Origin of the sequence: Bradyrhizobium sp. LMG 9283 (assembly GCF_045571415.1) — a bacterium.
GTDB lineage: Bacteria > Pseudomonadota > Alphaproteobacteria > Rhizobiales > Xanthobacteraceae > Bradyrhizobium.
In genome coordinates this window covers 7,090,707-7,148,377 of the sequence record NZ_CP120691.1, presented here as the reverse complement: position 1 = coordinate 7,148,377, position 57,671 = coordinate 7,090,707, and the positions used below count along the sequence as shown (strand labels likewise).

Sequence of the window (57,671 nt, the reverse complement as noted above, 5' to 3'; positions counted from 1 at the left end):
CGATGCGATAGGTGACATGCTCCTGTTATCTCTATCAATCACCAGCGTTGGTAGTTGATCGGAGAAAAAATTGTTGCACCTGGTAACTCCTCGATCGTTTGGATCTGCCTACAACCGTGATCTTCACGTCGCTTACAAGCCATCGCCGCGCCACCTCATCAGCATAGCAAGCCTCAATGTGTCAGGTCGTTCGATTTGCCGGAGGTAAGATACGGAGCCATAACGACCAGCCAGCTGTTGCAGAGCCGATAAGAGGTGCCTCGTAGCCAAACAGATTCATCGCGACCGAAGACGTGTGGGTTTGCTGGCCTAATACGGGTATCGCTTGCAGCCCCTGATGTTGTGCCTGCTGTGCCACCACAACGGTATAAGGCTCGAAACAGTCTGTTTCTGATCGAGCCGAGCGCCCGCCATGATGACGAGGGAACGACGCGACCGGCGCACGCCCGCATTGTACTGGCGGTCCTTGTGAACCAACTGAAGGAATTGGACCGGCAGGTCGAGGCCATCGAACGCGAGCTTGCTCAGATCCAGCGAGTAAATTCCGATGGCGAACTTGCTGTCCTCGATTCTCGGGATCGGTCCCATAACGGCCTCTGGCCGCGACCGTGCCGGACGCGACCATGTTCCGCTCCGGGCGGGAGTTCGCGGCCTGGCTTGGCCTGACCCCTAAGCAGAATTCCACCGACAGGAAGGATCGGCTCGGCCGGATTACAAAACAGGGCGATTCCTGTCTCAGGCACTTGCTTGTCATCGGAGCACGTAGTTTCGTTCGGTACCCAAAGGCACGCTCGCGGTTTGGAGACGGCTGCATCGAAGCCCTGCTTGAGCCGTCCGGGAGGCAGACAGCGAGATGTCGGCCACCGACGTCAGGCACTTGCGGGTGCACTCGTCGAGCACGGTCGGGATGCGGAAGCAGCGGCGATCGGTGAGCTGATCCGAGACGAAGTCGCGACCAGCGGTCGTTCGGTGCCATCGGCACTGTCTTCAGCGCCCGAGTCCCAATCGCTCACTTCCGGCCGCCTCCGCGGCGCGCCGCGAGCCTTTCTTCCCGGTAGAGCCGGAACAGCTTCTTATGGTTGACCAGGTATTCCAACCGCTTGAGCAGCACGTGCAGGCGTCGATAACCGAAGCCGCGGCGCTCCTGAGCGATCGCTCGCATGCCTTGGCGACGGATGGTGTTCCGGTATCTCATGGTCATGCGGCAACAGCCGATAGCTTTATACGCCAGCCGTTCGCACATCCCCCGAAGGAGTCCTCGCAGATGCGCGACAGCTTTCCGCTTGTCACGGGCGTCGCTATCTCTTTTCCAAGAGATCTCTTTTCCAAGAGATCCTTCAAGGCTGAGTTGTCCAGCATAGACTCGACCAAAGCCGGTTGAGTCGCGTCTTCTCATGCTCCAGCGTCTTCAGTCACTTGGCCTCCGAGATATCCATCCTGCCAAACTTGGCTTTCCGTTTGTAGCTGCTGGCGTCGCTGACGCCATGGTTGCGCCACAGATCGGCGACTGAAACACCGGCCTCGTGCTCCTTCAAATCCCGATGATCCGCTCTTCCGAAAGGCGGTTGCGCTTCATGCTCTAGTCCTAGTCTGGGCCAGAACGAATTTCAAACCGGCAAGCTCAGCGCGGGCGGGTCTCACGAGCCTGATGACCAGCTTAGTTCTCCAATCTGCTGTGAGGGTAACGATGCCGCTCGCGAGGGAGGCGATCATAATCGACGACAAGGTCAAGCCGCATCATCTGAATACAAGCACTGCCGCGAGCAAGAACCTCACGACATATGAACTGCAATCGAGCGCGCCATAGATGCCAAGAGCGTTGTCGGTGTGGACGGCTGCGACACGGGGCGCCTCGAAGAAATTGAAATTCTATAACGAGTGCTTGGCATACCCCACTTTATCGCACCTAAGGCTCGGCCAATGCCACACTCGCGCCGGCGCGAAAGAAAGATGCCGCGTTATTTGCGGGGAAGCGGAAAGTCGGTAGGTTATGGCCTGCTGGCGGCAGCATGCGTCACCCTGCCAGAGGTGATCTCAACGTGCTCAGTTGGCTGTTGGACACAAGGACATGACCTTTTGGGCGGACCGATGAATGCGCGCTTAGACTCCTCAAAAAGTCCATGAGCCGCTGCGCGTCGCCAGCCGCGGTTATCAAGCAAGAACTATTGTCGCGATCGCAAGGGGATCAACGGATATACGCGGTAGGCGGCGACGCCGAGTAGATGGACACGGCTGGCTGAAATATTTCCCGATGATCGACCCAATGCCGGAGGGGCAGACCTCCGCGTGTGCTAGGGTGGTGATTGCAGAACCGAACTGCCGCCCGCCTACGAACCGCCTCGCCCAACCCGGTTATCGCCAGCGCTTTTCCTCACTGTCGTAGGTGCCGGCAAGCGGATCGCTCACCGCCATCAACTCACGTTTCATCACCTTCTCACTAGATGTGGTTCTTGGAAGCGCGGGAATGAAAGCGATGTACCGGGGCACCTTGAACATGGCGAGACGCGCTCGAGCGTGTTCAAGAATGCGTTCGACCGGCAGGTCGGCGGGCTTGACGCCCTGGTTCAATTCCACATAGATCTTGACTTCCTCGCCGCGTCTCATATCGCGAACCGGCACGGCGGCCACATCTGCGATTTCAGGTATCTCGCGGATAATCGCTTCCACCTCGCGAGCAGCGATATTTTCGTTCGAACGTCGTATCATTTCCTTCTTACGACCTTCGAACCAATAAAAGCCGAGTTCATCGCGGCACAGCAGATCTCCGGTTTTGAACCAGTCGCCCTCGAATTGGCTGGCGTTCGCTTCCGGTTTGCCCCAGTATCCCTTGAAGATGGCCCGCCCCTTCACCCACAACTCGCCGACTTCTCCGGTTTTCGCGAGCGTGCCATCTTCGTTGACGAGCCGCAGCTCCCGAAAAAGCGCACGATGGCCGACCGAACAGGTATCCTCCATCTGCGGAATATCTCCGACGAATTGTGTACCCATTCCGATTTCTGCCATGCCGTAGTTGTTCTGGCCACGCACGCCGAAACGCTCGCGGAACTGGGATATCGCCTCGGCACTCCACCCAAGTGAATACACGACCTGCCTCAGACTTTTCAATGCGTCCGCTTTGGCCTGACGTGCAACAAGCTCCGGCAACAGACACGACTCGATTCGGAACTTATTGATCCAATCGATGAACCGCGTCGAACTGAGCTGCTGAGCCTGGTACAGCGTGCCTCCCTGTCGGTACGCTCTCAGAACCTGCATTTGCCCGTAAGCATAAAAAAATGGCGCCCAGCACAGGTATCTCTTACAAGGCTCATAGTCGGAGCAGGCAAATGCGTACGAGCTGACACCGAACCAGTCGTGCGTCAACATGCAGCCCTTTGGAAATCCCGTAGTTCCGCCGGTGTGCGCGATCACGAGCAGGTCGTCTGGATGAACATCCGCATCGACGGGCAAGTCGTCGAAACCCTTCAATAGCTCATCAAGAGCAGCCCCCCTAGTAGGGTGCCCGATAACGATCACCCGATCCTCAGTGAGATTTTGCGGCCAAGGCTTCATTTCCGAGAACACCGGCCATGCAGACTCGTCGACGATAGCAAATTTCGCCTGAGTGTCGCTAAGGACGTACTCCATCTCCCTCGCTGTGTAGCGCGTGTTGATCGGAACCAGAACTGCACCAAGCTTTGCAATCGCGAACCACAGGATCGGAAACTCGATGCGATTTGGTAGAACTACGCCGATGCGGTCGCCCTTGCGTACTCCAAACGCACGCAGCGCATGCGCATAGGTGTTCGACCAGCGGTCCATTTCTAAGTAGGTAGCGCGCTCGCCGCGCTCGAAAATGTCGATCGCAATCGTGGAGCCGTGCCTTTGCGCCTGCATTGCGACGAGCTGCCCGAGGGTGATGGTTTCGTACGCCGACTCCAGGGCCTCCAGGCCGCGCAGCTCATCTGCGACGCGGTCTGCCAACTGGCATCGAGACGAGTTTATCGGGATCATCAAAACACTCCGGATGAAGAACAAAGCCAAAACAGAGTGCACCCGCCCTGAGACGCTGACAACCTGTTAAATTTGGTCTCGTGCCGCCCAATTTGCGCCGCTTTGGATGATTTTGCGCGACCTCCTGCATCCTTCCCAGCCTGATGCAAATATCCTCGATGTGCTCCATCGCGACGCCAGTGCCCACGTTGATGGCTAGAGTTTTCGCTGCCGAATCCCCTCGGCTGGACGAGCGGACAACGTTGAAGGGCTCGAAGTTTTCGGACGCCCAGAGACGGTTTATCCTGAAGCAGAGCCATGACGGGATTACAGTGACGGACATCTGCCGCAGGGCCCGGATTAGCCAGGCGACCTATTTCAACTGGAGGAAGAAGTGGCGGTCTGCTGGAGACGCGGCGGTTAAAACAGCTCGAGGAGGAGAACGCCAAGCTGAAGAAGCTGTTGGCGGATCTGTCGCTTGACAAGGAGATGCTGCAGGACTGATCCGCGGAAAGCTATGAAGCTTGGCCGGAAGCCCAAGCTGGTCGGCAGGTTTGCGGTGAGTGGCAGATATCGGCTGGTAAGTCTAGAACGTGATTGCTTCATGTTGAAGCGTATCCGGCGTTGGCGAGATAGTTGGCGCATTCCTGCGGCGTGAAGCAATCCAACCAGGCGCCGATGCGCTTCCAGGTCGCCTCTACGGTTCGCTCAGCTGCCTTTCTGAGTAAGGTTTTGAGCTTGGCAAAGACCTGCTCGATCGGACTCAAGCCCCTTGTGACTACCGAGATTGTCGATGATGACAACGTCGCCGGGCTTAAGTGAGGGAACCAGTACCTGCTCGACATAGGCCAGGAAGCTTTCGCCATTGATCGGCCCATCGATCACACAGGGAGCGCTGATGCGGTCGTGGCGCAGCGCCGCGAGGAAAGTCAAGGTCCGCCAGCGGCCGTGAGGTGCCTTGGCGACCAGCCTCTCGCCGCGGCGCGCGCGGCCGTGGGTGCGCGTCATGTTGGTCTTGGCCCAAGTCTCATCGATGAAGACCAGACGGGTGGGATCAAGCCGCCCTTGATACTTTTTCCACTGCGCCCGCCGCCGGGCGACGTCGGGGCGATCCTGCTCGCTGGCGTGCAGGCTTTTTTTTGAAGCTGATGCCTTCGTGCTCGAAGAAGTGCCACACCGCGTAGTAGCTGACCTTGATCCCGCGCTCTGCCAGCTCTGCAAGCAGCGCGCGCAAGGTGATGTCCGGTTGCTGGGCAAGCCGCTTGAGCAGCCAATCCCGTTCGGAAGACAGCACATAGGGACGATGGCCGCCCAGCCGGGCTGCGGCGCTTCCAGTCGCCCGATACCGCTGTGACCACTTCACTACGCTGGCAACGCTGACCTTGAAGGTTGCCGCCACTGACCGGCAGCTTTCGCCAGCCGCCACTGCAGCAACGACCCGCTCGCGCAAATCAAGCGAATAGGCTCGCCCCATGGGATGCTGGCCTCCAGCCCAGCCAGCATCTTGAATCAGAACCCGCCTGATTTGGGAATCCCCAATCGATTCAGCCTCAGGCGATCATGCTCTAGTGAAGCCCTCGCGTTCACCGCCTTTTGCGTAAATCAGTACGTTGTTGAAGGCGTAGCCGATTTGCCGGGTGATCAGACCAAACGCATCAATTTTTGTGCGGTTGGTATCAGCTGGGAAGGCGACGCTGATATTGGAGCCCGTGAAATCAGCCCAGTTTGCTGATTCCGATGATCTCGCCCGGGTGTACCGATTTGATCTCGCCCAGGATTCCGAGATGATCTCGCCCACCATTCCGATTTGATGTCGCCCGGGGCGCGAGGCGTTCTGGCTGTCTGGTTTCTGGCATCGGCGAAGCCGCGTGGTCAATCTTGAATCGCGGCTCGACGGGTTGGTTTTTCTGTTGCTCCTGCTGTGGGCATGTGGGCGACGCTCTTGCGTTGTCCAAGCGTAGCGGCATGTCCACAGCGCCACAGGCTCAAGCCTTTCGGTCGGGTTTGCGGGTTCGCCGCATGCTTTCGCCGTTGAGATCGATCCGGTGGGCGTTATGGACCAGGCGGTCGAGGACGGCGTCGGCGTAGGTGGGATCGCCGATCAGCGCGTGCCATTGATCGACCGGGAGCTGGCTGGTGACGATGGTGGAGCGGCGGCCGTAGCGGTCCTCGAGGATCTCCAGGAGGTCGTGGCGGGCGGCGGCGTCGAGCGGCTCGAGGCCCCAGTCGTCGAAGATGAGGAGATCGACGCGGCCAAGCGCGCGCAGCAGGCGGGAGTGGCGGCCGTCGCCGCGCGCCAAAGCGAGATCGGTGAACAGCCGCGGGACGCGCTGGTAGAGCACGGAGCGATTGTCACGGCAGGCCTTGTTGCCGAGCGCTGAGGCGAGCCAGCTCTTACCGACGCCGGAGGGCCCGCAGATCAGCAGGTTAGCGTGGTCATCGATCCAGCGGCCTTCGACCAGCTTCGTCAGCAGGCTGCGGTCGAGGCCGCGTGGAGTGCGGTAGTCGATGTCTTCGACGCAGGCCTCCTGGCGCAGCTTGGCGTATTGCAGCCGCTTCGACAGCCGCTTGTCGCGTCGTAATGACGCTTCGCGTTCGAGCAGCAGCGCAAGCCATTCGGCGTGGCCGAGGCTTGCGGCCTCGCCGCCGGCTTCGATGTCGGCGAAGGCCTTGGCCATGCCATGCAGGCCGAGCGCGTAGAGTTGATCGAGGGTCGGATGCGTGAGCAAGATGTGATCTCCTAATTGTAGTAGCGCGGCCCGCGGATGTTGGGATGAAGGATCGGCGCGTCGTCCGCGGAGCGCTTGGGTGAAGGACGCCGATCGAGATTGTTGGCAAGGATCGATTTGACCGAGCCGTACGTGCGCGCGCCAATATCGATCGCCCGCATGGCGGCGGCATCGAGCCGCTCGTGCCCGTAGGATCGGGCGAGCCGGATGATGCCGAGACAGGCGCGGAAGCCCTGTTCCGGATGCGCCCGCTCGTCGAGGATCAGGTCGCACAGCGCCGCGGTGGCCGGCCCGATCGAGGCGGCGTCCTTACGGATGCGCTCGATGGTCCAGCCAGCGTAGCGCCGATGACTGGAGGCCATATGCTCCGGCACGGTCGTGTGCTTGTGGTTGCCGCTCATGCGCTGATGCGCGGCGATCCGCTCACCCTTGTGGAAGATCTCGACGGTGCGAGCCGTGAAGCGCACCTCCACCTCGGCGCGGACGAAGCGATGCGGAACGCTGTAATAATGCGCCTCGACCTCGACGTGATAATCGATGCTGACCCGGCAGATCCGCCACTCGGCGAACTCGTAAGGGTTCTCCGGCAGGGCCTTCAGCGCTGGCCGGTCGATCTCCTCCAGCAGCTTGCGGCGGGTGACACCGAGCCGCCTAATCGGTCGCTCCTCGTTGAGCCGGATCATCAACTCGGCGATCGCCGCGTTGACGTCGGCGAGGCTGTGGAAGGTGCGGTGGCGCAGCCGCCCGAGCAGCCAGCGTTCGACCATCAGGACCGCCTGCTCGACCTTGGCCTTGTCCCGCGGCCGTCGCGGCCTGGCCGGCAGAATGGCGGTGCCGTAATGCGCCGCCATGTCGGCATAGCTGCGATTGATCCTGGGATCGTAGAGACAGGCTTTGATCACAGCGACTTTGGTGTTGTCCGGCACCAGCAGCGCCGGTACGCCGCCGATCGCCTCGAAGGCGCCGACGTGGCCGCTGATCCAATCGGCGAGCCCCTGCGTCCAGGTCGCCTGCGCGTAGGTGAAGCTCGATGCGCCGAGCACCGCGACGAAAATCTGCGCACTGCGCCGCTCGCCGGTGCGCCGGTCGATCACCACCGGGACGCCGTCGCCGGCATAGTCAACGAACAGCTTGTCGCCGGCCGCATGCGACTGGCGCATCGTCACCGACAGCCGGCCTTCCCAGGCGCGGTAGAGCTCGCAGAAACGCGAATAGCGATACCCGCCGGGCTCGCCCGCGATGTACTCCTCCCACAGGATCGACAGCGTCACGTGCTTGCGCCGGAGCTCGCGGTGCACCGCCGCCCAGTCCGGCTCGGCCTGCCGGCGATGGCCCCGCCGGGTGCCGGGACCGGCTCCCGCGCTGGCGAACAGCCGGGCTTCCAGCACAGCGTCGGTGATGGCGTCGGGCAATGGCCAGGTCAGCCCCGCCGCCTCGAACCGGTGGATCGTCAACCGCACCGTCGAAGGGGCTGTCCCCACCCGCCGCGCAATCTCGCGGGTCGGCATCCCGGCCGACTTCAATCTGATCACATCGCGCACATGGCGCATCGCAAACCTCTCCGTCGGCATCCAGGTCCCCCTTCGCAAAGCCGAAAGGCGGACCGTATCGGAGCCAGAAGAGGCCTCGTCACCCCGGGCGACATCATCCCGGAATGGTGGGCGAGATCATCTCGGAATGGCGGGCGAGATCAAATCGGAACGGTGGGCGAGATCATTCCGGAATGGTGGGCGACATCGAGCGGAATCAGCACCCAGTTTCCCTGGCCATCGAAAACGAGCACAAGCTGGCCTATCCGCCATCGAGAAATCGATACGCCGCTTTGTCGCTTTTGTTGAGTTCGTGACGCAGGTGTTTCAGCCAAGCACGTGTTCGCCTCAGAGCCGATTGAGAAGCAATCAAAAAAGGGTGTTCGGCGCGATCAGCTAAGTGGCACGAGTTTTGATGCTCTTCCTTGCGGCGCGGCAGGAGCTGCTGGCTGGCATCTGTCCGGGGTTGCCGTCATGGGTGGCACGGAGGAGGCAAAGTGGCATGTCGCTTTGCTATCGGATGGTGGGCATGGCCGAGTTCATGACCTCCGACGGTATGCGCGGGTCTTGTCGATCTCGGGGAGAAGATTTTGAAGACTGACTGCAGCCGCTCTCTTTGGACGGCGAGTTCTGGCCTAGCGGGTTCAAGAGCTTGTGCGCTCGTGCCTTCTCTTGGTTCCTTCCTGGAAGTCAGCAATGCGATCCGCTTCGGCTCTTCGTAACGAGTCACAGGAGGTGCTTGCATGAGCTTGGATATTGATTGCGATGGCGCGCCGCAGGACAGCCCCGCCGCAGGTCAAGTGTTCCGCGATCTTGGCGTTGAACCGATCATTAATTGCGCCGGCGTGCGTACCTCCTACGGCGGATGCAATCCAACGCGAGCTGTGCACGCCGCAATGGAAGCTTCGGGTCGAGCCTTTGTCGTTCTGAATGAACTGGCGGAAGCGATTGGACGGAAATTGGCTACGCTCACCGGTGCCGAATGGGGGCTCGTGACCGCTGGAAGTGCAGCAGCAGTAAGCCAGGCTGTTGCTGCTTGCGTAGCGGGTAACGATCCAGAAAAAATGCTGAAGCTCCCGTTACGAGGCGAGAAGGTGGTGGTTGTCGCTGCTGATCAACGGATGGCCTACGAGCATGCAATTCGAGCAGTCGGTTGTATGGTGCTTTCTATCTGCCGTGCCTCAGACTTGGACCAGCTTCCAATTGAGAACGTTGCAGCAATATGCGTTGTCGCTTCAGAAATTCCAAAGTCGGTCCTGCCCTTCGAAGAAATCGCTCTACGCACCAAGCAACTGGAAATTCCGCTGATCGTGGACGGGGCCGGAGAAGCCCCAAACTTTCCCAACGTTTGGCTTCAAAACGGGGCCGATCTGCTCATTCATTCAGGCGGGAAGTATATCAGCGGACCGCAATCTACCGGCTTCTTACTTGGTTCGGAAAGATTATGCAGAGCCGCGTACCTGAACGGCCCCCCTGGCCAATCGTTTGGTAGGTCAATGAAGGTTGGTAAAGACGAGATCATTGGCGCTTACGTCGCGTTGGAGCAATGGGTTATGGGAGGGGCCGCACGTGCGATGGAAAGATGGCGCGAGTGTATTTCGATATTGGAACACGAATTTTTGAGCGTGCCTGGCCTCTCAGTCGAAGCGATAGAACCAGATTCTGTATTCTGCAATCCACGAATAGCGGTTTCTTGGCAGGTTGAAACTTTTCAAGTAAACGCCGACGCGATCGTCAAAAAGCTGGCCAGCGCGCGCCCGCGCATCGTGTTACACGACTGTTGGCAGCGCGCGCAACGGATCGTAGTCGATCCGACCAATCTGACCAAAGTCGAAGCCGAGATCGTCGCCCGTTCAATCATTCATGCCCTTGCAGAACCTCCTTTAGCGCCAGCCGCACCACCGGAGGTCGCCTTTGAGAAGCTAGCAGGAGCATGGCAGGTCTTTATCGATTTTCTTCACGGCAGCGCTGTACATGCGTTCGTCCTACTACAGGATGGTCAAAATATTACGGGCACGCATATCGGCGCCGAGGTCTCGAGTAAGTGCCGAGGCGAGATCATTGGATCGCAATTGAAGCTGTTTTCACATTTGCCGGGCGATCCCCTGGGCTTGGACTACGAGTTCGAAGGGACTCTTCGCGACGGCAGCTTGACAGGTGTCGTTCACTTGGGTGCGTCCTCAGCCAAGTACAGCGGCCTGACCTTTAAGCGGCAATTCGGACAAGCGAGTTGGCGCGCTAAGCGTACCTGAACAAATCACGTCGATGGAGATAAAGGTGCAAGTCGCTAGCAAGCGGACTTTTCAAAGCAGGTCCAACTAAACTGCAGATACAGAGAAGGGGTCGTCTTCGACAGCAATTCAGTCGAGCCCATGCTCGCATACTTTCGATGGCCGTGGCCAAGCTGATTGATGCGTCTTTAATGCGCCTGGAAAGACAAGTGCGGGCCGACCGTTTAATAGGTTTGCTTGGTGCAGATTACGGTTACATCGAAGTTTACCAAGGAGGTGCGTCGCCGAGGAGTCAGAATTAACCCGGCCTCTTTAAAACGGTGATCGGAAGTCGGCCTGCCCCGTAGTTCATATCATCATCATGTCTAGAATGAAAGTGATCGGACACGAAATCGGAACGAACGGATCCTGTTTTTCGCAGGTGATCCGCAGCAGGTGAGGCACCAGGCTATATGCGACCTCCAGGCACGAGAAACGAACCGAGAAGATCACTGGCCTTCCGGAAGGATGATAGATTCGTTGTTGTGGCATTGGGCGGCGCAGAAATCATCAGCTACGGCACACTTTATTATTGCGTGGCTGTCGTTGCAAAAGAGGCGTCCCGTGACCTCGCAGTCACAGAGGAGTGGATATTCGCTTGTTTCTCCTTTGCTTTGTTTGGCAGTGCGCTGATGTCCCTGGTTGCCGGTCGGCTCATGGACAGATACGGCGCAGGCAAAACTATGAGAGTCGCCTCATTGGCGGGAGGTGCTAGCCTGGGAATAGCAGCAATTTCTTGGAATGCGTTCGTTTTCGCAGTCGCGCTATTCGGTATGCAGCTTGCGTCGGCCTTTCTCCTTTATGAGGCTGCGTTCGTGTTCTTGGTACAGCGAGATGCGGCTCATGCAAAGCGGCAAATAGCTCTATTGACATTGATCGTCGGGTTCTCGTCAACGTTGTTTTGGCCGCTGACCTCGTTGTTGCTCACTTTGATATCCTGGAGACAAGTCTGTTGGATCTATGGAGGCTGCAATGTTCTCCTCGCCCTCCCGTTAATCCAATTGGCTCTCGGCAGGTCCTCCGTGAAGCGTGGAGATCAGAACAAGGTCCGTGTTCCGCAAGCCCCGTCCTCTTCCAAGCTGATTGATCTTGTCATAATAACGATCGGCTTTTCGCTGACGACATTTGTTTTCTCAGCGTTTCTTGGCCGGATGATCCCAATCCTTTCGTCGATCGGTTTGGACATGCAGGGAGCGTGGGTTTCAGCGCTCTTCGGACCGTCACAGGTCGTAATACGGCTATTTGCAAATTCGTTTACCGAGAGAATATCCCCAATTGAACTCACCATTCTCTCATGCGTTATGCTCTCGGCGGCTACATTCATCATTATATTGACGTCTCACTCTCTCCTCGGAATTGCAATCTTCATGGCTTTGCTTGGGTTTAGCTCTGGTCTAAACAGCATCTGTCGTGGAAGCTTGCCGCTCTCAGCGTTCGGGCAGGACGGGTATGGAAGGCGGCTCGGGTTGATCACGGGCTTCCGATTGTCGACGGCGTCTTTTGCGCCCTTCTTCTTCAGTTTTATCCAAACCCACTATGGTATTGTGCTTGCATTGGCATCTCTAGCCGTCTGCGCAATAGGAAGCACGCTTTCGTTCGCACTCGTGAGCGTCCGGTCGACACGGGAGCCTGGCCGTTGAAGAAGTGAGTTTCCGCGTCAGCTTTGAGGGCTAGCCCGAAATCTTCGATGGTGAATCGCGAGTTCCTGAAAGTTTAGATCATCACGCCGAAGTCGGCGTATTCGTGCAAGATGCGGGTTCGCAATTAACTGGCCGAGCCAACTGGAGCGCCGAACGGGGGGACTCGGCGCCGCCGAGGCCGAACTCTAATGATCGGACGCACCGCCGGCTGAGAGCGGCATGTCGGGATTTGCTCGTTCATTCGACCTGGCCATCGCGACCAATACCGTCATTTCACCGGGGCGTGCCATAGCATTTCGCTTCTGCCTGGGGTGCGTCAGCAAGCGCCCCCTCACGATGGCGGTCCTATGGAGCGGTTGGATAGCAGCGTCTATAGGTGAAGCCCCCTTAAAGTTAGCCGATAAAAAGCTTGAAATCCATGTCACCTTAACTTCGCATGAAGGGACGGGCCGCCACGTTGGCTTGCCGAATGATTAAGCGCGCCTACTAGAATTAGTAGTTTGCGGACATGTCGGATCTCGCCCAATTTAAGCTGTAGTTGCGGTTGCCAAGCGCGCGCAAGGGCAGTGATTTCGATCGCCCTCGGCAGAACAATAACATCGAGGCTCGATGGTCTCATACCTATCTGACCGCGCAAATGCCGTTACTGCCTTCGGGATCCTCTGTTCCGGTGCAGCGATGGGGCTCGTCGCGAGAGGACACTACGAGGTGGGAATAGCGCTCGGACTCTGGGCGATCATCGCTGATGACGTGGACGGCGAAATTGCCCGGCGCACGAAGAATCGAACGATGGCCACCAAAGTCATTGGTAAAGCTCTCGATGCGTTCTCGGATCTCATTTTTGGATCAGTCACCCCGGCAATTGTCATCGCATCTTTGATCGATTCTCCAGCGTCTCCAGTATTCACAGCGTTCCTGTTATTGGTCGGAGCGCTTCGCCTGGCATATTTTGACTATTTTGGGCTGGACGATCGGGGTTATTCGACCGGTCTACCTCTCTCTTACGCTTTGCCAGTGCTCGCGGCGATCTTGCTAGTTGACCACACGATTGCGCCGCTTGAGTTAGGTGTCGTTCTTCCTGCCGTCTTTGTACCGCTATCGTTGCTCCACATCGCTCCATTTAAAATCAAAGCCTCAGGTACTCTTGTTCATGTTCTCACAATTGGCAGTGCGATCACTGCGTCCGCCGGGCTGCTGATTACGAGCATAGCGGGCACATGATCGGGCTGAACGTCATAGGGTTGAGAAATGTCGTGCTTAACTAACGGCCTGGTATTCGCCGGCACCCGGGGACTCGCGACCCGCTGCGTTCTGTTTATCATCGAGACCTGCGGCAAAGACCACATCTCGGGCATTCTCGGCGCGTCCCGATACGAGAAAACGTGGTGGCGGCATGAAACCAGTGAGGAGCTTTGGGAAGTCGCAGATCGCTTCGAAATACCCTTTTTCGAGTCGATGGACGACCTTCCTATCGGAAAGTTTCTTGTAAGTGTCATGTGGAACAAGATTCTCCCCGCGCATATTCTCGCACGCTTCGATGGAGGAGGCATCAATCTTCATCCGGCCCCGCTTCCTGAATATCGCGGCAGTTTTGCGCGGACGCATGCCATACTTAATGGCGACAAGAGCTTCGGGGTGACTGTCCACTATCTCTCGGAGCGAGCCGACAGGGGCGATATTATCGGCGAGTTGCAGTTCCCCGTGCTGCCTTCAGAGACAGCTCTCTCTTTAGATACCAGAGCGCAACTTTATGGCTACGCGCTCTTCTGCGAGGTGTGGCTGCGTTTGTTGGATGGATCCTTTACCCGACGCTCCCAAGACGCGGTGATCGCTGAAGATAAGCGCAAGCCTCGCTTCTATCCCATGCGCATGATGACCGAACTCTTGGAATCGGCGGACGTTCCGCGCAGCGCAGAACAACTCGAGCAGCTCTATCGCGCATTATATCTTCCACCACGCATTGAGCCTCCGAAGTGGCTGGTCGAGCGAGTCCTGACAAACGAGGTTCGGACGCTCGTTCGGGGTGTTTAGCCTCTGGGGCTAGGGTTTGGCGCGGGGCTCGGTAGGTGATCCGGAATACTTGAGACCTCGCTTCGGAGGACCTCGGCGAAGACCAAAGTGTTACGGGCGAATTGCCGCTCAGCGACTGAACGTGATCTTAGCTCTGGACGGTGTTTTTGTCGCACCCAAGCTATCGAGAGGTGCGAGCGAGCCCGCAACCCAACCACTTGGGAGTCGGCTTAGCGCGGACGAGGAGGGCAAGCTGTGTGTGGGATTTGCGGATTCATCGGACGGATCACTGATAAGTCGGTGACCGAGCGGAACCTCGCGCGTTGCGTTCAGACGCTCGCCCATCGGGGACCCGACGCGAGTGGAACTTGCGTGACGCCCTCCTTTGCCTTTGCGCATCGAAGGCTCGCCATCATCGATCTGGATTCTCGGTCGAATCAACCGTTCTTCGATGAGGAGCTCGGCCTAGCAGTCACGTACAACGGCGAGATCTACAACTATCGTGACTTAAGGCGGGACTTGCTCCGGCGCGGATACCGCTTTCGCACTGGGTCGGACACGGAGGTACTTTGCAAGGCATTTGCTTGTTGGGGAATTGATAGCCTCAAACGTCTGCGGGGAATGTTTGCTTTCGCAATCCACGATCAAAAGACCGGGACAGCGTTCCTCGTCAGAGATCGGCTCGGAATTAAGCCGTTATACTACGCTCGCGTAGATAATGGCTTTGTCTTTGCCTCACAGCCGTCAGCCATCCTGCATTGGCCAAGGGTCCGCTCAAAGCGTGATCCGGTTGGAATATCAAGCTTCCTCTCCTACCGCGCCATCTTCGGCGAGAGGACTCTATATGCAGATATTCGAAAGCTGCAACCGGGCACCTGGCTGAAGATAACTGATCAATCACACGAGCATGCGCGTTGGTGGGATCCGGCTCGCCTCGATGATAGCGTTGATTGCGATTCTCTCGACGCGTTGATCGGCAGCGCCGTGGAGGAACATTTGTTGGCCGATACTCCCATCGCAGCGCTGCTGTCCGGAGGGCTCGACTCCAGCGTCCTGGCTTTCGAGCTTTCAAGGCACTTTGCACAAAGCCCGACATGCTTCACTGGAATCGTATGCGATGACGTGTACGATGAAAGCCCTTATGCTGTCGAGGTGGCGAAATCCCTTAAGCTCCCCCACGTCTTGGTTCGGCTGCCTGGAGCAACGAGTCTGGATGTCGTTAAACGCCTCACCGCATTACGTGGTCATCCAATCGGCATGCACAACGAAGCGGCGATGTATTTGCTTGCGCGGGCGGTCGCCCACTCGCACAAGGTTCTCCTTACCGGCGAAGGTGCCGACGAGATATTCCTTGGATATAGCCGAATCTTCAGATTGCCCTTCGACCTTCGTCGACAGGCGCTTCTATCCGCTTTGCCGAACGTCATTGGCCGTCCGGCGCGACGTCGTCTCGGCCTTCCCAAGTTCGAAACGAGGGAGTTCGAGTTCTTTCTCGCGCGCTACACCTACTTCCCACAATCCGAGAAGATGGAACTGGCGACATCGGCATGGAGAAAGGACATCGTTGACGATGCGGACCTCATCGATTGGATGAACAATGCTTACCATTCGGGTGGCGCCACTCCTGACGAGCGCATCAGGCATTTTTTTGTACGGCATCATCTGCCGGCCCTGCTCGAAATGGTCGACAACACCACGATGGCGGCCGGGGTCGAGTCTCGCGTTCCCTTCACAGACCACAGAATCGTCGCGTTGGCTCTGCGCATGTCGCCCTCAGAACATCTGCGCTGGAAGAATCTCTTCGCACCCATTCGGGCGGCCTTCGCCCCGATTGAGGAATTTAGCGAAACACTCGACGTTTCCAAGGCCGCACTGCGTACTCTTTACAGAAATCGTCTACCCGCAAGTGTGATCACGAGAAAGAAGCTCGGGTTTCCATTGCCCTTAGGTAAGTGGGCGATAGACCAAAGCTCGGCGCCCTTTCGCGACTTAATCTTCGGAGGATCTCCGGCGATCGCTGATTATCTCGATATCGGCGCTCTGCGGCGATGGTATACTAGCCGCTCTCAAGCCGCGAACGACACATTCGGAAAACAACTCTGGCTGATCTGCAATCTAGAAATCTTCCTTCGTCAACTGTCGTCATAGATTGTTTGTATGATGGGACACGATGGGTCGAGGCCAGCCAATCCTGAATTCCGCGCCGATTTGCGTGAAAACCGCGAGCCGATAGTTTCGGAATGGGGAACATTCCAGGCGCAGCTGTGGAAAACTAACAAGATTCTCGATCGTGCCATCCAGCGCGAATGATGCGTTTTGAGGGCATCTGGAACTACGCTGAAGCGCCGGCGATCACCACAAAATCCTTACACGTCGATCCATTAGCACGCGATGAAGGACGTCGCCCGTTATAGCCGCCTGACGGTTCCCGCGCCCGCGGAGAACGCTTGCTTTGATGACGCGCGGAAGAATGCAGGCCCCGCCTCCTGATCGCTGTGGTTATGCTCCTGTCGATTCTCGGCATATACCGACCCTTCCGATCGCTCAGGCCTCTCGATGGCTCTGTTCGGAGCCAGCTGATCGTATTGGGCTTTCGGGGGCTATCAAACGCAATTAGCGCTCGGCATGCTAACGGTCAGCTCGTCAAGCCGGGGGGTGATGGTTAGCAAGTCTTGGAAGCAAAATCTCAACCTTCGTCATTTGGGGAAGGCCCGCAAGAACGACCGCTTTCTCCCGCTTCGCACCGAACTCGGTCATGCTGGCGAAGGTCGCGTGGTCCACTCGCGTGGCATCATCTCCTTGGGTGGGGTCTTTCAGAGGATCATTGAAGAACACGTAATCTTCGTCAGCTCCGGTGAACACCACCCAATGAGTGATGGTTTTACCCTCGAATTCAATGCTGACCATCACGATGGGATACCAGCCTGCCGCCATCCAATTCGAGAGATCATCGAGGCTGTAAGTTCCAACATGGACATGGATGCCGCGCTCGTATGCTTCCGCGAGATCTCGCTCCTGGAGAATCTGCATCACCTCCATCTCGCCGTCTTGCGAAGCGCGAGACTCAAGAAAAAGCCCATCGTGGCTCACGACAACAAGCGCGGCGAAACCGCGGCGTTTGAGGGCCAATGCCAGACCAATCGGTCCGCAGCCGCCGTGAATGGTCGTTGCCTCTCGCCAGATCTCGAGCTCGGCTCTTTCAGTGGGCTGATATTGCTGGTCTAGCGCGGACATGACCATCATCAGGGACGATGGGCCACAGGTGAACTTCCTCTTTTGCCGATACAGAGGGACGTTCCTGACCATTTGATTCTTTGAGCTCTCGAGGCCCGGACGCGACATGACCCTCACCTCAGATGGACGTGAAAGAAGCTGGGCGAGGTGCCATCTAGCGCAGACACTCGCTAATTGTCATGAGTGCGATTGCCGTCGCTGCGATGATGAGTCCCGGCACGAGGGCGATCCACCATGCTGTCATCAAATAGTCTCTGCCGAACCCCACCATATTCCCCAAGCTGGACATCGGGGGTTGGATCCCCAATCCCAAAAAGCTCAGGGTGCTTTCCAATAGAACGGTTTCGGTGAGCCCAAGGGTCATGCCGACCGCTAGGGTGGGCGCACAGGCTGGGACAATGTGCCTTGCGTAGATGTGAATCCGCGAAGCGTTGTAGGTCCGCGCTGCCGTTACATGAAGCCGATTGCGAGCCGTCAAAGCCAGCCCTCTCGCGATGCGGGCGTGACGCTCCCAACCGTGCAGGCCTACAAGACACACAAAGAGTCCGAGCGAATTGCCAAATATCGTGATGACAAGCAGTGCGGTCATCATGAACGGGACGGCAGCCTGCATGTCGACAAGTGCCATGACTCCCTCATCGATCAGTCCGCCAAGCTCGGCAGCGAGGAAACCCAAGCAAACGCCCAGCAGGGTACTGATGAGGGTCCCGCCCGCCGCAACGAGCATGCTGATCTGGATCGAATATATCAAGCGAGCCAGTACGTCCCGCCCGAGCTCGTCGGTACCCAGCAAATGTTCCACCGTGCCGCCGAAGAATAGCGGTGGCGAAAGTCGTGCATCCAAGGAGATCTCTGCCGGGTGATAGGGGGAGATCACCTGGGCCAGTGCAGCAATCAACAGGGATCCGGCAATCCACATCGAGGCAACATAGAGTCCTACCCTGGGTGGCTTACGCGCACCGCATCGGTCTTTCGAAAAACGAAAGATGTTACAAGTCCATTCACGCGCCCAGGCGGTACTCATCTATTTCTCCGAGGACTTCGACCGCGGATCAAGCCAGGTGTAACCGAGATCGACGGCCAAGTTGGTCATGATCATCGCGGTTCCAGCAAGCAGGACAATTGCCTGCACCACTGGAACATCTCTGTTTCCGACGGATGTGACGAAGAGATTTCCGATACCCGGCCATGAGAAGACCGTCTCGACTACTGTCGAACCAGTTATCGCTCCGCCGATGAGCAGGCCAAGTATGGTCAAGATCGGAGCCGCCGCATTGGGCAGTACGTGATGGATCAAGATCCGCCGGAACGGAATGCCACGCGCCAACGCAGCCAACACATAGCGACTATCCAGCGATTCGCGAACGGCCACGCGGGTGTACCGGGCAAGTACGGCGGAGCTTGCGGCCGCCATGGTCACTGCCGGCAAAACCAAGCTGCGCCAGCTCTCGGCGTCACCGGTCGGTAACCAGTTGAGCTGAATGGAGAACACCAGCATCAGGACGATTGCCAGGAAGAAGCTGGGAACGCATAGTCCCAGGACGCTCGCGATAGCGCACGCACGGCCTATGAGCCTCGACGGAAACACCGCGGCAGCTATTCCTCCCGCAATCCCCGTTACCGCTGCCAAAGCAAGAGCAGAGCAGGCGAGTGTCAGCGTCAACGGAAGGTGGCTGAGGACGACACCGAGTGCATCGTGTCGATAGACGTAAGAGACGCCGAAGCTTCCTTGGGCGACGTTACGGAGATAGGCCAAGTATTGCGCCAGCAACGGGCGGTCGAGCCCCAATTCGCCCGAGTATGCGGCGCGCATGTCAGGGGTGGCGTCCGGTCCAAGAAAGACGGTTACCGGATCGCCCGCGCAGCGCATAAGAATGAATACGCTCGTCACCATCAGAACGAGCGTGACCGTTGCGCGGGCGATCTTGCTCGCAAATACCTTCTGGGCGTTGCGCCTCATGCGGTTATGACCTCTCCGCCGACAAGTGCCGACGCTCTCCAGGCTGCGAGCAACCCTTTGAGGGTGACGCCATCTCGAGCCCGAGTTCAGAATTGGGCACCGCCCTGAGCAGGGATTTCATGTAGTCCGTTTTTGGCTCGAGCAGTATCTCATCGCGTGAACCGCTCTCAACGATGCTTCCGCGCTTCAGGACGGTGATTTCTGAGCAGAGGTAGGCCACGGATCTGATATCATGACTGATGAATAAGAGGGATAGGCCCCGGCTCTCACGCAGATCCGACAGAAGGTTCAGGATCTGGGCTTGAACAGTCATGTCGAGTGCGGAGACGGGCTCGTCACAAATCAGAACCTCGGGGTCGAGAATAAGCGCTCGCGCTATATTGACCCGCTGCGCCTGTCCGCCGCTTATCTGATGCGGTAACTTGCCAAGGATTTCGCCCGATAAGCCGACGGCGGAAATTGCTGCAACGAGCCGAGCCTGACTATCGGAAGACTTCATCTTGAAGTTCACAAGCAGAGGCGCGATGATTTGTTTGCCGATCGGGGTGGCTGGGTTCAGTGCGTCGAGAGGGTTCTGAAAGACAGGTTGGACGCGGAGGCGGAATGCAGCCAATCGATTCGGCGTCAGCAGCTCGCCGTCAAAATGGATCTGGCCCGCTTGTGGCGCTGTCAACCCAAGCAGAAGCTTCGCGATGGTGCTTTTGCCGCTGCCGGACTCCCCGATCAGCCCATGGGCTTTCCCATGACGGATGCTCATGTTGATGTTGCGCAGGCTCGAGCCGCCAAGGACCTCCGCCGCTGAGCGGCGAGGAGCCCGGTAACAAAAACCAACATTGCGCAGCTCGAGGATCGGTTCCGAGGACGCCCGCGCTGTACGAAGTCGAGGAGGCCCGATTGGCGCTGTCATTTCATGGCTCCAAGTTGTGGCATGCCACCAGCTGTTGTGGAATGCCCTGCATGCCGGGCCTCATGTGTTGGCACAGATCCAGTGTTCTGGAGCACCGAGATGCGAAATGGCAGCCGGCTTGGCGCTGAGTAGGTTCAGGGAGGCTACCCGCAGAGCTGTGCAGACGGCGGCGATGCCCTGAAAGCGGGGGGACAGCGGAGAACAGCGCGCGAGTATAGGGGTGCAGGGGAGTTCGAGCGACGAGGTCAGCGTGCCCGATTTCGACCAGCTGGCCGGCGTAGAGAACGCCGATGCGATCCGATCGTTGCACGGCAACTCCCAGGTCATGGGTCACAAAGAGGATTGCCATGTCTGAGCGCAGCCGCTCGAGCAAGTCGAGAATCTGCTTTTGCGTGGTTACGTCGAGAGCCGAGGTCGGCTCGTCTGCGATGAGAAGCTTCGGCTTCATCGCGAGCGCCATTGCAATCATGACGCGCTGATTCATTCCGCCGGACATCTCGTGCGGATATTTTCTCATTGTCTCTTTGGGATCATCGATCCCCACATCGCAGAGCAGATCTGCCGCTCTTTCGCTTGCCTCTCGCTTGCTCAAGCCACCTGCAATCTGAACAGTCTCCCGAAGCTGGAATCCAATGGCCCGAACCGGGTTAAGGTATAGACTTGGCTGTTGGTAGATCATTGCACGCAAGCGCCGATCGACATCGGCAAGAGGCCTGCCTTCAAACTGAATATCGCCGAGACATCTCAGCTCGGAACTTGCTAATCCCATGATGGTCGAACACAGAACACTCTTTCCGCTGCCACTTTCGCCAACAAGCGCGAAGAACTCACTTTTCCGCAAATCGAACTGAATGGCCTCCAGGAGGCGAGTCTCGGGCCGATCTGCAAGAACAACGGTCAATCCGGTAATGCTGAGAAGCGGCGGGCTGCCAGTCACGATGGCGGGGCGGCCGGCATCCCCGTGCTCAATGGTTTGGGCTCCAAGAGCATGCGAAGTGGTTTGGCCCATGCGTTCAACCTTCCGAGTAGACAACGCTTCTTCTGCGTCTGGCCCAAATTTTCTCGGCAAACGACTAGGGGTTGATTGCGCCCGGCCGAAAATCCATCAAACCGGTTGCCGTCGGTGTCCACTTGATGTTGGCGCGCTTTCCGAAGAACTCGCCAAGCGAATGAAGCACGGTTCCTGGTGGATCAATCTCGTCGTATATGTCGAGCATCTCTTGATACGCACCTCGTCTTTCCACCGTGTCCTGGGCCGTCAGCAAGATCGTCTCAAGCTCATTGAATCTGTCGTTCCGCCAATATCCACTCCTCTGAAAGGTGCTCTGAGACCCCCAGCGGGAGACAAACGATGCGGTCGGGTCGGGGTAGTATGTCCCATCGGATGAATTGTTGACACCGCGCCCTAACCGATCTTCCACTTGGGACCAATTCTCTTTCATTTGAATATCGACGTTCAGACCGACAGCCCTCCACATTGCTGCAATTGCTTGAGTTTCGATGAGCTCAGCTGTGTAATAGTTTCCGACCGTTTTGAAAGGAATTGGTGCCCCCTTGTATCCGGCTTCGGCAAGAAGTCGCTTCGCCTGTTCCGGATTGTACCGAGGGATTGGCCGGTCAGGATTGTAGAGAACGCCGTAGGCAGAGTCTTGATGGGAACGCGGCACACTTATGCGCTTGCGCCAAATACCTTTGACAATGGCCTGCCTGTCGATAGCCAGATTCATGGCGCGCCTTATCCGCGGATCCCGCAACACCTCGTTCGTCGTCGAGTCATAGACCAGTGTGCGAAAGGACATCGTGTCACCTCCAACGACATCCAAATGGTTGTCTGCGGTCAGGACATCGAACTGATCAGGCGCTACGGTCGTGATAATATCGAAGTCGCCAGCGCGAAGGCCCGCGACGCGTGCCGCCGGCTCCCGCACCATCCGAAACTCGATGGTCTTCAGCGGCGGCCTTCCACCCCAATACCCATCGTGCGCCTCGAGGCGAATGTAGCGGTTTTCGACGGCCTCAACGACTCTGTAGGGGCCCGCTGCTATGGGCGCTCTAGCCCATCGATCGAACGTCGCCGCCTTCAGATAGGCCGTCTTCGAGACGATGCCGGCGCCATATGATGTCAGACGTTTGGCAAAAACAGGATCGGGCGTCTTGGTACTGAACTCCACAATATGTCGACCGGTCGCCCGCACCGCGCTCATCGATGGAAAGCTGATCTGGCCAACGCCATAACCCGGACTGCCCTTTGCCAGCATACGCTCCGCACCGAAAGTAAATGCGACGTCCTCTGCCGTTAACTCCTGACCATCGTGGAATCGAACATCTTTCCGCAGATTCACGCGATAGTTAGTGCTGTCGAGCATCTCGATGCTTTCAGCCAACATCGGCCGAAGTTGTCCCCCTCGTTGATAATCAATTGCGAAGAGCTTGTCGTAGATACTCTCGAGCACGCGGAAGCTCACGAGGGCCGTGGCACGGGGATGGAGCGGGTCGAGCTCGACGCGCAGATCCTGCATTGCGATCCGAAGTTCCGCTCTGCCAGCCTCCTGGGCAATGACGGAGGCCGTTGGGAGCAAGCCCAGACCACCGATCATTTTGAGAACTTTGCGTCTGGTACAGGTGTCCATCATCCAACCTCCAAAGTTACCTCGTTCGATTGCGGCGCCCCTTATGGATTACGCAGCATCGAACCGGCATTGCTTCACCGCTCACGCAATGGCCAGGCGGACCGCTGCTCTTTCCGAGAAGCGCTTCGCGTGTCGGAGGTATAATTCACCCCATGTGACACCATCATGACAGGCCTAGGTGCCTAGGTAGCTCTGGACAGAGGGCTGGCACCCTCCTACGTTGAGGCGGCGAATCGGAGCTTGAAATGGTGGGCGGATGAGATTTGTAATTGTCGTGCTCGATGGCCTTCGTCCTGACCAGCTAGACGAAGCTGTCACTCCCAACCTGGCCGAGCTGTCCAAAATTGGCCTTCGGCTTGCCCGCCATACCTCATCTTTTCCCAGCGAGACGCGCGTTTCGTCGGCCGCCCTGGCAACGGGCGGCCACTGCTCCGCTCATGGAATCATCGGCAATCGCTTTTTGGCAAACGGGCGGTCGGTCGACGGATCTTCGCTCTCGGCGCTCCTGACGCTTGGCAGTTATGGCAGCGTCCTTACCGCCACTACGATCGGCGAAGTCTTGGCGGCTCATGGCCGAGCGATGCTTTCGATCGGATCTCAGTCACAGGGCTCTTTCGGACTTTCGAGCTGGGGGAGTTGGCAGATGGGCGCGCCGGCATTCTGGGTTCATGCCCCATCAGAGTTTAGTAACAACGCGGCGGTTCGCCGTATTGCATCGACCTTTCCGACGCTTCCTCGCGACGAGCGTCCGGCGCTCGCTACCATCGAGCGTGTCACCGATTTGTTCTTCTCGTTTCTTAGCGAAGAAGCTCTACCGGAGGTCAGTCTCCTTTGGCTTTCGGAGCCGGACATTGCCTATCACATGTTCGGACTTCAGCATCGTGCGGCGCATCAGGTCCTCCACGAGGTCGATCGGCAGTTCGGGCGTATTTTCGCTTGGTGGACCGAGAAAGGAAAGAACGAAGGAGTTCAGCTTATTGCTGCGTCCGATCACGGACACGCCACCATTGGAGAAAAGGTCTCCGTACTGGACCACCTGCAGCGGTCGGGATTCAAGGTTGGACACGAGCTCACGGCCGAAGTAGACGCCGCAATCACCGCTCAACGGACTGTAAACATTTGGGTTCGGGACAGAGAGGGCCATTTCCTAACAGAGCTGTATCACAGCCTTTGTACGGAGCCGTGGTTTGGCGCGGCCTTCTCACGTAGCCGAGCCGATGGCTCTCCACTAATCGCCAACACCCTGCCGCTTTCCACGGTAATGGCCGAACACCAACGGAGCGCGGATCTGTCGTTTGTTCTCGCTGATTGCTGCGCGGCCAATCGGCACGGTTTGCCTGACGCTGTGTACTACGATGGGCCTTATCCGATCGGCGCTGGCATGCATGGTGGGCTTTCGGCGCAGGAGCTGTCTTCATTATGCATCCTTGCTGGTCACGCCTTCAGAAGCGGAATTCTTGCTGCCCCAACCAGTATCGTTGATCTCGCACCGACGATCCTTGCCAGCTTGGGATTGCCGGTACCATCGACTGCTTACGGCCGTGTCATCGATGAAGCTTTGCGAGATCGCGAGGACGCAGGTCAGCATGATGTCGAAGATGCGAGCGTCTCAATTGCCTATTCAGCGCGCCGGGCAACTGTCTTCCGGGAGCTTTATCGGCAACGGCTTTATCTACGGGGAGCGACCGTAGGCCAGCTGACAGAGACGAAGAACGATCAGCCAGGATGCTGAGATCGGCGCAATTGGAAGCCTGAACCACGGACACTTTTGAGCTATGTATCAAGGAAAGCGCTGGGAATTTGTTCGATCGAACATCGAAGAAGGTATTTCGTCGAGCCGATTTCGGCCAGGTGAAAAACTTCCGAACGACGTGGAGCTTGCTCTCGAATATGGCGTCAACCGGCACACGGTAAGATACGCCATTCGGGCACTTGAGCAGGAGGGACTGCTCCGAGTCGAGCAGGGGAGAGGCACTTTCGTTGTCGAACATCCCACACCCTATCTTCTCTCCTCTCAAACCCGGCTGACCGATAACCTTCTTTCGCAAGGCCATCTGGCGCGCCGTAAGATCCTGTCTGCTGCAACCATACCGGCAGACGAACGGCTCGCCCGCTATCTCGACTTGCAAGCTCGTGACGATGTGCTGCGCATCGACACGCTGAGCTATCAGGACGACCTTCCAATCGTCATTGCGCATAGCTACTTTCCGGCGAAACGAACCCCCGGCCTGCTGGACAAATTTTCTGGCGCCAACTCGATCTCGACGGCTCTCAAGCGCATCGGAATTGACGACTACTCGCAGCAATGGGTGACGATCAGCGCGCGTCTGCCCTCCGCGCAGGAGGCCCGCCTGCTTGCAATGTCTACTTCGGCGCCGGTCTTCGTCAAGGAGAGCCTTGACTGCTCCGGCCGTATTCCGATCAAATTTGGCGAGAATGTACTGTGCGCGCCAAGAATGAGCTTCCGCTTCGACTTCGGAGAGATTTGTTCCGCAGAACAGTCGCGTGCGAGAAAGCCTCGCTCCGGAAAAGCTCGAGCGAGCAAATCGAAATCATCTGCCTCCTTGAAGGCAAAGGTATAGTACCCATCTCTGCAGTCAAAGCGGCTGCCAGCCGAATAATTGTTGTGCCACCATCATCGCCTGAAGGAAGGACTTTCAACGATGGATGCCGGGACGAACCGCACGCGTTCAGCTTAGTCAATGGGCCGCCGCGCAAGTTGCGGCTTCCACTGTCGAGCTTGCAGTCAGTAGGCGTCCATGCGGTCGACGTCAGAGGCAGCCACGAATGTCCTGAAGAGACCCGCCGGCAAACAGTCGGTGACCGTCGTGAATCTCACCCCTATGCGGTCGGATCGAACGTGTCGGACTTTGCGAATATGCGTTCGGCGATACGCAGATCTTCCGCGTCATCGATTTCGTACCACCTGAGATCATCGCACCGCACCGCAGCGAGCTGCAGGCCACGTTTCTCCACGAGATCGGCAAGAAGCTCGTCCGTGTAGGCTTGGGTCGCGCCGGACCTGATGATATCGTCCAGCGCGGGAACGACGGCTGCCTGTAGAGTTGACCTGGACAGTCGAAGCAGGTTCATCGTCTTGAAAAGGGGCAGGCCATCCGCGACGAGAGTGTCGGCCGTTTGCTTCATGCGAAATTCCGAGATGAAGCCGTTATCCGACAGTATAACTGCTGATCCTTGCATCAACTCATGGAAGGGCGCGACAGCAGCCGCGTCCTGCGCTCGGCTGGACATCAGGTACCGCAACGCATTTTCCTCGAAGAAAACGTCGCCCTCGAGAAGAAAGCAGTCTCCGGAAAGAAGCGCCTCACGCGCCAGCCACAGCGAATAGGCACTGCCAGTACGGTCGTAAACAGAGGATTCGACGTATTTAAGTTCGAGCCTGCCAAAGCGGCTGCCGTAGGCGTCTTGGATCGCATCTTTGCGATAGCCCACAATAATCGTGACCTGTTCCACGCCGACATGCTCGAGGTTATGCAGTGCGTTGTGAAGGATGGGAGTGCCGTTAACTCGAACCAGAGGTTTCGGGCCTAAATCGGTTAGCGGCCGCAGACGAGAGCCAACTCCAGCGGCAAGAATGACAGCATTTTTAGGAGCATTCACAGGCATTTCATTCGCTTTCTTTATCCCGTGTATGACTCCGCGCGCATTTTTGAACTTCTCTGTTCAGTCTGGGCGCCGCAGACCTGTCAGATGGCCCCTGAGATTGAAAGAGGTCGGCAGTCATCCGCGCAAACCGGCGCATCAAACGCTTACTCGCAGGGGAAAGTTGTTCTGCGCTGTCAAAGCGTCACCAGGACGCGAGGCTTTGACGAGACGCGAGAGGTGTTCGCATGGCGCGGGCTTTTCAAGAGGGGGAACGTCAGGGACAAAATCAGTCGCCATAGATTAGGGAGGCTGAAGATATCGCTTTTCGGCCAGGGCGAGTTCGTCATACTTCAAAAGCTCGAAAATCTCGTTGAGCGGGGCGATATGAGATTCAATGCTCGCAACGCTCTCGTGAGCGACGATACTATCGCAGACGCGCCGCATTGCAGCTGCTGCAGCTCGCATAGAGTGATTGGCCCAGATGACCGTGGAGATGCGCGCATTACGATAGGCAGAGACTGGCGTTCGATAGTATGTCGTCGGAACAATCACGACAGGTAGCCGGTTCCGCCACTCGCGGACAAACGAAAGCATCTCGTCCGGGGTACTCTTTCGCGAGTGAATTAAGATTGCATCGGCCCCTGCGTCGGCATAGGCATGAGCGCGCAAGATGGCTTCGTTCAATCCATGACCGGCGATCAGCGCTTCGATCCTAGCCACGAGAACAAGGTTTTCGGCGACCGTATCCTTCACAGCCCGCAGACGACCGGAGAATTCATCGATATCGGCGAGCAGATGCCGCTCCCCAATGAGCGAGTTCATCTTCGGAAAGCAGCTGTCCTCGAGCGAGACGCCCGCCGCGCCACCCTGACGGAGTTTGCGTGCGAGGAGGCGCGCATTGTTGAAATTGCCGAAGCCCCCGTCGCCGTCAACGAGCACAGGTAGCGCGGTCGAGTCCACAATGCGTTCGACGCTCTCGACGAGCTGGGTCCATGAAGCTTCATTGGCATCGCGGTAGCCGAGCGAGCTAGCAATCGACAAGCCAGACGCCCAGAGCCCCTTGAATCCTGAGCGCTTGGCGATTGCAGCGGACAGGCCGTCATGCGCCTCCATCAGAAACGAAAGCTCGCCATTCGAGCAGACCTGGGCACGAAGCATTTCGACAGGCGACGGCCGAGTACATTGATGACCTGCGTTGGGCTGAGCGGATTGTGGTTGATACTTCATACAGAAGTCCTGGAGGCCGAGCTTCGGTTGGCGAAAACCTCACTGCTCATACCTTTTTGTTGTGATGCCGATCAATGACCAGCGTTGGTAGTTGATTGGGACGCAAAAGCTTGCATTATCGCCATGGGATGGGCGCCGAACGCGGGGCTGTTGTGATGGGTGGATCGGAGCCGACATGTTGGAGAAGAAATGCTTCGGTGCAAATGAAGGATCTCGGCTCGTGAGCCCGGTGCTAGGGTCCTTCACAAAGTATCCGGGAGGAACGCCTGGCCAAAGGGCGATATCCAGCTCACACAGATGTAGCAAGTATCGACTGCTACAGTTGTCGTAAATGCTGCTGTTGCGTTTTCGACATCTGTCGCAATCCCGTCGATAGAGCTGCAGTAGGATGGCAGTCTCCGGAGAAGTGAACCGGCAATCTCCCAAGATCTTGTCCTGCCGCGAGAGTTTGCGCACTGCCTGGTATGGAATTTGCTAATCTCGTTCCACGTCCTCTCGGCTCCAGGAGAAAGTCATGGCGGATGTGCAAGAGGTTGTGTTGTCGGAACGGGAAAGACAGTGCTTGCGATGGGTCGAGGAGGGGAAGTCATCCTGGGCCATCGGAGTCATCCTGAAAGTGAGCGAGAACACCGTCAACTTTCATGTCAAGAATGCAATGCGAAAGCTGGAAACGACCAGCCGTATCCAGTGCGTCGTCAAGGCGCGGCGTCTGCGTCTTATTTAAAGTAACGGCCGCGGTCACGTTGCCGCTGATGCAGATCTAGCGAATGTAAGGGGCGACCGTGGGTTGCTCCGGCGGAATGCGAATCGAATTAGCGCCGGCACTTGTATAGCTATAATACGTCTATTTCGTCGCCGAACGTCACTGTGGGGCGCCGCGGACCACTAGGCGAGGTGAGATCATCGGCACATAACGCTCTTGAAAGCTCCACGACCGGTTGGATCCCAATGTCAACGTTGTGATCGTTCCGTTCCCCCCCCGCTGCGGACGCGGCGGTCGTATACATGTCGCAAATTGAAGTGTGGTGATCCTAGGGGCTTAGGTGCTGAAGTCGTGGTCATCGGAAAGGCGGCGTATACGGTGTGGGCCGGACACGATGACGGCAATCATGGTCCGTAAACGCATTTCCAAAAGCGCGCTGCTGGTAGACGTTGCACGATACTCTAGCGCTCTGCGGGCTCAACCAAGTTCGGGCGATCCTCACCCAGCTTTAGCTAGCTTAATGAACTACCTTTTCGCGGACCACCAATGCGAAGGTTGCGTCCTTCGATGATCTAGCGGATTCGAGTCATAAGCTGAATATATTTGCGGCGGACGCCGCGATCCGGGTGTTTCTGAGTATCGCTGGGAATGAGATAGCCTTAAGCCCGCGAACGCATTCCACCTCAAGATAGCCCGATGCAGATGAAACCGACTAGTTCTTTGAGTTGTGCGCGATGCTTGCGTAATGAAACGTGTGCCAGATCGAACAGTCGATGGTGCGCCCTTCTCTCACCTTAGGTCGCCGCTCGGGACGAGTCAGGACGGCTAATGTTCAGGTTTATAACAATGTGACGCTCATCGAGCGGAAGCAATGATTGACCCGATGATTGTCGACCGACGGAACCTGCAGCGGAAAGCCTGTGGGGCTGCCTAATTGAAGTGCGCACGCTCAAGAACATCGATTAGCGAGTGCCCGGCTCCGACGGGTCAGCGGATGCAGAAGGGCGGTCAATCCTCCGTGTTCTGCAGTTTACGGGCTGGGAATATCGAGCTCGATCTCACGCGTCACTTCGATGATGCTCTCTGGATGGCGTCCGTTCTTGAAGAGAGCGTATTTCAGAGCTTCAGCGCGGTTGATAAAAAGCCCGCCAAACGCGCCCCGAGTTCACGGGCAACCCAGTTACCGGCCCGATTTCTGCCGACAAACACAATCGGCGGAGCGCAGTCACTTGAAGGGGAATCGAGGACCTGAATCAGCATGCCCCTTCGGTGGGATGACAGCTCACACTCCTGTGGAACAATCCATAGCGGAGGTGCTCCGGCTAGCGATCGTAAAGCGATTATCGACTTGTCGTGCCCACAGCATTCGAGAACCAGCATCAACGACTTCAAAGTGTTGATTATTGGCGCCAATCCGCTGTGGCCTTCGCTGGTTGGCAAGTATTCATCAACCCGGAAGGAATAGCTCAAACGGGAACGGAGTTCTCCTACCAGTTCTGAGAAGAACAAAAGGGTTCCGCGAGGATGCGCTGTCCGAGCTCGCCAACGGCGAAAAGTACGGTGTGTGTGCTTGCGGGAGATGGTCATGCGGAGTGCCGGTCCAGAGCAGGAGCTGGTCGTCCCTTTTTACGCATGGAGAACAGTCACGCTCTCAATCTGTCGATCCGGTCCCGCGCTGCCCGCGTCCAATCGGAAGAAAGCCAAACGCTCTTGCCATGTGTGTGCGCCGCACCCGCAATCTCTGCGATAGTCGAAAAGTCTCCTCTCTGGAGGCTCCAAAGATCAGTCCTATGTCTGCCGAAGGCCATTGGACGCTTGGACGCGGCTACCGCTTCACCAGTTTGGCTGCAGCCAAGGCCGCCTCTCCCGACGCGGATGCGCCGGGTGTTTTCGAATGAGCTCGGGCGCCCGGACAAGTGCATGCACCATCGGGGAAGGCGAACGTTCTAGCCGCGACGCTTCTTGGAGGTGAGCCCGGTTTCTTCGGCTTCAGGTGCAAGCATTTGGGCAGCGTGACCTTGGATTGTCGAAACCCCTCGCCGCGTTCGATTCGTGCGCCATGAGAACTGACGCCGGCCGACGCCAAAAGAGCGCGGATCCTGAGCCCTTCAGCCTCTCTCTTGCGCCGTTCGGCTTGGATCGGTCGCATTTCGAAGGAAATCACCGACCTTGTTCGTATAACAACGGCCTGACACGCGGGCCGGGAGCCCATGTGAGAACCCAAATTGACAGCGGTTTGCGGGTCGATCTGATTGCGGACGAGCGATTGTGATTGACCTTGCGTCGGTCCGCCGGTTGTTCCATGCTTTCCAGCATGCCAAGTTCACGAAGTGTGGATATTGCACTCAGTAGCTTTCCGGCTTCGCTGCGCCCATCCAGCGATCCTGCTCGAGCAGAACGCGCGAGCAGTTGTCCGGCGTGCCCGCTAATCGCCGGACCGCATCGCGCGGCTGAACGACGTGGCCATCCGCGTTGCGACAACTGCAAGCTGACCAGCCCAGGTATCGCTGACGATCGGTTACCCACCTGCCAGCTACACGGCGCAAGGGGAACGATTGATTCGTGGCGGTGTGTCTCGGGGCGAATTGCCTCAACTTCGCGTCACAAGAACCCAGAGGACGCAGAACGCCAGTCGCGAGTTGCTAGCTCGCCTGTTCTTCGCCGAGAGTGCGGACTGATGAGGAGGCATAGGCAGCTGAGACGAGCTTGTAGCAACAGCATGCTTTCTCTTCGAGCAATTTGTGTTCATCGATCTGCAAGACGCCCCGCATCTTGCGAATCAGCCCTTGCTGCTCGAAGCGGATCAAGGTTTCGGTCACCCCGGCGCGGCGCAGTCCCAGCACCGAGGAAAGGTAATCGTGGGTGACTGGCAGCACGCGGGCGTCAACAGCTTCACTAGCAAGGCAAAGCCAGCTCGCGAGGCGCTGTTCACGATGGTGCAGAACCCCGCACAATCCTGTCTGGACGCACTGAAATGTCAACGCTTGCACGTACTCAGACAGATGGTCTCTGATCTCGGGATGCACCTTCATGATCCGACGAAGATCCTCGATGCGAATTCTGTGCGCGCTTCCGGGGAAGACGACGACAGATTGATGGGCTGAAAGATGTCCTCCCCACAAGAAAGAAGTGCCGACCACGCCCCGATAGCCTATGACCGCCGTTTCGAGCATACTGCCCGCGGCAACCACTCTGAGCGAGACGAGGCCGCTCTCTACAAAGTAGACGTGCTCGACCGGCCTTTTTGGCTCTTGCAGAACCATCCGTTCTTTCAAAACGACCGGCTCGAGGCACTCCCCTATTGCCGCAAGCTGTTGGATAGGAAGACGCGCCAAGATTACGTTCTTCACAAAGGGCCGTTTCGCAGGACGCACCGGAAGAGAACGCAGAGGCTCCGGTCGTGTGCCGCGCAGCTGCTTGAGAGCTCTATCTTGAGAGCAGTCAAGCACTTCGAGGAAGGCGGGCACGCGATCGGTCATGGTCCTTCTCCTGGCAGGACGCGTTTGCTAGCCTGCGCCTGACCGTAACGAGAACGTGATCACGACTATAGCAACATCTTCATCTTGATTGATGCAACGAGTAACCTAACGGCGCCAAAATCCCGCGTTGAGGGGCCTGTCTTCGACGAATTTCGACCAAGCGAATGGAGCCTCGCGCCGAATCGGACTCAACGCGCCACATTCGTTTCGCTAGCGATACGATGAGTGCGTCAACGACATTTGCCGTATGATCGGGCTCTACGCGCGTCTTATCTCGCTATCCCTGATTGAGATCCCAAGAAGACGCCGGAGAGTGGAACAGTCAGGTCAACACCTCGATTGCGGGCGCGAGACGATTGCCCGCTCGGCGCAATCAATCGTCTGGGGGAAGCTCAACCGGAACAGCAAATCCAGCCTTTACGCGATCCAATATGACCATGCTCTTGAAGCCCTTGATGTCGCGATTTTCATAGAAGAAGCGCCGCGTGAACTCCTCGTACTCCTCCATGGACCGCGCGGTAATGTAAAGGACGAAGTCGGCATCGCCCGTGACATAGAAGCCGTTGACGACATCGATTGATGATTTGATGGCTTTTTTAAACCTATCGATGATATCGGCGCTTTCCCGCTCCAAAGTCACCAGTGCAAGCACTTGAATAGGTCGTCCGACCGCCCTCGGCGAGACAACCGACACGTCGGCCTGGATGATGCCCTCCGAGCGGAGCCTCTTCAACCGTCGTTGGCAGGCCGTAGGAGAAAGCCCGGCCAGCTCGCCAATCACATCTGAAGTCAAACGGTTATTCTTTTGTACGATCTCGAGAATGCGGGCATCTATCCGGTCGTACTGCATAACCACCTCCAGCCTGAGACGAATTTCGCCGCGAGATGACTACTCCGCGCAGGAAATCCTCGAGGGTGAAAAATACGAGGAAATCTTCCGTAACAAAGGCCCAACTTGGATGGGTGTTGTCGCATAGCACTATCAAAGAAAGGATGAGGGTCCTGCCGTCGGCATTCTGCGGCGCGGCAGGGAACGGCCCTTTCGGATGTGAGATCCGGGCCTTCGCTTTTCGGCAAAGATGCGAGCCAAAGTGAAACCGAAACGCAAAGCGAGCCGTGCCGCCTGATAATTCGTGCGGAAACCGCATCTTGATTGAGGTTAGCCAGCTACTCGCCCGCTGGCGAGCGCGCGACAAGGCGCCGTTTGCCTCTGAGAGGCGAACCTTATGGGTCGACTTCGTCCTCCAGCTCGATCACAGCCGACCCGCAGCTCATTCTTCGTTGGTCGCCAACCGGAACTCCCGCACCCCGTCGTCCCTGTCCCGGAGCTGGGCTCAATTCTAAAAAATAGCATGCGTTCCCCGTGCGCGTTGCTCCAAGCTGGATTTGGTCTGCTGGCTGACGCGCACTGCGCGTCGACTTTTAGTTCTTTGAATGATGTTGCCTCTCAATCGGCTTGATCGAATGAGGTGAACGCATGTCCGCCGTTTGCGTTCGACAGGTTCGTCAGCATCATTTGCGCAGCTGAATTGCCCACACGAGGGTCAGCTCGTCCGTGTGCTCAGGTCGTCTGGACTGCCCGATTGTGCCGTGTCGATTAATGTCCCCGAATGATCGTACTTGCTGCGTCTGCCTCCATTTCGGATGAACTTTGCACTGGCCGGAGTCGGGGCCGAAGCAAGCAGAATGAAATCGTGACTGCGATGGTGCATATGCACCAACTGCGGCCGCTTCGGTTCAACCCGGATCGCAGGGCGCCTTTGTGTGCGGCTCGTTTTGCGCGAGCCACGGCGACCGACACAGGCTGTAGCCTGCTCGTAACCCATCTTGCTGGAGACGCGAAGTGCTGTCCCCGGCGGCTCGACTTTCGCGAGATGATGTTGCTACGCACAAATCGGTGCGCAATGTACAGCTCTTATGCATTCTCCGCGAGGTTGGTACGGCTCGTGCGGAGTCATTAAGGACGCACGCCCCTGCCAAACTGGTCGAATATTCGAGCTGCAATTTCGTTCGTTGGCCCGTAGTTGGGAGCCGCCCGCATCGTTAGTGCCGCCGGAAGAGCATTGAGCCGACCACATCGGAGGTACCCTCCTCACGGTATGAATAGGGGCAGGTCATGGAAGCGGACGTATCACCGCGCAGGGCCACTCCCAAGGTTGTGAGCTGCGGCAGTTTGATAGAAGAAGTTTCTCTGCAGGTTTCTACCTCGTATTCGGATGCGCGCTGATGCGCCACGGGCGGACCAAACCAGGAGCCCTATGATGGCCGTCTATATCGTACCGTCGGGAGGCCGGAGCGGGCGGCCGATGTTGGCGAGCAAGATCTGCGACATCCAGAGGATTGACTGCAGGACGCGTCAATGCGCGCTCGCGCCATTGGTGCCGATCAGGACGGTGACTCACCACAGCGCCCGAATCTTCCTAGCGTCGAGGCCCCTGTGCGTCGCCACCTATGACGACAACGCTCTGCGTGCACTCGTCAAGTCGATGAAGCCAAACGTCGTCTTGCCTTGATCCGACATCTCGTCGCCTCATCCGCCATGCCCCCCCCCTCGAAGTCCTGGATGGATGCAGCAGTCCGACCATTTTGCTCGACCGGTCAGCTTCCCGAAAGCTAGACCTACCATCCTGGCGAAGTGGAGAGATCTCGGGGCTGATCTGCGACTGCACCAAACGTAAACATCGTCAAACGGAGTTGCGAGATGGTTCGAATCCAAGACATGCTCGATACGGCAACGTTAGACTCCGGCAGCACATCAGCCGCCACTGGGCAAGATGAAAACATAGGTCAGGCGGCCTTTGACCAGCACCTGGATGAGAGACCGCAAGAGCAACAAGCTAGTGCAGGTCCTTCCAATCCTAGTGTATCGGACGCGGTGGCGGATCGTCTTGATGTCGTCAACCAGCAACCCGATTTGAAGCTTGTCGTCATTTCGAACCGCATGGCACCCTTCGACCCCAATAAACCCCAGACCGGCGGGCTCACCGCGGGCCTCGAGCCGGTGGTGGAACGTTCCGGCGCGGTTTGGATAGGCTCTTCGGAGACCCCAGGCGACGGGATCGAGCGGCCCCTGCCATTGGTGCCGACTGGTGCAGGCCACGTCGCCAGGCTCGATCTGCCGGCCGCAGACCATCCTGGCTACTATCGAGGTTATTCGAATTCAACGCTGTGGCCAGCATTGCACTCCCTGCCGGACCGGATGTCGGGCTCGGAAGAGGATTATGGCAGCTATCGAAGGATCAACGACTTCATCGCGCGCGCGGCTTTCGACGTACGAGATCGGGACGCATTCTGGGTGCATGATTATCATCTGCTCCCGCTTGGGGCCAATCTGCATGACCTCGGTATTGAGCGGCCAACCGGCTTTTTCCTCCATACGCCATGGCCTACGCCCGACATGATAGAGTGCGTACCCGACCATCGCGAACTGATGAAATCGATGCTGAAGTACGATCTGCTCGGCTTTCAGACGAACCGGGATCTGAACAATTTCCTGGCCTGCCTGCGAAACCATTTCGGGCTGGAGAGCAAGGATGGCGTTGTGACCACGGAACGTGGCCAGACGCGACTTCAAAAGTTCCCAATCGGTATCGATCCCGAGCGGTTCGCAGAGTATCTTGCGGCAGAGCTCTCTCCCGCAGAGCAAGAAAAAGTCTCGTCATTGTTGCAAAACTTCCAAGGCGCCAAGTTTGCCATCGGCGTAGACCGGCTCGACTACACGAAAGGCATCGATAAACGGGTCGAAGCGTTTAACCACCTTTTAGCGGCCGAGCCGGGCAGCATCTCGCTGTTGCAGATCGCACCGACCTCCCGCGCCGACGTCGACGAGTATCAGAAGTACAAGGAGGACGTGGAGAATGCGATTAACCACGTCAATGCCGAGCATGGCACAGACGAGTGGAGGCCGATCCACTACACGAATGACTCGTTCAGCCAGACTGCACTCGCGCGTCTTTACCGCGCGGCAAAGATAGGTGTCGTCACGCCGCTGCGCGACGGCATGAATCTGGTAGCGAAAGAATATGTTGCTGCCCAAGATCCGAAGGATCCCGGCGTTCTGGTATTATCGAAGTTTGCTGGGGCGGCTGAAGACTTCAACGAAGACGAGGCGCTGCTGGTGGATCCAAACCATCCCGAAGAGATCGCAGACGCTATTTTGAAAGCGGCCAACATGCCGCTTGAGGAGCGCGTCAAGCGCTGGCGGTCAATGATGGATAAGATTGAATCCTATACCATCCACGATTGGTCGGCGGACTACGTCCGGGAGCTGGACAAAAGCCGTGTCACAGTTCCGGCTGATCAGTGCCTCAATATCGGTCTCGGCTGGACCAACGTGGCTCAGATGCCGCTGTACCGGAACCATGGCGAGGCGCTGGCCACCTATAAGGAGATCGACCCCGCGGATGTCGCCCTGAAGGAGGCTGCCTACGCAGACGAGAATAAGGCCTATGAGGCATTAGAGGCCAGACTGATGCATACACAGGGCAGACTCTGGGCCATACCCACAGCTTCGCTCATCGGTCGTTCCGAACAAAAGCCCGGTGCCGGGACGGAGTGAGCAGGCGAAGAGCACAGCACGGCAGATGACGCTGTTCTGCAGCAGCAAAGACCAATCCAGATCTTTAGCGCTGATGCGGTTCTTGCAGGTTGCGCAAGCCTGGATGACGACCGGGAATGTTGAACGAGTTGCATCAAGGTATCACGCGAGTGAGCCACAATGGAACGGGAGCGTGCAGCCAACGCGTCGTTCCGTACCCGTAAATGACGCTTCTGCAGGCGGCGTCGGCACCAGCGAGCTTTTGGTCGTTCCGCGCCGGAAAGTGGCCGCTGCCTGTTGCAATGAAAGGGCCGCAACAGCAGCGTTAGAACAGTTAGCAGCTTGGCTCGCACTCCCCTCGCGCCTGCCAAGCTGATCCGCCAGCAGCGGGCATTCGCGATCGACAATCTCGCCCCTTCGTCCTTTGCGTGGTACGCCTTCGATAAAGGACCACGGGCTCGTGCGCCCGTTGCCGCCGGTAGATTCAGGATCATTTGAGCCCGACCTTAACGACTATAAGAACTGCTGACGACCACTTCGTTTCGTCATCTTGTCGAAAGATAAAACCTGACCCGGCGCTTGAACCCGTTTGGCTAGGGGCTCAACCTCAAGACGCGTTGCTGCTTAGAACCGTAGTCGTTGCTTCTGACCTCACCGTCTTGAGTGTAATCCTCTGAGCAACGCGCTGTTCATTGTCATGATGAGCCCCGTCGACAAGTCTGCCAAATGAACTCGCTCCGAGAAATCTACCTCATATCTGGAGGTAAGCGTTGCGATTGGAGACGGGGCGTATTCCGTTCTTGGCCGCTGAAAACCGAAAAACCGGTGCTGTCTGACGGACTGTCCGACCGACACGCTGTTGGTGTCTGCTTGGCAACCAGTGTCGGGAGGCGGACATGGTGCTGCAGCCGGAACGGCTGAAACTTGCCACTCTTTAGCCGGCACGCTGTTTACAGTGAATGGTCCGCAAGATGGCGCAAGCTGCGCGATGTCATACGCCCGCGTGCTTTCCACCGCTCTGCTTGACGCGCCAGGCGTCGCGAGCGTGGCCCGCCGATCTCATCGGGAGAAAGTCCATGAACACACCACCACTTTTCTCCGCGGTGTTGCCTTCGATTGCCAGCGCCACGTCCACGGCGCTTTCACAGGAGCGAACGATCTTGGCGACGACGAATGATCCATTCCTCTGGCTCGAGGACATCGAAGGACAAGGCGCAGTGGCTTGGGCTCGTGCCGAGAACGAGAAGACGCTCAGGGTGCTCCAGTCAGATCCCCGCTATCAGCGCTTCTACGAACAGGCGCTCTCGATCCTGCAGGCCAAGGATCGGATTACGTATGTTTCATTGGAACGGCGCGGTTTGGAGAATTTCTGGCGAGACGAGAACCAGGTGCGCGGCGTCTGGCGGCGCACCACGCTCGAGAGCTATCGTAGCCAAGATCCACAGTGGGAGACCATCCTCGACGTGGACGCGTTGGCCGTCGCCGAGAACAGGAATTGGGTCTTTCAAGGCGCCAGCTGCCTTCCGCCTGAAGAGCGCCTCTGCCTGATTAGTCTTTCCGATGGCGGCAAGGATGCCGCGTCCGTAAGAGAGTTCGATCGCGACGCCAAGACCTTCGTGGACGGCTTTTATCTTCCAGAAGGCAAGCAGAACGTCAGCTGGATCGATCGTGACACACTCCTTGTTGCACGGGACTGGGGCGATGGGACCTTGACGCAAGCCGGCTACCCCTTTGTCGTGAAGGAGCTCAAACGCGCTCAGCCGCTCAGTGAGGCTCGCGAGATATTTCGTGGCAAGCCTACCGACGTTCGGGCGCTGCCCTTTGTGCTTCGTGACAGCGAAGGTGATATTCAAGCGACCGGCGCGACCCGCGTGATCCGCTCTTTCGAGTACGAGTATGTGGTCTTCCGGCCCGATGGGCCCGTCAAGCTCAATCTGCCGAAGAAGGCCGCGATAGTCGGGCTCGCGAGTGGCCGCCTGCTTGTGGAGCTTGACGACGAATGGACACCGCCCGGCGATGTCAGCTTCGCCGCCGGATCGCTGATTTCGTATGACCTGGCCGAATGGAAACAGGATCCGCTGCGCGCCAAAGCCTCGCTTGTGTTCCAACCTGGGCCCCGCCAGGCCCTGAGAGGGGTAAGCGCCACAAAGAATTTGTTGATCCTGACGATCCTGGAGAATGTTCAGAGCAAAGCGTTCGTTTATAAATACGATCAGGGAGCTTGGCTGGCGAGGCCGATCCCGCTGCCGGAACATACAAATGTCAGCCTGTCAGCCGTCTCCGATGAAGCGGACCAGGCCATGTTCGCCGTATCGAGCTATCTCAGACCAACGTCAGTCTGGTATTTTGATGCCGAAAGCAAAAGCCTTGAGGAATTGAAGAAGACACCTTCTGCTTTCGATGCGTCCAACCATGTCGTGGAGCAGCTCGAAGCCACTTCGCGTGATGGCACGTCAATTCCCTATTTTCTGGTGCGGCCGAAGAACGCAAGGTTTGACGGCGCAATCCCCACACTTCTCCATGGCTATGGCGGGTTCCAGATTCCGCTTCTGCCCTCTTATCTGGGACCGGTGGGGCGGCTATGGCTCGAACAGGGCAATGCCTATGTCGTTGCGAACCTGCGCGGGGGCGGCGAGTTTGGCCCACAATGGCATCAGGCCGCCCAGGCGGCAACGAAGCAGACGACATGGGATGATTTCATTGCCGTTGCCGAGGACCTGATCCGCCGGAAGATCACAAGTCCGCGCCGGCTGGGCGCGATTGGCGGCAGCCAGGGCGGTCTGCTCGTTGGCGCCGCAATCACCCAACGTCCCGAGCTCTTCAACGCGGCGATCATCCAGGTGCCGCTGTTTGACATGATTCGATACACCAAACTGGGCGCGGGCGCCTCCTGGATCGGCGAGTACGGTGACCCCGCCATCGCCGAGCAGCGTGCGTGGATCGAAGCCTACTCGCCCTACCAGAAGCTGGTGGCGGGCAAGACCTATCCCGTTCCCTTAATTCTTACCTCTACCAAGGACGACCGCGTGCATCCCGCGCACGGCCGCAAGGCTGCCGCGAAGCTCGCCGCGCTGGGCCAGCCCTACTTCTATTACGAGAACATCGATGGGGGACATAGCGCCGCGGCCAATCTCGTCGAACATGCGCGTCGGCTGGCCCTTGAATACACCTATGCATCGAGGCGACTTTGTTCGGAGTAAATTGATGGATGGGCTGATCGAAGCAGATAAAATAAAGACCATTGGTTATTTCAACGTCTTCACGTTGCTCAGCTGAATTCATCGAACCAAAGGGGAGAGAGCTGACGAGCCGCCGGCGGCGCGATGAAACTCGTCAGATGCGCAAGTTACCGATTTGAACAGGCTCCACGGGTGGCGAGCGGGTTTCCTGACTTCCCAAACACGACATCAGGAGCGGCCGGTAAGTTGCCAAATGCGCTTCATTGAGGATTGCCTTGGCACACCCCTGTTAGCCCGACATGCCCGGCGTGCGGCTGATATCCGAAGGCGAACAGCTCAAGCACAGCCATGCGAGCCTCTTCGTGCTTGAGCGAGCATGTCAGGTAGCTTCAATGCAGACATGGCACGGATTGATGATCCTGCGCCAAGGAGTTCACGGTCGCCCTGTCGTTCAACGTCGATTAAAGCCATCCGCACTAGCTCGACTCCGGATCAACGCGCCGTGCACAAGGCTTTGTCCTTCTGCAAGCCGGTGGCGCGCGACGAGTGAAGCGAAGGTCAACACGTCATCCGGATCCTGAAGCCTTGAAGCGAAGTGTCGTGGACGTCAGGGTGCTTTCCGTCGTTGCACAATGCGGCTACAGCTAGAGTCACGCGACAAAAAACGAGCACGTGACTAGCGCAGCGACCCCGGGGTCTCTTGCCGCCCGTCTTGATGGCTGGGAGACTCTTCGCTAGATCACAACGGTTCACTATGGAGATGCCGCCGTGGCAATGGGTATTGTGAAGTGGTTCAACTCGACCAAAGGTTATGGGTTCATCAGGCCCGAGGACGGAGGTCCCGATGTCTTCGTGCACATCAGCGCCGTCGAAAAGGCCGGTTACACCACCCTCGAAGAGGGGGCCCGGGTAAGTTATCAGCTCAAGGCCGGGCGTTCGGGTAAGACGTCAGCTGAGGATCTCCGGGTTGGCTGATGCGGCTCGCCTCCGGAAAACTGCTCTACAAAGCGTGTTCTCGCACCTGTCCGGCGATGCCTCTCACGGCGCGCCGGGCCTTCAGCCTCTCGACCGGCTCTTCAGGGATGGGACTGTCTCGTAAACCGATTGAAAGCTTCGATCTCCTGAAGCCGTCGATCGATCACTGCCGCCGGAGTTACAGGGGGCGCCCAGCCCGGTCGCAGTGTGGGCGGGCAAGATATTCCTGCCAGCCGGCCACGAACGGTCTCCGAACCCTACCAACACGCCGGGAAGTGCACGCCGCGCGCGTCGTCCCAGCTAACAATGCACGGGCTGGTGCTCCCCTGTCCAGGCATGATGCATGAAGCTCATGAAGGTGCTCGCACAAGCGGGTTCGTCCGCTATGGACCTACTCTCCGGCTGCTACGCTGATGCCGTGAGCCTTCGAGGGCCGGTGTAAACAAAGCCGCATTGGCTTGATGCCGTGCGGCGAGGTCAAATCCCGGGCGCCAAGGGAGCAGATGGGAAGCATAGTGGGCTGCAACTTCCTGCCGATCAAAGGTCCGCAATCGGCGCGTTCATACAGTATTTTGGTCTCTCACATGAGGAGCGGAATCCGGACCGAAGGCTGTTTGGGAGCTCTCGAAAGAGCCCGACAGTTGTTTTCGGCGCGAATGTCCTCGGCGACCGCACAGCCGTCATCAAGCAGTCCGGTATCATCGCCCCTATAGAAGCGGCTGGGAATGAAGGCATCGAAGCCGGATGTACTGAGGCGGCTACGCTCGCTCAGTTGCGGTATTTGACGATTGGATATTTCGCACGCCGCCTCGTCCATCTCCAGCACCCCTCACCAATGCTCTAGCTTTCTTTACGTACAGCAGATGCCGCGCCTGCGGCCGTCAAACCTGGCAATAGCGGCCGAGCTCTTTAATGCGGATGTCGGAGGGGTGCAATCGCGCGAGTGATGAATTACGGGCAGCTCCGTCAAGAGTTGTCAACTATCAGCATCGTCAGTTGTCCCCGCGATGACCGCCATGCGAGAGCTGTTTTTAGCAGCTTATATTGGAGGGTATATATGTTTTCCGAGCTTGAAAACGAGTGCATAAACCGGGAAGTCGCGAGGCTCAAACTTCCCAATTCTCGGATCAAGCACTTTGCGCCAGCTAGCTACGCACAAGCCGGAGAAGACGTTATTCTGGAAGGAATTTTGGCCGCAAGACTCTGTAGAAGCCAAAGATCTTGGGAGAGTGTGTTCTATGTCGAGATCGGCGCCAATCACCCCATCTCCACCTCGAATACCTACCTTATGTATCAAAGAGGCGGACAAGGTGTTCTAGTCGAACCCAATCCTGAATTGGGAGCGCTGATCCGGACAGTGCGCCCAAGAGACATTCTGGTGCCGTCCGTTGTCTTGCCGGCTCCGCAGGCGTCTGCCACGCTCTTCATCGGAAACGCCCATGAGTTGTCTTCTTTGGATGAAGCACATATCAAAAGCTTCGGGGACTTCGACGGCCTAGGAGGTGTCCGAGAGCATATCAAGGTGAGCGCTGTCGGCATCAACGAGCTATTGGCCCCTTATGCAAACAAGATCGATTTCTTGTCGATCGATTGCGAAGGACTAGATTACCATCTCGTTAGGGCCATCGACTATGAGCGCATTAAACCTGCTGTGATCCAGTGCGAGCCAAGTGAACATTTTCACGATGGCAACACGGCTCGGATCATAAATCTGATGGAGAGCAGAGCGTATCGTCTTGCTGCAATGACTGACATAAACGTCATCTTCGAGAGATTGACCTAACGCCAGCCCTTGTCGTCAAGGACTCACATGCAGCCCCGCGATCTCCTCGAGCCATTGACCGGGCACGCATGATGAACTGCACCGCGCGAGCACTGGAGGGATGGACCGGTCTCAGGCATTCCAGCCCACGATTGAGTTGCGCGAACTCTTCCTGGGTAGCAAGCGCGTGGCCTGGATCTTGGGCGCGGTCAGAACGTCTGAACCGGATTGCAAGGAATGCTGAAGCGGCGCAGGGATGTGTGCCGATCATCGTTGTCGAACTTCATGCCCCAACTGTAGCCGGCAATGAACGTAACATCGCAGGTGGTCGGCCATCGAGCAGGCATCGCACTCGTAGATCGACCGGATGAGCTCGACGATCTCAGACTCGGTGTTGCGCGCGGGGTGGTCGCGCCGAGGATCAGCTATCTTGTTAAGGCCCTTCTGTCTCCTTCCAGGGCGGCTTGCCGGCGGCCTTGTCAGCACCGAGATGCATGCCGAGGAGGCGCGCGTTTCGGCCGAGCCTCCGAGGCGGGATAAAGGATCGAGGGTTTCACCCGCGGATCGTCGCGACGCCGGCGCTCTCGCGCCGACGGATAAGGCCGCCGTGATGCCGAGAAGCCAACGCGAGCACCGCGCAGTGCGGCCCGCTACACGAGCCCGGACGTGACCGAGGCGCTGGTTGCTACAAAGGGCATTCCAACCCTCAGCCACTTCTCCTCGAAGCAACCGTCGACGATAATGCCGGCGGCCCTCCCGGTTCATAATGACGAGGTTTTCATTAAGTTCATTCGTACCTCCTGGTCGCGATGAGCCGATTTCCGTGATTTCCCGCCGTTCGCATGCACCGGACCGATCGCATGAGATGGTGGGAATGGCGAGCGGGTCATCAATCTGCTCATAGTAGTGTAGGGCTTTCCGAGCACTTTCGCGGACATGCCAACCTCATATGCGCGACACGCAACGTTCGCGTCGACGTGGCGGTGCTTTGCTCGATCCGATCGGCTCATCTTTTCTATGGTGGCGGGCTGAAGCGTGGCGGGGCTATTTCATGGACGCCTATCGAAAGGGTGCCAGGATCCGGACTAAAATTGATCCACCAAGTCAGGGCAACAGCCAAGAGGATTGTGGAGAGGAAGATATCGGCGCGCTTGTCATAGCGGGCTTGCGATGCCTCGGAAATCCTTGCGGCGGTAGACATGCTCTGGATGACATTGCGTCCCTTGTAGGCAGTGTTGCTCTCGCGTCGGGCGGTGGGCTGGTCGATGAGTGCCTCCATAACGAAACCGCTTGACGGGTTGCAGTGCGACATTCGCCCTGCACGGAGTGTGTCTGATCGTCAACGCTCGCAAATTCCTGTCTCCGGTGTTTGATGGATTTTGATCAACGCGAAACGGGATTGCAGGCATCGGTCTCGGTATCACTGATCTGACAATTTTAATCTTCGGAAGAACTGAGGACAAAACGGGAGGATGACGACAGGCACGGAATTGCGTGCGGGGCCGATCAATGTCCAGGCGATGAGCCACGCTCCTTGTCGAACTCGATTGAGTCTGCCGACAGCTGCGAGACTTCGTGTCTTGGAGTTCGGGTGCTGTTGTGCGTCTGACCGGGCGTATCGTTTCGCCAATCGTCTATTGCTTAACTCGTAACCCGGAAAGCTGGTGAGCTGGAGGAGGTCCGACATGAGTATTGAGCTTACGATAAACAAGAGGCCTCATATTGTCGACGTGGCGCCTGACACTCCGCTGCTATGGGTCCTTCGCGATGTGATCGGACTGACGGGAACGAAATATGGGTGCGGAATTGCCCAGTGCGGCGCCTGCACGGTGCATGTCGGCAACGATGCAGTGCGCTCGTGCATTACGGCCGTAGGTGACGTTGCGAAACCAGTCACCACAATTGAAGGATTGGATGCAAAAGGCAATCATCCAGTTCAGCGCGCGTGGCGCGATGAGAGCGTCCCGCAATGCGGGTATTGCCAGGCAGGGCAAATCATGCAGGCAGCGGCGCTCCTAGCTGAGACCACGAACCCCTCTGATCAGCAAATCAGCGACGCGATGTCGGGAAATATTTGCCGCTGCGGCTGCTACCAACGGATTCAGTCGGCGGTGCGAATAGCCTCAAGGGGGGTCTGACCATGAACGTGCGTGCGCCGAGAATCTCATCCAGTCCCTGCGTGAGGCTTGAGAACGTTAGTCGCCGTCAATTCCTTCGCTCGACGGCAGCGGTGGCCGCATTTGCTCTAGCTGCCGAGATTTCTAGCGGGGAGAGCTTCGCATACGAGACCGGCGGAGCTCAGATGCCGCACGGCCTCGTGAACGATCCGCACGTCTTCGTATCAATCGATCCCTCTGGTATCGTTTCGATTACCGCCCACCGCTCCGAGATGGGCACAGGGATTCGAACGTCACTTCCGATGGTGGTGGCGGACGAGCTGGAAGCGGATTGGTCGAAGGTTCGCATCGTCCAGGCGCCGGGGGATGAGCCGCGCTATGGAAATCAAAATACCGACGGCTCTCGCAGCATGCGTCACTTCTTCCAGCCGATGAGACAAGTCGGAGCGGCCATGCGCCAGATGCTGGAACAGGCGGCGGCGATCCAGTGGGGCGTTCCGTTATCAGAGGTGCAAGCGACCAATCACGAGGTGATACATCGGCCGACAGGACGCAAGCTCCGTTACGGTGAACTCGCCAAAGCCGCGATGGACTTGCCGGCCCCGCCAGTAGAGAGCTTGAAGTTCAAGCCCGACAATGCTTTTCGCTATATCGGCCACGGCAACGTCCCAATGTATGACCTGTTCGACATCACTGTCGGGAAGGCGCAGTACGGATACGATATCCGGTTGCCCGGCATGAAATACGCCGTGATCGCTCGCCCTCCCGTTGTCGGTGGGAGGATAAAATCCTACGACGCAACTGACGCCCTTAGAGTTCCCGGCGTCGAAAAGGTATTGGAGCTCAAGGTCAGCTGGGCGCCGCCTGCCGCATACTCACCTCTTGGAGGAATCGCGGTCGTGGCCACCAATACGTGGGCGGCCATAAAGGGTCGAGAAGCTCTGAAGCTCGACTGGGAAGATGGCGAAAATGGCGGTTATGATTCCGCCGGGTATCGACGACAGATGGCCGAACGCGCCAATAAGCCGGGTCGCGTCGAGCGCAATCAGGGAGACTTCGACAAGGCTTTCGCCGCTGCGACGAAAGTGTTATCCGCCGAGTATTACGTGCCGCACCTTGCTCAAGCATCGATGGAGCCGCTGGTTGCCACCGCGACCATTCGCAACGGCGAATGCGAGGTTTGGGCTCCCTTGCAGGATCCGTTCGGCGCACGCGAAGCATTCGCGAAGCTGCTTGAGCTGCCAATCGAGAAGGTGAAAGTGAACGTTACTCTTCTCGGCGGCGGCTTTGGCCGAAAGTGTCAATCAGACTTCGCGCAGGAAGCCGTACTGCTCTCGAAGGCACTCGATGGCGCGGCTGTCAAGCTCGCCTGGACGCGAGAGGACGATCTTCATCATGGCTTCTATCATACGGTCACTTATTCGCGCTTGGACGCAGGCCTTGACTCGTCGGGAAAGGTGGTCGCGTGGCGGCATCGTTCGGTCGCGCCGACCTTGTTCGCGAATTTCAAGCCAGATCCAAAGCGCGAGCAATCAATTGAACTCGGTCTGGGGCTTGCAGATATCGCATTGGACGTCCCTAACGTGCGCGTTGAGACCGGCGAAGCGGCGGCCCTGACGCGAATTGGCTGGTTTCGGTCCGTTAACAACATACCTCATGCTTTTGCCGTCCAATCCTTCATTGCAGAGCTGGCGCACGCCTTGGGGACCGACCCCAAAGACTTCCTGCTCGAAATCATCGGACCACCACGAAAGCTTGAGCTTGAAAAACTCGGGCTAACGGATCCGCTTTGGAATTACGGCGATCCGTATTCAACCTACCCAATCGATACCGGGCGTCTCGCGAATGTGGTGAGCTTGGCAGCTTCGCGCGCGAACTGGGGAAGATCTCTCCCTAAGGGGGGCGGGCTCGGAATTGCAGCACACCGGAGCTTCCTCTCATATGTGGCGACCGTCGTCGAGGTGAGCGTGGACAGCCAAGGAAAGCTGACCATCCCGCGTGTGGAAACCGCAATCGACTGCGGCTTTGCCGTCAACCCCGAGCGGATTCGGTCCCAGATAGAGGGGGCCGCCGTCATGGGGTTCAGCAATTTCATTGGCGAGATTTCGTTCGCGAAGGGCCGCGCCGAGCAGGGTAATTTCGATAATTATCCGGTGGCCCGGATCGACAATGCACCGATAAATGTGCGTGTTCACATTGTTCCGAATGGTTCTGATGTTCCTGCGGGCGGTGTCGGAGAGCCAGGAGTGCCGCCTTTTCTGCCGGCGCTCTGCAACGCGATCTTCGCCGCGACAGGCAAACGTACTCGTTCGCTTCCAGCGGGCGATCAGATCCGCGTCTAGACGACCAGACGTCAGACTCGATCGCCTTGAGCCGCGATTGAGCTCGAACAGAATCGACAAAACAATCAATGCTAAAGGAGTGAAGGGATGTCCAAGGCAAATAGGACAAGAGTTGGAGCTTGGGAGACGGTCAGCACGGTCGTGGGGATTGGCCTAATGGCAGGCCTCCTCGGGAGTACGGCGGCAGCTTCCGATGAAACGACGGAAAAGCGGCTTCTCAACGCAACGCAGGAAACCAGCAACTGGCTGCATCATCACCGTGACTACACGGCCCAGCGTTATTCGCCGCTCAACCAGATCAATCGCAACACGGTCAAGAGCCTACACGTGGCCTGGACGATGGCTCTGGGCGGTATCGAAGGTGGCGGTATTTGGAGCCATGGCGGTCTCGAGGGCACTCCGATTGTCGAGAATGGATTCATGTATGTGACCGACGGGTGGGGATCTGTCTACAAAATCGATCTCCACGGCGGAAACGGAAGCCTGGTCTGGAAAATGGATCCAAAGACCGATCACGACTGGGCCGGCGCCATTGCTTGTTGCGGGATTAACAATCGAGGCGCTGCGATATGGGGAAATTTTGTTATCTCTCATACCCTCGATGGGCGATTGGTCGCGACCAACAAGGAGGATGGCAAAGTCGCTTGGGAGCGCAAGGTAGCCGATCCCGACAAAGGTGAAGTGATCACGGGCGCGCCGTTGATCGTCAACAACATGGCTATTACGGGCGTGGCGGGTGCCGAGTACGGCATCCGCGGCTGGATCGCTGCCACTGACTTGAAGTCCCAAAAGGAAATTTGGCGAACCTATACGATTCCGGGCAAGGGCGAGCCAGGTAACGAGACCTGGAAGGATGATCACGATGCTTGGAAGACTGGCGGGGGATCTACCTGGGTGACCGGGTCGTACGATCCCCAAGTTCACCTGATCTACTGGGGCGTCGGAAATCCTGGACCGGACTTTGATAGTGAGTACCGTCAGGGCGACAACCTCTACACTAACAGTACCCTTGCGCTGGACCCGGACACCGGGAAGGTCAAATGGCACTTTCAGCACACACCGAATGATCCGTTCGACTATGATAGCGTTGCGGAACGAGTGCTGGTTGACATTCCGTTCAAGGGAAAGACGCGCAAGGTCGTACTTGAAGCCGATCGCAACGGCTTTGGTTACGCGCTCGACCGTACTGACGGCTCTTTCCTTTGGGCAACCCCGTTCGTCAAGAAGGTGACCTGGACCAGGGGCATCAACCCAGAGACCGGAAAACCGATTGAGTACGATCCCAGTAAAGCGGTACAGACCTATGATCCTCTGGCGACGCTGAACCGGAAGAACACGCATGTCACCATTTGTCCCGGACATAACGGTGGCAAGAACTGGCCGCCAACGGCGTACAATCCAGACTTGAAGACCTGGTACATCCCAGTCATCGAGAGCTGTGACGAATTGGATAACAAGGAGACCAAACCCGGCGACTGGAAACCTCGCGAATTCTTCACAGGGGGCGGTCCAGTCGTAAAGATGCCGATAACGGGAAGCGTAACCGCCATTGATACAATCACAGGTAAGGTTACGGGCAAGCATGAGACGAAGTATCCGATGCTTGGGGGGCTGCTTGCAACGCCCGAATTAGTGTTCGCTGGTCATCCATCGGGAGAGCTCTACGCTCTCGATGCCAAAACTCTGAACAAGGTATGGGAATTCAACACGGGTGGCGGCGTCAACGCTCCCCCCATGACGTTCTCCGTCGACGGGAAGCAATATATTGCGATCCTCGTAGGATTGGGTGGTGCCTGGGACAAGTGGAATCTCGATTCCACTAAAGGACTGGAGAAGGTTCCCCCCGGCTCAATGCTCTACGTGTTCGCGTTGTAAACCGCTGCGGGCGAAGTGGGGCGCACGCGCCCCAGTTCGTAAAATGTTTCAAGAGGAACGAATGGAATTGAAGGTGGTACGCCTGACTCACCAGGCTAACCGCGCGTTACGCGCTGGCATGTGCGGGTTGATCGTATGTGGCGGCTTGGCGTTTCTCGCGACGCAAGACTTGGCTCGAGGCGAAGGCGGCACGCCCGTACAGGGGCAAGCTATCAACGGCGCGCATCGCACGCTTGATGAAGGGCAGCGCATCTACGAAAAGGCGAATTGCGTAGGCTGCCACAAATGGCATGGCGGCGGTGGCGGCGGCTATGGTGGTGCGGCGCTCTCACTACGAGCTACGCAGCTTAGTCGCGACCAAATCGTTGAGGTCGTCCATTGCGGTCGGCCAGGAACGGGCATGCCGCATTTTGATCGTGACGCTTACAAGGATTACCGATGCTATTCGGGCGTCACGGCTGAAGATCTAGGCAAGGACCTGCCTCTAGATGCAGCTACATTTCTCCGGCCGAACGAGATCGAGAAAGTAACTGATTACATTCTGAAGCATGTTAAGGGCAAGGCGCAGACGAGCTTTCAGGACTGCATTGACTTCTTCGGAGAGGGCTCGAGAGCTTGTGACGTCTACAAGAACATCTCGGGTCACTCGCAAGCAACCGAATCGGAAAATAGGCGATGACTCGCCAAATGTTGATGTGGGCGCTGTCGCTTCTCTTGGCCGCCGGCCCTAACGCCGACGCACGCCAAGGGAACGACTTGCGCGACCTGAGCCTCGGGATGTCGGTCGCAAATATTGCAGCGGAAGAGTACATCAGCCTTGCTTGTGCCGACAAGGAAGGAGGCAAGCTCGCGGTCTGGAGTGACTTCCGGACATGCCCAGCCGATGAAATGGATTTGCGGGGTATCTCGTTTCGTTTCAACGACAAAGTCAATCCGCTGGCTGCTGTGAACGACAAGTATGAGGGAACGAGGCTCGGCGGCCATCCCGTGCTGCTGAGGGGATTCGTCGACAGCAGCGGAGTGCTGAGACGCATTCGGATCGACACGGATCCGGACGCACGCCTGTTCTGGCATAAAAAGGCCCATCTATTGGCGCTCATAGTGAAAGCTCGATATGGGGAGGCCGGCTGGACTTGCCGAGCGGGGGAGTCCCACGACGGCGAAACTCCGGTTGGCGGTTTGCTTATCAAGGAGCACTGCGAAAAGCGCTCAGAGCGCCGTCACTTGGTATTAGATCGGGAAGTTTATCGTCGTGCCGGTCAACCTCCGTCGGACTTTGTGAATGCGACGCACTTCATCATCGAACAAGCGATCGACTGAGGAAGGAGCTGGTACGAGACACCAGCTAACAATCCCGAGGCATTCTGCGGTTTCTCCGTCAGACCAAGCTTGTTGTGTTGGAATGGTGATAGGCAACTTGTCGTGAGCTGATACCAGGGGCTTTTGGACGCGCCGGAGCATATCGCAATGGAAACCGCTGGCAGACCGGGCTCGTCTGCTTCCTCCCTCGACTTAAGCCGCTGTTGGACGAGTCCAGCAGCGGCCTTTTTTGTTTACCCACCTGCGCCGGACGTGCTTTGACCGAACCTTGGTTGAGCTGCCCGAAAGCCTCTCCTTTGCAGCGAGCGATCGTTGGAAATGTCAGAGGCTGATCGACAGGTTCTGCGCGGTGATGGTGAGAAACTGGACAGGGGCGCTGCTCAGGTCGACATCGATCAACCCGAGGCGGCGAAGCACCGTATCAAGCGAGCGGCGCGCCTGGGTTTCAGGGTCGCCGTCAATGCAGATGTCCATCAAACCGGACCGAAGACATTTCGCAGTGCTCTGAGTGAGCGCGTGCCCGATCCAGAATACCTTCGCTGGGTGAGCCTTCAAAGCCGCAGCGATTCCCTCTTTTCCGGCGCCCACACTGTACAGTCCGATGACGCGATTGTCGTCGCGCAACGCTCCCGTTAGCCTCTCCGCTGAAAGCAAATTGTCGTCATGGCTGAAAATGACGCGGCAGAAATTGTGATCGACATTAGCTTGCTGCATCAGATAGTCGGAGAAGCCGCGTATGCGCTCACGATGCGCCCGGTAAGCTCCGCTGTGGCACATGGCGAGGACAGTTCCACTAATTCCACGTAGCATGCGTGCCATATAGTAAGCGGCCGTCCTTCCCGCCGCGTAGTTGTCGATACCGATATAGGGCACATCTTCTCCGGCACTTCCCGTCAGCAATTGCACGACCTCCACGCCCGACTTGCGGACCTGGCGGATACTCTCTGTAATGTCAGGATGGTCTGGAGCCAGAATGATGAGACCGGCTCGCCGAACAGGGGGCTTTACGATATGTTGGGCAATGCGGGAGATGTCGTCTTCGCGAACGAACGTCCGGTGCACTAAAATGGCTGGGTCCAAGGAGGCAGATATCCGCTGGAAAGTCGCAATAAGATCGGCATAAAAAAAATCGGCTTCTGGCTGAACGAGAAGTACCTCAATCCGAATGATGCCGCTGTGAGGTCTCAATCGGCGATCGCCATATTTTAGTTTCTTTGCAGCCTTGATGATCCTTTCGGCAAGCTCGATCCGCACGCCGCCACGGTCATTGAGAACCCGCTCGACGGTTGCGGTACCGACGTTTGCCTCACGCGCAATATCTCTGATGGTCGGACCACTCAAATACCTGCCTCCGGCGTGATTTTGATCAACACGGAACGAGAATTAGCGGCTTCCACGCACTTACGTCGTCAACTTAGCCTTATGCACAAGGGCCGTTGCCATGGAACGTGTAGGCGGTCTTCACAGTGGTATAGAACTCTTGCGCGTAGCGGCCCTGCTCGCGCGGACCATAGCTGGAGCCTTTCCGGCCGCCGAATGGCACCTGATAGTCCACGCCTGCGGTCGGAAGATTCACCATCACCATGCCGGCCTCTGCATTGCGCTTGAAGTGGCTGGCGTATTTTAGGCTGGTGGTGCAGATCCCCGAAGACAGGCCGAACGGCGTGTCGTTGGCAAGTTCAAGCGCCTCTTCGTAGTCTTTCACCCGGATCACGGTAGCGACTGGCCCGAAAATCTCCTCGCGCGCGACACGCATCGCATTGCTTACTTCCGTGAGCAGCGCAGGCGCGAGATAGAACCCGGGCGCCTCGCGTTTCAGCAACTCGCCCCCGGCAACCAGCTTTGCGCCTTCCGCCTGGCCTATGCTGATATACTTCAGGTCCTGTTCGAGTTGGGCCTGGTCAACGACCGGGCCGACATGCGTGCCAGCTTTCAAGGCATCGTCAACGACAAGCCCATGCATCCGATCCTGCATGCCGGCTACGAACCGATCGTGGACGCCATCTGTCACAATCAGCCGGGACGATGCCGTGCAGCGCTGGCCGGTGGAGAAGAAGGCGCTGTTCACCGCGCATTCCACTGCCAGCGTCAGATCGGCATCATCAAGGACCACCATAGGGTTCTTGCCGCCCATCTCGAGCTGAAGCTTCTTCATCGGTTCAGAAGTGATGCTGGCCTGGGCGATCTTGCGCCCCGTCGGCACTGAGCCCGTAAAGGAGATGGCAGAAACCTTCGAACTGTTCAGCATCGCCGCACCAATCACTGAGCCCCGGCCCATGACCAGGTTGAATACACCTGCCGGTACTCCGGCGCGGACGATGATCTCGGCGAGCGCATGAGCCGAACCAGGAACGAGCTCGGCAGGCTTGAACACAACGGTGTTGGCGCTGGCGCGATCTTCCAGGCTGGAATTGCAATCGGAAAGTTCCAGGGAGTGATGAGCCCGATGACGCCGACCGGCTCGCGGGTGATCTCCACATCGACGGACGGCCGTACTGATGGCAGCTTTTCGCCCGCCATCCGGAGGCACTCGCCAGCGAAGAATTGGAAGATTTGTCCTGCACGCGCGACCTCGCCGATGCCTTCTGCCAAGGGCTTGCCCTCCTCGCGGGAGAGCAGACGGCCGAGATCCTCCTTGCGAGCGTGCATCTCGTCCCCAATCGCCTCAGAATGTCATGCCGCGTCTGGACGGTGGAGCGCGACCAAGCCGGAAATGCATCGTAAGCGGCGGTTATCGCGCGCTCAGTCTCAGCAGCCGAGGCGCGGGCATACTCGCCCACAACATCGTTGGTATTGGACGGGTTGATATTTGGGGAGGTCTCCGCGGGCGGAAGCCATTCGCCAGCAATATAGTTATTTGTCATCGATAAGCTCTGAATTCGATTGGACTTGTCGGTGCATAAACTCTCGGCCTCGCTCGTTAGCTCGCCGAGTAAATCATTTCGTGCAGAAGTCAGCGTCCCCAGCGGAGGGCTAACGGGTTGACCCCACGCGCAAGCTCAATCAGCTCAGCTTTCGTTTTGGGATGAATTTGCTCCAGCGGATGCCGCACAGCGTCACATCTGATGACGTTGCCTTCCCTCATCACGCTCTTGGCAGCGCGCAAGCCACATTGACGGTTCTCGTAGTTGATCAGCGGCAGAACCTTTGCATACGCAGCGGCCGCTTCCGTCCTCCGACCCGCCATATGATGATCGAAAACAGGGCGCAACAAATCTGGACATAGCGCGCTCGACATCGTCCCGGTCGCTCCAGCTTCCAGATCTGCCATCATGGTAATGGCTTCTTCTCCGTCAAACGGACCTGCTATGGCAGCATCTCCTGCCTCGATCAGGTTGCGCAGCTTCGCTGCAGCAAACGGGACTTCGATCTTGAAATAGCTAACGAGCGGCACCTCTTGTGCCAGCCGAACGAGAAAGGGTACCGAGAGCGTTACGCCGCTGAGCGGCGCATCCTGAACCATGATTGGGATTCTTGCCGCGTCGGCTACACGAGCGAAATGCTCGACCATATGGGCTTCGTCCGCCTTGAGACCTGAGCCGTGGTAAGGCGGCATCAGCATGAGAAGGCTTGCGCCCCGTTCGGCCGCATAGCGCGCGCGCTCCACTGCGATACGAGTGCTGAAATGGCTGCATGTCACCATGACCGGCTTGCGGCCAGCCACATGTGACAGGCAGAGGTCAACCAGCAATCTGCGCTCCTCGTCTGACAACAGGAACTGCTCGGAATAGTTGGCTAGGATGCAAATTCCGTCGACCTTCTGATCGATCATGCAATCCAAAATACGCCGCTGCCCCTCAAGATCGATATCGCCAGATTCCGTGAATGGCGTTGGTGCGACGGGAAACAGGCCACTATAGAGCGCGCTCTTTTGGACTTGCATGATTCAGGGTCTCTTTTGGGGAGATGGGTATGAGAAGCATTGGGACGAGCATCTGGTGTGCGGCCGTCGATGTGGGATCGCGAATGTGCTACGGCTCGAATGTGAGAACTGGTCTGGTCTTCGAGCACCAGCGCGCACCGCTATTCGGCCGATAGTTGGAAGCCCCCGTCGGAATTAAAAAACGGCCTGAGGTGGGCGCTAAGATCGATAAGGAGGAGATCAGCCAGGCAACACATGCGGATGACGTTCTTTTTCATTGCCGATCTCTCGCGGGCGCAGTTGAGTCTCGAACGATCAACCGCGTTTCGAGCTCCACTCGGGAGTGTATATCCAGCGAATTTTGATCCGCCAGAAAGTAGTTGGCGGCCTCTTCGCCCATGAGGCGAGCCGGGACGTCAACCGTCGTAAGGCCGGGAGTGAGATATTCGGCGATATCGAGATTATCGAAACCGATCATCGATATGTCTTGGGGGACGCTTAATCCAGCATCCTTGCAGCCGCGCAATGCTCCGACAGCAAGCACGTCGCTCCCGCAAAATATCGCCGTCACATTTCTATTTTGATTGAGAACGATTTTGGCTGCGGCTCGGCCACGGCTGAACTCGTAAGGTGATTCCACAACAACAATGCTGGAGCGGGCTATTCCACGACGTTCAGCCATGGCGAGGAAGCCTTCAAGGCGACCAGATGCGCGATCGTTATCGCGCGTTACGCCAGCAATGATCGCAAGATTCCTGTGACCGAGATCTGCAAGGTAGTTTGCTGCCAAAGCCCCGCCACTGCGGTTGTCAAAACCCATGCTGGGAATCGAAACGTCTTGCGAGAGGGAGTAGGTTACAGCAAATCGGACCTTGTGTTCACGCAGGAGTTTGAGGGTTTCCTTTCGATGGCAGGAGCCCACGAGAATGACGCCATCGACGCCTTTTTCGATGAGATTACGGACGACGCGAATTTCCCGGTCGAGGTCGTAGCCTGTTGCAGAGTAGAGAAGAGACGCACCGGCCGGCGCTAACCGGCTCTCCAGACCTTCAAGCATGCGAGTGAAGATCGCGGCGTCTAACGTCGGAACTATCAAGCCAATCAGTCGGGAGCGCGAGGATCGCAGCGCGCGTGCTGATCCGTTGGGAACGTAGCCGAGTTCATCAACGAGCCGGAGAATGCGCTCTCTCAAATCGATCGCGACGGTTTCCGGTCGATTCAACACACGCGAAACTGTGGCAATAGAACAACCCGCGCGTTTCGCTATCTCGACGACGGTCGGTGATTGCCTGCCTTGGGCAATGCGGGCCATTTTTTCTAACGCCATGAGCCTTCTTCCTTTTCGCCTGCCAGGCAGAGAGCGCGCAAGACAAACGTTGTGAAATCGTTCTCATGATACACGGAACTGCCGGGTCGATCAATCGGCCATAAAATGCCTCGAAATCACGGGTCTGACGCCTTGCTCAGTCCGCCTCTGATCTTTTTCCTTGCGCAGCCGGTCCTGTTGATGTAAACCTTTTCATAAGCTGCGCGGGCGAAGCCGCGGGCGGCAGCCGCGTTCGGCTGCGAGGCAGGACAGGGCGTGGTCGGAAATAATGAGCCGGCGTTTGGCCAGTGGAGAAAGTATGCAAGCGAAGAAGAGGCGAACGGGCGAGGTGCCAATTATTACGGCTAAGCAAGCCGTGTCGCTGATTGGCGATGGTGATTGCGTCTATTTTGGTGGTTCGGCCGGAGTTGCGATCCCCGAGCTAATCATCGACGCGCTCCGCGACGTTCATTCCGAGCAGGGGTCTCCCAAGAACTTGATGCTGGTTGGTACGGTGGCCATCGGCGATTGGGCCACGACGGGATTCAACAAATTGGCAGCCCCGGGCCTGGTGCGTCGAGTCGTGGCGAGCGGCTTGAACAATTGCCCTGCGCTTGGACGGCGCGCGCTAGCCAACGAAATTGAAGCGTACACCCTGCCCCAGGGGGTCTTGGCGCAGCTCGCTCGCGAAAATGCAGCAGGGCGACCCGGCGTCATTACGAAAGTTGGGCTGCGGACATTCGCCGATCCCCGCATTGGCGGTTGCAGGCAGAGCGAGCGCAGCAAAGAGGATATGGTTGCCGTTGTCGATATCGAAGGAGAGGAGCATCTGCTCTATAAGACCTTCCCAATCCAGGTCGCGATCCTGAGAGGCAGTATTGCGGACGAGAAGGGAAATATCTCGCTCGAGGACGAGGCATATGTCGGCGAAAGCATGTCGATCGCGGCCGCCGCTCGTCGCTCTGGTGGAATAGTCATTGTCCAGGTCAAGCGGGTCGCTGCATCCAATACGCTAAACCAACGAGAAGTAAGAATACCTGGGGTTTTGGTCGACTACCTCGTCGTCGATCCCAATCAGCGACAGACCTATGCGACGGAGTATAGCCCGGCCTATGCCGGAAAAATGCGCGTGCCGGATGGTAAAATCGCGTCGCTGCCGTTCGATGTGAGAAAGGTCATCGCGCGACGTGCGGCGCTTGAGCTGACCCCCGGAGCGACCGTCAACATCGGCTATGGCATCTCGAACGGAATTGCGGTCGTGGCCGCCGAAGAAGGAATATATCGCTCAGTCACATTGACGGCTGAGCAGGGGGTTATCGGCGGCATTCCTGCACCCGGACAGGATGCCGGCGCCGGTACGAACTACGACATGATAGCGCCGCAACCGGATCAGTTCGATTTCTACGATGGCGGAGGATTGGACATCGCATTCCTGTCCTCTGCGGAAGTCGATCGGCACGGCAACGTCAATGTGAGCCGCTTTGGTGACAAGATCATAGGACCAGGGGGCTTCATCAACATTAGCCAGGGCGCCCGAAAAGTCGTCTTCTCCGGCACCCTCACGGCCGCCGGACTGAAGGCGGTCCCGGGTGATGGCTCTCTCATCATTGCTGAGGAGGGGACGGTCAAAAAGTGGGTGAAGGACGTCTACCAGATCACCTTCAGTGGCGCTTTCGCAAAGGAACGCCAGCAAGAGGTCGTATTCATCACAGAGCGTGCCGTATTCAAGCTTACGCCGAACGGCTTGATGCTGACCGAAGTAGCGCCTGGCGTATCAGTCGAAGAGGACGTGCTGGCGAACATCGAATTCGACGTGCTCGTGTCGCCTGACCTCAAGCTAATGGACGCGCGGATATTTAAGAATGAGCCGATGAACTTGGCGGTTCGGTTCCACGATGGTGCCGGGCAGGGGGAAGGGGAGCGGCTGACGTGAAGTTCGTTTCAAGAGAATGCGAGGACAAGGTCGGGATCCTGGCTATGAATAGGCCAGAGCGACGCAACGCTCTGGGCGAAGACATTCTGAAAGATCTGGTTGAATCGGTGAGTGAGGCGGCCAACAATAAAGACGTCAACGTGATATTGCTCACTGGCAACGGCCCGGGTTTCTCAGCTGGTGCAGACCTTAAGGATTTTTCGGCTGGCGACATCAACGACACCTTTGACCTGAATCGCCGACTGGGTTCCTTTGTACGCTCTCTCGCTCTTGTCAGAAAACCGGTCGTCTGCGCTGTCGACGGGTTTGCCTTGGGCGGCGGCTTTATGCTGGCAGCCTCGTGCGACGTTGTCGTCACGGCTCGAGCAACGCGCTGGCATTTGCCGGAAGTGTCTCTTGGCTGGCTGCCGGGGTTCGGATTGGAGACTTTAGCGGCACGTGTTGGGCCATTTGCGGCTCGCTCCTTGAGCTGGAGCCCGACTGCGATCGACGGCGTGGAGGCTCATCGGTTGGGGCTGGCTGACATTCTGTCGTCGCCAACTGAAACCGCTCGCGAGACCGCGCTCC

The 57,671-nt window shown here is 57.7% G+C and carries 38 protein-coding genes and 4 pseudogenes (1 of these 42 only partly in view); 21 read left to right on the top strand and 21 right to left on the bottom strand.

Annotated elements, in window-relative coordinates:
- Positions 1 to 309: 309 nt before the first annotated feature.
- Positions 310 to 588, bottom strand: coding sequence for a hypothetical protein (locus tag P6U29_RS33375; protein WP_407114538.1), 279 nt, complete (start codon positions 586 to 588; stop codon positions 310 to 312).
- A gap of 35 nt (positions 589 to 623) precedes the next feature.
- On the opposite strand from P6U29_RS33375, the gene P6U29_RS33370 reads away from it, so the two are divergent.
- Positions 624 to 932, top strand: coding sequence for a transposase (locus P6U29_RS33370; RefSeq protein WP_407119477.1), 309 nt, complete (start codon positions 624 to 626; stop codon positions 930 to 932).
- On the opposite strand, the pseudogene P6U29_RS33365 reads toward P6U29_RS33370, so the two are convergent.
- Both P6U29_RS33365 and P6U29_RS33360 read right to left on the bottom strand, forming a co-directional pair.
- Positions 826 to 1,576, bottom strand: a pseudogene (locus tag P6U29_RS33365) (transposase); the annotation flags it as partial. The gene P6U29_RS33370 and the pseudogene P6U29_RS33365 sit on opposite strands and share 107 nt — an antisense overlap.
- 776 nt (positions 1,577 to 2,352) lie before the next feature.
- Positions 2,353 to 3,993 carry a class I adenylate-forming enzyme family protein gene (locus P6U29_RS33360; protein WP_407114537.1) on the bottom strand — a complete coding sequence of 547 codons (1,641 nt, stop codon included), beginning with the start codon at positions 3,991 to 3,993 and terminating at the stop codon, positions 2,353 to 2,355.
- A 242-nt stretch (positions 3,994 to 4,235) separates the two neighbouring features.
- Between P6U29_RS33360 and P6U29_RS33355 the strand changes: the two are divergent.
- Positions 4,236 to 4,585: pseudogene (locus P6U29_RS33355) on the top strand (transposase); the annotation flags it as partial.
- Here the strand turns inward: P6U29_RS33355 and P6U29_RS33350 are convergent.
- The 4 genes and pseudogenes from P6U29_RS33350 to istA form a co-directional block, all read right to left on the bottom strand.
- Positions 4,575 to 5,446: pseudogene (locus tag P6U29_RS33350) on the bottom strand (IS630 family transposase). The pseudogenes P6U29_RS33355 and P6U29_RS33350 sit on opposite strands and share 11 nt — an antisense overlap.
- Positions 5,447 to 5,530: 84 nt before the next feature.
- Positions 5,531 to 5,848, bottom strand: a complete 318-nt coding sequence (locus tag P6U29_RS33345) for a hypothetical protein (RefSeq protein ID WP_407114536.1) — start codon at positions 5,846 to 5,848, stop codon at positions 5,531 to 5,533.
- A gap of 109 nt (positions 5,849 to 5,957) precedes the next feature.
- Positions 5,958 to 6,701: an IS21-like element helper ATPase IstB gene (gene istB, locus P6U29_RS33340; protein ID WP_407112755.1), complete on the bottom strand. Its 744-nt coding sequence runs from the start codon at positions 6,699 to 6,701 to the stop codon at positions 5,958 to 5,960.
- 11 nt (positions 6,702 to 6,712) lie between these two features.
- Positions 6,713 to 8,251 (bottom strand): IS21 family transposase, encoded by a 1,539-nt coding sequence (istA, locus tag P6U29_RS33335; RefSeq protein ID WP_407119246.1) that lies wholly within the window; start codon positions 8,249 to 8,251, stop codon positions 6,713 to 6,715.
- A gap of 722 nt (positions 8,252 to 8,973) precedes the next feature.
- Between istA and P6U29_RS33330 the strand changes: the two genes are divergently transcribed.
- The 5 genes from P6U29_RS33330 (at position 8,974) to asnB (ending at position 16,298) form a co-directional block, all read left to right on the top strand.
- Positions 8,974 to 10,482 carry a hypothetical protein gene (locus P6U29_RS33330; RefSeq protein ID WP_407114535.1) on the top strand — a complete coding sequence of 503 codons (1,509 nt, stop codon included), beginning with the start codon at positions 8,974 to 8,976 and terminating at the stop codon, positions 10,480 to 10,482.
- Between the two features lie 431 nt (positions 10,483 to 10,913).
- Positions 10,914 to 12,140, top strand: coding sequence for an MFS transporter (locus P6U29_RS33325; protein WP_407114534.1), 1,227 nt, complete (start codon positions 10,914 to 10,916; stop codon positions 12,138 to 12,140).
- 609 nt (positions 12,141 to 12,749) lie between these two features.
- Positions 12,750 to 13,361, top strand: coding sequence for a CDP-alcohol phosphatidyltransferase family protein (locus P6U29_RS33320; RefSeq protein ID WP_407114533.1), 612 nt, complete (start codon positions 12,750 to 12,752; stop codon positions 13,359 to 13,361).
- Between the two features lie 27 nt (positions 13,362 to 13,388).
- Positions 13,389 to 14,171 carry a formyltransferase family protein gene (locus tag P6U29_RS33315; protein ID WP_407114532.1) on the top strand — a complete coding sequence of 261 codons (783 nt, stop codon included), beginning with the start codon at positions 13,389 to 13,391 and terminating at the stop codon, positions 14,169 to 14,171.
- Between the two features lie 234 nt (positions 14,172 to 14,405).
- Positions 14,406 to 16,298: an asparagine synthase (glutamine-hydrolyzing) gene (gene asnB / locus P6U29_RS33310; protein ID WP_407114531.1), complete on the top strand. Its 1,893-nt coding sequence runs from the start codon at positions 14,406 to 14,408 to the stop codon at positions 16,296 to 16,298.
- Positions 16,299 to 16,793: 495 nt separating this feature from the next.
- Here asnB and P6U29_RS33305 read toward each other — a convergent pair whose 3' ends face one another.
- From P6U29_RS33305 to P6U29_RS33280, 6 genes are all read right to left on the bottom strand, one after another.
- Positions 16,794 to 17,384 (bottom strand): peptidase C39 family protein, encoded by a 591-nt coding sequence (locus tag P6U29_RS33305; protein ID WP_407114530.1) that lies wholly within the window; start codon positions 17,382 to 17,384, stop codon positions 16,794 to 16,796.
- Positions 17,385 to 17,538: 154 nt separating this feature from the next.
- Positions 17,539 to 18,408, bottom strand: coding sequence for an ABC transporter permease (locus P6U29_RS33300; RefSeq protein WP_407114529.1), 870 nt, complete (start codon positions 18,406 to 18,408; stop codon positions 17,539 to 17,541).
- Positions 18,409 to 19,344 (bottom strand): ABC transporter permease, encoded by a 936-nt coding sequence (locus P6U29_RS33295; RefSeq protein WP_407114528.1) that lies wholly within the window; start codon positions 19,342 to 19,344, stop codon positions 18,409 to 18,411. It abuts the gene before it with no gap.
- A 4-nt stretch (positions 19,345 to 19,348) separates the two neighbouring features.
- Entirely contained in the window at positions 19,349 to 20,251 is a 903-nt protein-coding gene (locus P6U29_RS33290; RefSeq protein WP_407114527.1) for an ABC transporter ATP-binding protein, read from the bottom strand.
- A gap of 1 nt (position 20,252) precedes the next feature.
- Positions 20,253 to 21,260 carry an ABC transporter ATP-binding protein gene (locus tag P6U29_RS33285; protein WP_407114526.1) on the bottom strand — a complete coding sequence of 336 codons (1,008 nt, stop codon included), beginning with the start codon at positions 21,258 to 21,260 and terminating at the stop codon, positions 20,253 to 20,255.
- A 64-nt stretch (positions 21,261 to 21,324) separates the two neighbouring features.
- Positions 21,325 to 22,884 (bottom strand): ABC transporter substrate-binding protein, encoded by a 1,560-nt coding sequence (locus P6U29_RS33280; RefSeq protein WP_407114525.1) that lies wholly within the window; start codon positions 22,882 to 22,884, stop codon positions 21,325 to 21,327.
- Positions 22,885 to 23,137: 253 nt separating this feature from the next.
- On the opposite strand from P6U29_RS33280, the gene P6U29_RS33275 reads away from it, so the two are divergent.
- Both P6U29_RS33275 and phnF read left to right on the top strand, forming a co-directional pair.
- Complete coding sequence (locus P6U29_RS33275; RefSeq protein ID WP_407114524.1) at positions 23,138 to 24,613, top strand: alkaline phosphatase family protein; 1,476 nt, start codon at positions 23,138 to 23,140, stop codon at positions 24,611 to 24,613.
- Positions 24,614 to 24,656: 43 nt separating this feature from the next.
- Positions 24,657 to 25,463 carry a phosphonate metabolism transcriptional regulator PhnF gene (gene phnF, locus P6U29_RS33270; RefSeq protein ID WP_407114523.1) on the top strand — a complete coding sequence of 269 codons (807 nt, stop codon included), beginning with the start codon at positions 24,657 to 24,659 and terminating at the stop codon, positions 25,461 to 25,463.
- Positions 25,464 to 25,722: 259 nt separating this feature from the next.
- Here phnF and P6U29_RS33265 read toward each other — a convergent pair whose 3' ends face one another.
- Entirely contained in the window at positions 25,723 to 26,508 is a 786-nt protein-coding gene (locus tag P6U29_RS33265) for a phosphocholine cytidylyltransferase family protein (protein WP_407114522.1), read from the bottom strand.
- 279 nt (positions 26,509 to 26,787) lie between these two features.
- Complete coding sequence (aepX, locus tag P6U29_RS33260) at positions 26,788 to 27,645, bottom strand: phosphoenolpyruvate mutase (protein WP_407119476.1); 858 nt, start codon at positions 27,643 to 27,645, stop codon at positions 26,788 to 26,790.
- 583 nt (positions 27,646 to 28,228) lie between these two features.
- Between aepX and P6U29_RS33255 the strand changes: the two genes are divergently transcribed.
- Positions 28,229 to 28,438 carry a helix-turn-helix transcriptional regulator gene (locus P6U29_RS33255; protein WP_407114521.1) on the top strand — a complete coding sequence of 70 codons (210 nt, stop codon included), beginning with the start codon at positions 28,229 to 28,231 and terminating at the stop codon, positions 28,436 to 28,438.
- 2,621 nt (positions 28,439 to 31,059) lie between these two features.
- Here P6U29_RS33255 and P6U29_RS33250 read toward each other — a convergent pair.
- The gene (locus P6U29_RS33250) at positions 31,060 to 31,896 is read right to left on the bottom strand and encodes a Crp/Fnr family transcriptional regulator (RefSeq protein ID WP_407114520.1); all 837 of its coding nucleotides are present in this window, start codon (positions 31,894 to 31,896) and stop codon (positions 31,060 to 31,062) included.
- Between the two features lie 373 nt (positions 31,897 to 32,269).
- Positions 32,270 to 32,746 carry an Lrp/AsnC family transcriptional regulator gene (locus P6U29_RS33245; protein WP_407114519.1) on the bottom strand — a complete coding sequence of 159 codons (477 nt, stop codon included), beginning with the start codon at positions 32,744 to 32,746 and terminating at the stop codon, positions 32,270 to 32,272.
- Between the two features lie 1,851 nt (positions 32,747 to 34,597).
- On the opposite strand from P6U29_RS33245, the gene P6U29_RS33240 reads away from it, so the two are divergent.
- The 9 genes from P6U29_RS33240 to P6U29_RS33200 all read left to right on the top strand — a co-directional run bounded on the left by P6U29_RS33240 (position 34,598) and on the right by P6U29_RS33200 (position 50,003).
- Positions 34,598 to 36,454 carry a trehalose-6-phosphate synthase gene (locus P6U29_RS33240; RefSeq protein ID WP_407114518.1) on the top strand — a complete coding sequence of 619 codons (1,857 nt, stop codon included), beginning with the start codon at positions 34,598 to 34,600 and terminating at the stop codon, positions 36,452 to 36,454.
- A gap of 1,055 nt (positions 36,455 to 37,509) precedes the next feature.
- A complete protein-coding gene (locus P6U29_RS33235) occupies positions 37,510 to 39,633 on the top strand; it encodes a prolyl oligopeptidase family serine peptidase (protein ID WP_407114517.1) in 2,124 nt (707 codons plus the stop codon).
- Positions 39,634 to 40,380: 747 nt separating this feature from the next.
- On the top strand, positions 40,381 to 40,587 hold the full coding sequence (locus P6U29_RS33230; RefSeq protein WP_407114516.1) for a cold-shock protein: 207 nt from the start codon (positions 40,381 to 40,383) through the stop codon (positions 40,585 to 40,587).
- A 1,057-nt stretch (positions 40,588 to 41,644) separates the two neighbouring features.
- Positions 41,645 to 42,370, top strand: a complete 726-nt coding sequence (locus P6U29_RS33225) for an FkbM family methyltransferase (protein WP_407114515.1) — start codon at positions 41,645 to 41,647, stop codon at positions 42,368 to 42,370.
- 1,664 nt (positions 42,371 to 44,034) lie between these two features.
- Positions 44,035 to 44,487 carry a (2Fe-2S)-binding protein gene (locus P6U29_RS33220; RefSeq protein WP_407114514.1) on the top strand — a complete coding sequence of 151 codons (453 nt, stop codon included), beginning with the start codon at positions 44,035 to 44,037 and terminating at the stop codon, positions 44,485 to 44,487.
- 2 nt (positions 44,488 to 44,489) lie between these two features.
- On the top strand, positions 44,490 to 46,808 hold the full coding sequence (locus P6U29_RS33215) for a molybdopterin cofactor-binding domain-containing protein (RefSeq protein WP_407114513.1): 2,319 nt from the start codon (positions 44,490 to 44,492) through the stop codon (positions 46,806 to 46,808).
- A gap of 156 nt (positions 46,809 to 46,964) precedes the next feature.
- Positions 46,965 to 48,683 (top strand): PQQ-dependent dehydrogenase, methanol/ethanol family, encoded by a 1,719-nt coding sequence (locus P6U29_RS33210; RefSeq protein WP_407114512.1) that lies wholly within the window; start codon positions 46,965 to 46,967, stop codon positions 48,681 to 48,683.
- 61 nt (positions 48,684 to 48,744) lie between these two features.
- On the top strand, positions 48,745 to 49,362 hold the full coding sequence (locus P6U29_RS33205) for a c-type cytochrome (protein WP_407114511.1): 618 nt from the start codon (positions 48,745 to 48,747) through the stop codon (positions 49,360 to 49,362).
- Positions 49,359 to 50,003 (top strand): hypothetical protein, encoded by a 645-nt coding sequence (locus P6U29_RS33200; RefSeq protein WP_407114510.1) that lies wholly within the window; start codon positions 49,359 to 49,361, stop codon positions 50,001 to 50,003. Before P6U29_RS33205 ends, P6U29_RS33200 begins: the two co-directional genes overlap by 4 nt.
- A gap of 321 nt (positions 50,004 to 50,324) precedes the next feature.
- Here the strand turns inward: P6U29_RS33200 and P6U29_RS33195 are convergent, their stop codons facing one another.
- From P6U29_RS33195 to P6U29_RS33180, 4 genes and pseudogenes are all read right to left on the bottom strand, one after another.
- A complete protein-coding gene (locus P6U29_RS33195) occupies positions 50,325 to 51,344 on the bottom strand; it encodes a LacI family DNA-binding transcriptional regulator (RefSeq protein ID WP_407114509.1) in 1,020 nt (339 codons plus the stop codon).
- Positions 51,345 to 51,423: 79 nt separating this feature from the next.
- Positions 51,424 to 52,867 (bottom strand): annotated as a pseudogene (locus tag P6U29_RS33190) (aldehyde dehydrogenase family protein).
- Between the two features lie 89 nt (positions 52,868 to 52,956).
- Positions 52,957 to 53,886 (bottom strand): dihydrodipicolinate synthase family protein, encoded by a 930-nt coding sequence (locus tag P6U29_RS33185; protein ID WP_407114508.1) that lies wholly within the window; start codon positions 53,884 to 53,886, stop codon positions 52,957 to 52,959.
- Positions 53,887 to 54,139: 253 nt separating this feature from the next.
- Positions 54,140 to 55,192: a LacI family DNA-binding transcriptional regulator gene (locus tag P6U29_RS33180; protein WP_407114507.1), complete on the bottom strand. Its 1,053-nt coding sequence runs from the start codon at positions 55,190 to 55,192 to the stop codon at positions 54,140 to 54,142.
- A 298-nt stretch (positions 55,193 to 55,490) separates the two neighbouring features.
- Between P6U29_RS33180 and P6U29_RS33175 the strand changes: the two genes are divergently transcribed.
- On the top strand, positions 55,491 to 57,104 hold the full coding sequence (locus P6U29_RS33175) for an acyl CoA:acetate/3-ketoacid CoA transferase (protein WP_407114506.1): 1,614 nt from the start codon (positions 55,491 to 55,493) through the stop codon (positions 57,102 to 57,104).
- Positions 57,101 to 57,671 carry the 5' portion of an enoyl-CoA hydratase/isomerase family protein gene (locus tag P6U29_RS33170; RefSeq protein WP_407114505.1) on the top strand. Its footprint extends 194 nt past the window's final position, so 571 of the gene's 765 nt are visible here — the first part of the coding sequence; its start codon is at positions 57,101 to 57,103; the stop codon falls past the right edge of the window. The genes P6U29_RS33175 and P6U29_RS33170 overlap by 4 nt, the downstream gene beginning before the upstream one ends.

Bases quoted from the DNA above. Each gene is read 5' to 3' on its own strand.
- P6U29_RS33375 (WP_407114538.1), bottom strand. From the start codon at position 588: ATGGGACCGATCCCGAGAATCGAGGACAGCAAGTTCGCCATCGGAATT.
- P6U29_RS33370 (WP_407119477.1), top strand. From the start codon at position 624: ATGTTCCGCTCCGGGCGGGAGTTCGCGGCCTGGCTTGGCCTGACCCCT.
- P6U29_RS33360 (WP_407114537.1), bottom strand. From the start codon at position 3,993: ATGATCCCGATAAACTCGTCTCGATGCCAGTTGGCAGACCGCGTCGCA.
- istA (WP_407119246.1), bottom strand. From the start codon at position 8,251: ATGCGCCATGTGCGCGATGTGATCAGATTGAAGTCGGCCGGGATGCCG.
- P6U29_RS33330 (WP_407114535.1), top strand. From the start codon at position 8,974: ATGAGCTTGGATATTGATTGCGATGGCGCGCCGCAGGACAGCCCCGCC.
- P6U29_RS33325 (WP_407114534.1), top strand. From the start codon at position 10,914: ATGCGACCTCCAGGCACGAGAAACGAACCGAGAAGATCACTGGCCTTC.
- P6U29_RS33320 (WP_407114533.1), top strand. From the start codon at position 12,750: ATGGTCTCATACCTATCTGACCGCGCAAATGCCGTTACTGCCTTCGGG.
- P6U29_RS33315 (WP_407114532.1), top strand. From the start codon at position 13,389: ATGTCGTGCTTAACTAACGGCCTGGTATTCGCCGGCACCCGGGGACTC.
- P6U29_RS33305 (WP_407114530.1), bottom strand. From the start codon at position 17,384: ATGTCCGCGCTAGACCAGCAATATCAGCCCACTGAAAGAGCCGAGCTC.
- P6U29_RS33300 (WP_407114529.1), bottom strand. From the start codon at position 18,408: ATGAGTACCGCCTGGGCGCGTGAATGGACTTGTAACATCTTTCGTTTT.
- P6U29_RS33295 (WP_407114528.1), bottom strand. From the start codon at position 19,344: ATGAGGCGCAACGCCCAGAAGGTATTTGCGAGCAAGATCGCCCGCGCA.
- P6U29_RS33290 (WP_407114527.1), bottom strand. From the start codon at position 20,251: ATGACAGCGCCAATCGGGCCTCCTCGACTTCGTACAGCGCGGGCGTCC.
- P6U29_RS33285 (WP_407114526.1), bottom strand. From the start codon at position 21,260: ATGGGCCAAACCACTTCGCATGCTCTTGGAGCCCAAACCATTGAGCAC.
- P6U29_RS33280 (WP_407114525.1), bottom strand. From the start codon at position 22,884: ATGATGGACACCTGTACCAGACGCAAAGTTCTCAAAATGATCGGTGGT.
- P6U29_RS33275 (WP_407114524.1), top strand. From the start codon at position 23,138: ATGAGATTTGTAATTGTCGTGCTCGATGGCCTTCGTCCTGACCAGCTA.
- phnF (WP_407114523.1), top strand. From the start codon at position 24,657: ATGTATCAAGGAAAGCGCTGGGAATTTGTTCGATCGAACATCGAAGAA.
- P6U29_RS33265 (WP_407114522.1), bottom strand. From the start codon at position 26,508: ATGCCTGTGAATGCTCCTAAAAATGCTGTCATTCTTGCCGCTGGAGTT.
- aepX (WP_407119476.1), bottom strand. From the start codon at position 27,645: ATGCTTCGTGCCCAGGTCTGCTCGAATGGCGAGCTTTCGTTTCTGATG.
- P6U29_RS33255 (WP_407114521.1), top strand. From the start codon at position 28,229: ATGGCGGATGTGCAAGAGGTTGTGTTGTCGGAACGGGAAAGACAGTGC.
- P6U29_RS33250 (WP_407114520.1), bottom strand. From the start codon at position 31,896: ATGACCGATCGCGTGCCCGCCTTCCTCGAAGTGCTTGACTGCTCTCAA.
- P6U29_RS33245 (WP_407114519.1), bottom strand. From the start codon at position 32,746: ATGCAGTACGACCGGATAGATGCCCGCATTCTCGAGATCGTACAAAAG.
- P6U29_RS33240 (WP_407114518.1), top strand. From the start codon at position 34,598: ATGGTTCGAATCCAAGACATGCTCGATACGGCAACGTTAGACTCCGGC.
- P6U29_RS33235 (WP_407114517.1), top strand. From the start codon at position 37,510: ATGAACACACCACCACTTTTCTCCGCGGTGTTGCCTTCGATTGCCAGC.
- P6U29_RS33225 (WP_407114515.1), top strand. From the start codon at position 41,645: ATGTTTTCCGAGCTTGAAAACGAGTGCATAAACCGGGAAGTCGCGAGG.
- P6U29_RS33220 (WP_407114514.1), top strand. From the start codon at position 44,035: ATGAGTATTGAGCTTACGATAAACAAGAGGCCTCATATTGTCGACGTG.
- P6U29_RS33215 (WP_407114513.1), top strand. From the start codon at position 44,490: ATGAACGTGCGTGCGCCGAGAATCTCATCCAGTCCCTGCGTGAGGCTT.
- P6U29_RS33210 (WP_407114512.1), top strand. From the start codon at position 46,965: ATGGCAGGCCTCCTCGGGAGTACGGCGGCAGCTTCCGATGAAACGACG.
- P6U29_RS33205 (WP_407114511.1), top strand. From the start codon at position 48,745: ATGGAATTGAAGGTGGTACGCCTGACTCACCAGGCTAACCGCGCGTTA.
- P6U29_RS33200 (WP_407114510.1), top strand. From the start codon at position 49,359: ATGACTCGCCAAATGTTGATGTGGGCGCTGTCGCTTCTCTTGGCCGCC.
- P6U29_RS33185 (WP_407114508.1), bottom strand. From the start codon at position 53,886: ATGCAAGTCCAAAAGAGCGCGCTCTATAGTGGCCTGTTTCCCGTCGCA.
- P6U29_RS33180 (WP_407114507.1), bottom strand. From the start codon at position 55,192: ATGGCGTTAGAAAAAATGGCCCGCATTGCCCAAGGCAGGCAATCACCG.
- P6U29_RS33175 (WP_407114506.1), top strand. From the start codon at position 55,491: ATGCAAGCGAAGAAGAGGCGAACGGGCGAGGTGCCAATTATTACGGCT.